The organism is Roseimarinus sediminis, assembly GCF_050433125.1.
GTDB classification, from domain to species: Bacteria; Bacteroidota; Bacteroidia; order Bacteroidales; family Prolixibacteraceae; genus Roseimarinus; species Roseimarinus sediminis.
The window spans coordinates 154,539-212,209 of sequence record NZ_JBNPXV010000002.1; the positions used below are offsets into that span (position 1 = coordinate 154,539).

Annotated in this window: 41 protein-coding genes (1 of these 41 only partly in view); 17 read left to right on the forward strand and 24 right to left on the reverse strand. The window is 45.6% G+C overall.

Annotated elements, in window-relative coordinates; genetic code table 11:
- Positions 1–285: 285 nt before the first annotated feature.
- The 3 genes from FHS86_RS03660 to FHS86_RS03670 form a co-directional block, all read right to left on the reverse strand.
- Positions 286–2,187: a pyruvate carboxylase subunit B gene (locus FHS86_RS03660; protein ID WP_429411254.1), complete on the reverse strand. Its 1,902-nt coding sequence runs from the start codon at positions 2,185–2,187 to the stop codon at positions 286–288.
- A 93-nt stretch (positions 2,188–2,280) separates the two neighbouring features.
- Positions 2,281–2,508, reverse strand: a complete 228-nt coding sequence (locus FHS86_RS03665; protein WP_429411256.1) for a hypothetical protein — start codon at positions 2,506–2,508, stop codon at positions 2,281–2,283.
- A 66-nt stretch (positions 2,509–2,574) separates the two neighbouring features.
- Entirely contained in the window at positions 2,575–4,131 is a 1,557-nt protein-coding gene (locus FHS86_RS03670; RefSeq protein WP_429411258.1) for an acyl-CoA carboxylase subunit beta, read from the reverse strand.
- Between the two features lie 988 nt (positions 4,132–5,119).
- Between FHS86_RS03670 and FHS86_RS03675 the strand changes: the two genes are divergently transcribed.
- On the forward strand, positions 5,120–6,130 hold the full coding sequence (locus tag FHS86_RS03675; RefSeq protein WP_429411260.1) for a methyl-accepting chemotaxis protein: 1,011 nt from the start codon (positions 5,120–5,122) through the stop codon (positions 6,128–6,130).
- 178 nt (positions 6,131–6,308) lie between these two features.
- Here the strand turns inward: FHS86_RS03675 and FHS86_RS03680 are convergent, their stop codons facing one another.
- Positions 6,309–7,499, reverse strand: coding sequence for an aldo/keto reductase (locus tag FHS86_RS03680; RefSeq protein ID WP_429411262.1), 1,191 nt, complete (start codon positions 7,497–7,499; stop codon positions 6,309–6,311).
- A gap of 245 nt (positions 7,500–7,744) precedes the next feature.
- Here FHS86_RS03680 and FHS86_RS03685 point away from each other — a divergent pair, with 245 nt between their 5' ends.
- Both FHS86_RS03685 and FHS86_RS03690 read left to right on the forward strand, forming a co-directional pair.
- Positions 7,745–9,856 carry a TIM-barrel domain-containing protein gene (locus FHS86_RS03685; protein WP_429411264.1) on the forward strand — a complete coding sequence of 704 codons (2,112 nt, stop codon included), beginning with the start codon at positions 7,745–7,747 and terminating at the stop codon, positions 9,854–9,856.
- 353 nt (positions 9,857–10,209) lie between these two features.
- Positions 10,210–12,360: a hypothetical protein gene (locus FHS86_RS03690; RefSeq protein WP_429411266.1), complete on the forward strand. Its 2,151-nt coding sequence runs from the start codon at positions 10,210–10,212 to the stop codon at positions 12,358–12,360.
- A 1,213-nt stretch (positions 12,361–13,573) separates the two neighbouring features.
- Here the strand turns inward: FHS86_RS03690 and FHS86_RS03695 are convergent.
- From FHS86_RS03695 to nikR, 5 genes are all read right to left on the reverse strand, one after another.
- Positions 13,574–14,272: an urease accessory protein UreH domain-containing protein gene (locus FHS86_RS03695; protein ID WP_429411268.1), complete on the reverse strand. Its 699-nt coding sequence runs from the start codon at positions 14,270–14,272 to the stop codon at positions 13,574–13,576.
- Between the two features lie 12 nt (positions 14,273–14,284).
- On the reverse strand, positions 14,285–15,022 hold the full coding sequence (gene larB / locus FHS86_RS03700) for a nickel pincer cofactor biosynthesis protein LarB (RefSeq protein WP_429411270.1): 738 nt from the start codon (positions 15,020–15,022) through the stop codon (positions 14,285–14,287).
- Between the two features lie 79 nt (positions 15,023–15,101).
- On the reverse strand, positions 15,102–16,286 hold the full coding sequence (gene larC, locus FHS86_RS03705; protein WP_429411272.1) for a nickel pincer cofactor biosynthesis protein LarC: 1,185 nt from the start codon (positions 16,284–16,286) through the stop codon (positions 15,102–15,104).
- 26 nt (positions 16,287–16,312) lie between these two features.
- Positions 16,313–17,140 carry an ATP-dependent sacrificial sulfur transferase LarE gene (gene larE, locus FHS86_RS03710; RefSeq protein WP_429411274.1) on the reverse strand — a complete coding sequence of 276 codons (828 nt, stop codon included), beginning with the start codon at positions 17,138–17,140 and terminating at the stop codon, positions 16,313–16,315.
- A gap of 37 nt (positions 17,141–17,177) precedes the next feature.
- A complete protein-coding gene (nikR, locus tag FHS86_RS03715) occupies positions 17,178–17,579 on the reverse strand; it encodes a nickel-responsive transcriptional regulator NikR (RefSeq protein WP_429411276.1) in 402 nt (133 codons plus the stop codon).
- A 200-nt stretch (positions 17,580–17,779) separates the two neighbouring features.
- On the opposite strand from nikR, the gene FHS86_RS03720 reads away from it, so the two are divergent.
- Positions 17,780–18,889, forward strand: coding sequence for a T9SS type A sorting domain-containing protein (locus FHS86_RS03720; RefSeq protein ID WP_429411279.1), 1,110 nt, complete (start codon positions 17,780–17,782; stop codon positions 18,887–18,889).
- A 56-nt stretch (positions 18,890–18,945) separates the two neighbouring features.
- The gene (locus FHS86_RS03725; protein WP_429411281.1) at positions 18,946–23,427 is read left to right on the forward strand and encodes a CotH kinase family protein; all 4,482 of its coding nucleotides are present in this window, start codon (positions 18,946–18,948) and stop codon (positions 23,425–23,427) included.
- A 52-nt stretch (positions 23,428–23,479) separates the two neighbouring features.
- On the opposite strand, the gene FHS86_RS03730 is transcribed toward FHS86_RS03725, so the two are convergent.
- The 3 genes from FHS86_RS03730 to FHS86_RS03740 all read right to left on the reverse strand — a co-directional run bounded on the left by FHS86_RS03730 (position 23,480) and on the right by FHS86_RS03740 (position 29,785).
- Entirely contained in the window at positions 23,480–25,633 is a 2,154-nt protein-coding gene (locus FHS86_RS03730; protein ID WP_429411283.1) for a beta-glucosidase, read from the reverse strand.
- Between the two features lie 132 nt (positions 25,634–25,765).
- Positions 25,766–28,879 (reverse strand): c-type cytochrome biogenesis protein CcsB, encoded by a 3,114-nt coding sequence (ccsB, locus tag FHS86_RS03735; RefSeq protein ID WP_429411285.1) that lies wholly within the window; start codon positions 28,877–28,879, stop codon positions 25,766–25,768.
- Between the two features lie 213 nt (positions 28,880–29,092).
- Entirely contained in the window at positions 29,093–29,785 is a 693-nt protein-coding gene (locus tag FHS86_RS03740; protein ID WP_429411287.1) for a Crp/Fnr family transcriptional regulator, read from the reverse strand.
- 228 nt (positions 29,786–30,013) lie between these two features.
- Here FHS86_RS03740 and FHS86_RS03745 point away from each other — a divergent pair, with 228 nt between their 5' ends.
- The 6 genes from FHS86_RS03745 to FHS86_RS03770 all read left to right on the forward strand — a co-directional run bounded on the left by FHS86_RS03745 (position 30,014) and on the right by FHS86_RS03770 (position 34,431).
- Positions 30,014–30,988 (forward strand): hypothetical protein, encoded by a 975-nt coding sequence (locus FHS86_RS03745; RefSeq protein ID WP_429411289.1) that lies wholly within the window; start codon positions 30,014–30,016, stop codon positions 30,986–30,988.
- Between the two features lie 125 nt (positions 30,989–31,113).
- The gene (locus FHS86_RS03750) at positions 31,114–31,488 is read left to right on the forward strand and encodes a hypothetical protein (protein WP_429411290.1); all 375 of its coding nucleotides are present in this window, start codon (positions 31,114–31,116) and stop codon (positions 31,486–31,488) included.
- A gap of 13 nt (positions 31,489–31,501) precedes the next feature.
- A complete protein-coding gene (locus FHS86_RS03755) occupies positions 31,502–32,371 on the forward strand; it encodes a DUF5777 family beta-barrel protein (RefSeq protein WP_429411292.1) in 870 nt (289 codons plus the stop codon).
- 25 nt (positions 32,372–32,396) lie between these two features.
- Positions 32,397–32,822, forward strand: coding sequence for a c-type cytochrome (locus FHS86_RS03760; protein WP_429411294.1), 426 nt, complete (start codon positions 32,397–32,399; stop codon positions 32,820–32,822).
- Positions 32,823–32,857: 35 nt separating this feature from the next.
- The gene (locus tag FHS86_RS03765) at positions 32,858–33,811 is read left to right on the forward strand and encodes a hypothetical protein (protein WP_429411296.1); all 954 of its coding nucleotides are present in this window, start codon (positions 32,858–32,860) and stop codon (positions 33,809–33,811) included.
- Positions 33,812–33,813: 2 nt separating this feature from the next.
- Positions 33,814–34,431, forward strand: coding sequence for a cytochrome b/b6 domain-containing protein (locus FHS86_RS03770; RefSeq protein ID WP_429411298.1), 618 nt, complete (start codon positions 33,814–33,816; stop codon positions 34,429–34,431).
- A 141-nt stretch (positions 34,432–34,572) separates the two neighbouring features.
- Here FHS86_RS03770 and asnB read toward each other — a convergent pair whose 3' ends face one another.
- From asnB to FHS86_RS03800, 6 genes are all read right to left on the reverse strand, one after another.
- Positions 34,573–36,252, reverse strand: coding sequence for an asparagine synthase B (gene asnB, locus FHS86_RS03775; RefSeq protein WP_429411300.1), 1,680 nt, complete (start codon positions 36,250–36,252; stop codon positions 34,573–34,575).
- Between the two features lie 285 nt (positions 36,253–36,537).
- Positions 36,538–36,831, reverse strand: coding sequence for a PG0541 family transporter-associated protein (locus FHS86_RS03780; protein WP_429411303.1), 294 nt, complete (start codon positions 36,829–36,831; stop codon positions 36,538–36,540).
- Between the two features lie 29 nt (positions 36,832–36,860).
- Positions 36,861–39,983: an efflux RND transporter permease subunit gene (locus FHS86_RS03785; protein WP_429411305.1), complete on the reverse strand. Its 3,123-nt coding sequence runs from the start codon at positions 39,981–39,983 to the stop codon at positions 36,861–36,863.
- 18 nt (positions 39,984–40,001) lie between these two features.
- The gene (locus FHS86_RS03790; protein ID WP_429411308.1) at positions 40,002–41,051 is read right to left on the reverse strand and encodes an efflux RND transporter periplasmic adaptor subunit; all 1,050 of its coding nucleotides are present in this window, start codon (positions 41,049–41,051) and stop codon (positions 40,002–40,004) included.
- Between the two features lie 21 nt (positions 41,052–41,072).
- A complete protein-coding gene (locus FHS86_RS03795; protein ID WP_429411310.1) occupies positions 41,073–42,518 on the reverse strand; it encodes a TolC family protein in 1,446 nt (481 codons plus the stop codon).
- Between the two features lie 21 nt (positions 42,519–42,539).
- Positions 42,540–43,157 (reverse strand): TetR/AcrR family transcriptional regulator, encoded by a 618-nt coding sequence (locus FHS86_RS03800; protein ID WP_429411314.1) that lies wholly within the window; start codon positions 43,155–43,157, stop codon positions 42,540–42,542.
- A gap of 205 nt (positions 43,158–43,362) precedes the next feature.
- Between FHS86_RS03800 and hisS the strand changes: the two genes are divergently transcribed.
- The gene (gene hisS / locus FHS86_RS03805; protein ID WP_429411316.1) at positions 43,363–44,727 is read left to right on the forward strand and encodes a histidine--tRNA ligase; all 1,365 of its coding nucleotides are present in this window, start codon (positions 43,363–43,365) and stop codon (positions 44,725–44,727) included.
- A gap of 56 nt (positions 44,728–44,783) precedes the next feature.
- Here hisS and FHS86_RS03810 read toward each other — a convergent pair whose 3' ends face one another.
- From FHS86_RS03810 to FHS86_RS03820, 3 genes are all read right to left on the reverse strand, one after another.
- Positions 44,784–45,242, reverse strand: coding sequence for a hypothetical protein (locus FHS86_RS03810; protein ID WP_429411318.1), 459 nt, complete (start codon positions 45,240–45,242; stop codon positions 44,784–44,786).
- Between the two features lie 42 nt (positions 45,243–45,284).
- Positions 45,285–45,719 carry a hypothetical protein gene (locus FHS86_RS03815; RefSeq protein WP_429411320.1) on the reverse strand — a complete coding sequence of 145 codons (435 nt, stop codon included), beginning with the start codon at positions 45,717–45,719 and terminating at the stop codon, positions 45,285–45,287.
- Between the two features lie 64 nt (positions 45,720–45,783).
- The gene (locus FHS86_RS03820; protein WP_429411322.1) at positions 45,784–46,323 is read right to left on the reverse strand and encodes an RNA polymerase sigma factor; all 540 of its coding nucleotides are present in this window, start codon (positions 46,321–46,323) and stop codon (positions 45,784–45,786) included.
- Positions 46,324–46,580: 257 nt separating this feature from the next.
- Here FHS86_RS03820 and FHS86_RS03825 point away from each other — a divergent pair, with 257 nt between their 5' ends.
- A complete protein-coding gene (locus FHS86_RS03825; RefSeq protein WP_429411324.1) occupies positions 46,581–49,046 on the forward strand; it encodes a PBP1 and LysM peptidoglycan-binding domain-containing protein in 2,466 nt (821 codons plus the stop codon).
- Between the two features lie 75 nt (positions 49,047–49,121).
- On the opposite strand, the gene rocD is transcribed toward FHS86_RS03825, so the two are convergent.
- The 3 genes from rocD to FHS86_RS03840 form a co-directional block, all read right to left on the reverse strand.
- Positions 49,122–50,333: an ornithine--oxo-acid transaminase gene (gene rocD / locus FHS86_RS03830; protein WP_429411326.1), complete on the reverse strand. Its 1,212-nt coding sequence runs from the start codon at positions 50,331–50,333 to the stop codon at positions 49,122–49,124.
- 224 nt (positions 50,334–50,557) lie between these two features.
- A complete protein-coding gene (locus FHS86_RS03835) occupies positions 50,558–52,609 on the reverse strand; it encodes a BatA domain-containing protein (RefSeq protein WP_429411328.1) in 2,052 nt (683 codons plus the stop codon).
- A gap of 127 nt (positions 52,610–52,736) precedes the next feature.
- Positions 52,737–53,684 carry an isoaspartyl peptidase/L-asparaginase family protein gene (locus FHS86_RS03840; protein WP_429411330.1) on the reverse strand — a complete coding sequence of 316 codons (948 nt, stop codon included), beginning with the start codon at positions 53,682–53,684 and terminating at the stop codon, positions 52,737–52,739.
- Between the two features lie 277 nt (positions 53,685–53,961).
- Between FHS86_RS03840 and FHS86_RS03845 the strand changes: the two genes are divergently transcribed.
- The 4 genes in view from FHS86_RS03845 to FHS86_RS03860 are tightly spaced (at most 23 nt apart) and all read left to right on the forward strand, a layout consistent with a single transcriptional unit that may run on beyond the window.
- Entirely contained in the window at positions 53,962–54,567 is a 606-nt protein-coding gene (locus FHS86_RS03845) for a V-type ATP synthase subunit E family protein (protein WP_429411332.1), read from the forward strand.
- A gap of 6 nt (positions 54,568–54,573) precedes the next feature.
- On the forward strand, positions 54,574–55,437 hold the full coding sequence (locus FHS86_RS03850) for a DUF2764 family protein (RefSeq protein ID WP_429411334.1): 864 nt from the start codon (positions 54,574–54,576) through the stop codon (positions 55,435–55,437).
- 23 nt (positions 55,438–55,460) lie between these two features.
- Positions 55,461–57,227 (forward strand): V-type ATP synthase subunit A, encoded by a 1,767-nt coding sequence (locus FHS86_RS03855; protein ID WP_429411336.1) that lies wholly within the window; start codon positions 55,461–55,463, stop codon positions 57,225–57,227.
- A gap of 22 nt (positions 57,228–57,249) precedes the next feature.
- A protein-coding gene (locus FHS86_RS03860; protein WP_429411338.1) for a V-type ATP synthase subunit B crosses the window boundary here: on the forward strand, positions 57,250–57,671 show its beginning. It continues 889 nt past the right edge of the window; 422 of the gene's 1,311 nt are visible here — the first part of the coding sequence; its start codon is at positions 57,250–57,252; the stop codon falls past the right edge of the window.

Genomic DNA, 57,671 nt, shown 5'->3' on the forward strand with positions numbered 1-57,671 from the left:
TGGGACTCGAACCCACGACCTGCTCATTACGAATGAGCTGCTCTGCCAACTGAGCTAAAGAGGCTTATGGGGCGAATGTATTAAAAATAAATATTACAGTATGCAGTGAAGCCCTGATTTTTCTTTTTTTAATATAAAATTTAGTTCTCAACAAATCAAAGACAGCAGCTATTAAAAAAGGATGTCAACCCGAACGGATGACATCCTTTTTAATAATAAGCTATTGAGAATTTTTCGCATTTGCAGCCCTTCCTTTATAGATGAGCAGCGCAAAGTATTCTGGCTTTAGTTTTCGATCACCATCAGCACATCACCTTTTGATACTGAATCTCCGGCATTTAGTCTGATCTCCTTTACAATTCCGCTTGTGTTCGATGCCAGATTGTTCATCATTTTCATGGCTTCCAGTACCACTACCGTTTCACCTTGCTCAACCTGATCACCAACCTGTTTTTTGTATTCTACAATCATGCCAGGTATACTCGCTACAAGCTGGCCATTGCCGGGGCTGTTGATGTGTTCGCTTTTTTTCTGTTTTCGTCCTGCAAAACGTGGTGCTGCAACGGCATTTCGATCGTTGATTTCAACCGTGAAAGTTTCACCATCGACCGTTACTTCGAGTTCACGTCCATTGCCTTTTCCCTTTGAACTTAGTTCGCCCGACAAGGCTTTGGCAATCAGTTCCTGTTCCTTTTTTACCTGGCGGAGTGTTTTTGGCTTTACTTCTTCGGGAAGTTCTTCCATTCCGTATTTCCATTTCAGAAAGCGCTTGCCGGTAACGGGGTAAAGGGCGCAAAGTACAAGGTCGTCTTCGTCGCGTGCCAGGTCGCCAAACTTTTCCCTCACTTCGTCGAGTTCGGGTTCGAGTATGCTGCCTGGTCTTACATCGATGGGCTGATTACCACGCGAATAATCCAACAGGGCTTTCTGTTGCAGCTCAGGGTTGATTTCACGGGTTGTTTTTCCGTACAAACCGAAGCAAAGATCTTTGACTTCTTTGGTGATTTGGGCGTATTCTCCTTCTTCCTTGTCGAAAAGTACGTTGTTAACAGTTTGTACGCCAACAATCTGAGAAGTTGGTGTTACCAGTGGAATATTTCCCAGGTCTTTGCGCACTTTGGGAAGCAAACGAAACACCTCGTCCAGTTTATCGAGGGCATCCATGGCCTTTAGCTGATTGACCAGGTTCGAAAGCATTCCTCCCGGTGTTTGGTGCAACAACACGTTAATGTCGATGATCGAATATTTTGGATTGTTGTCGAGGTGACGGTACTTGGGGATGTATTTCTCCATCTCGTCGGCAATGGCTGTTATTTTTTTAATGTCGATGCCCGAATCGCGGTTGGTACCCAGCAGAGACATAATGATGGGCTCCACTGCCGGATGCGACGTGCGGTAGGCATAAGGGCCGATGCAGGTATCCACGATGTCGACGCCTGCTTCGATGGCTTTAAAAATGGCCAGGTCGCCCATGCCCGAGGTGAAATGGGTGTGCAGGTTCAAGGGGATGTTGGTGAATTTTTTGATTTCACGCACCATGTTGTAAATGTCATAAGGTGCGATGAGGCCTGCCATGTCCTTAATACAGATTGAGTCGACACCAAAGGCAACCAGCTCTTTTACCTTGTTCAGGTAATAGTCCATGTTGTACACTTCGCCCCCCAGTCGTGGTTCAGTAAGCGTATAACAAACAACACCCTGAAAATGCTTTCCATTGTCTTTAATGACTTTGGCAGCAGTTTCAAAGTTTCGGTAATCGTTCAATGCATCGAAGCAACGAAAGATGTCCATGCCATTGTCGATTGAACGCTGCACGAATGCTTTGACCACATCGTCGGCATAGTTGCGGTAGCCTACCACGTTCTGTCCGCGCAACAACATCGAAAAAGGGGTTTTGGGCATGTGCTTTTTCAAGGTTCGCAGGCGCTCCCACGGATCTTCGCCCAGAAAGCGGTGCATGGCATCAAAACTGGCTCCGCCCCATGTTTCTACCGAATGATAACCAGCATTATCGATCATCTCGGCTACCGGAAGCATGTCTTCGGTGCGTCCACGGGTGGCAAACAACGACTGATGCCCGTCGCGCAGGGTTACATCGTTTATCTTAATGGGGTTTTCTGCTTTTGGCCGATCGGCGGCATAAGAAACAGGTGTCATTTCCAACACTCCATGCTTGTCGTATTTCATTTTTGTTCCTCCAGATTAATTCATTTCCGGCGCTTGCAAATTGCTTTCGAAACAAAGGATTTTAAAGCTGCCGGGAAAAATTGATTACTGTTATTAAATCAAGACTTTAGGTTCTTCGTTTTTGAACAGGTTACGTGGTTTTTGAATACTTCCCCTGTGTTGAATCATTCGCTTCATATTCATGTGGATGGCTTTTCCTGCCTGATTCCATCCAGTCCCGGCCTTGACCGATGTCTCGGCCTTCAATGCAGTTTTCTCCTGTTCGATATAATAGGCTACGGCAATGGCCACTGCTTTTTTAATTTTTTCCTCTCTTGTCATCTTCTTTCTTTTTTCTGATCAAAATTGCATCGCTGACTACCTATGATTTAGTATTCATTGTCAATGTTAAAGTGGAATATTTCCATGTTTTCGGGGGGTGCATACTTCGGTTTTTGTGTGTAAGGCTTCCAGTGCATCGATGAGTCGCATACGGGTTTCGGACGGGATGATTACTTCGTCGACATAGCCCCTTTGCGCTGCCAGGTACGGCACGTTGAAAAGTTCTTCGTACTCCTTTATTTTTGCATCTTTCATTGTTTTTGAATCTTCGGCCTCGCTAATCTCTTTTCGGTAAGATGAAATCACTTCTACGGCACCCTTGGCTCCCATTACAGCTATTTCGGCTGTAGGCCATGCAAATACCATGTCGGCGCCCAGTGGTTTTGAGCACATGGCAAGATAGGCCCCGCCGTAATCTTTGCGCGTAACCACTGTAAACTTGGGAACGGTTGCTTCGGCATAGCTCCAAAGTAATTTAGCCCCGTGACGAATAATTCCGTTTAACTCCTGCTGAACACCAGGCAGATAACCCGGAACATCGACGAAAGTGACCAGGGGAATATTGAAAGCATCGCAGGTACGCACAAAACGGCTGATTTTATCGGATGCATCAATATCGAGACAGCCGGCCTGCACCAGTGGCTGATTGGCAATTATTCCCACCGATTTGTTGTTCAGACGTGCAAAGCCAACGATGGCATTGGTCGCGTAATGTTCATGTACTTCGTAAAAATCACCATGGTCGATAACCGACTCAATTACCGCTTTCATATCGTAAGGCAGCTTCGAATCGTCGGGGATGATGGTATCCAATTCGTCACAGCTCCTTCCAGGATCGTCGTTCATCAACAGTTCGGGGGCTTCTTCCATGTTGTTGGCCGGAAGAAACTGCAGTAACTCGCGGATTGCTTCGATGGTTTCCTCGTCGTTTTCGCAGGCAAAGTGAGCGTTCCCGCTTTTGGTGTTATGAGCCATGGCTCCCCCCAGTTCTTCAAAAGTTGTTTCTTCGCCGGTTACCGTTTTAATGATGTAAGGACTGGTAATGAACATGTGACTTTTTTCCTTGACCATGAAGACAAAGTCGGTCATGGCCGGAGAATAAACAGCTCCACCAGCGCAGGGGCCCATAATAGCCGATATTTGGGGAATAATGCCCGAAGCCCTTGAATTGCGCATGAAAATATTTCCATAGCCATGAAGGGCGTCGACCCCTTCTTCGACCCGGGCACCGCCCGAGTCGTTTAAACCAACCACAGGTGAACCTGCTTTTATGGCCAGGTCCATTATTTTACAGATTTTGGCGGCGTGCATCTCACCAAGCGAGCCACCACGGGAGGTGAAGTCCTGTGAAAAAGCAAAGACGGTGCGTCCGAAGACTTTTCCATGCCCGACAATTACTCCGTCGGATGGGATTTCTTCTTTTTCTAATCCAAAATTTACCGACCGGTGTTTGACCAACATATCAATTTCACGGAAGGTGCCTTCATCAAATAATAAATCGATGCGTTCACGGGCGGAGAGTTTGCCTTTTTGATGTTGTTTGGCAATGCGGGCTTCTCCTCCCATTTGCTTCACCTCTTCACGTTTTCGTTTTAAGAGTTCAATTTTGTTCGATACACTCATTCTTTTTTATTTTAAAAGATTGCTATTTGGTCTACTGTCAGTAATTTCAGGGTGTGCTCCCCGTTTTTTAACTGGCGGCAAAATATCAATTTAAGGCAAAAAAAATGGGTGCTATTTGTCATTTTGGTCTCGCGCTATGGCTGGAACGCAGGTCATTCGACCAGCTAAGAAAATTTGTTTTGAAAGTTCAACTGATTATTTAAAATCTGACTTGTCTGTTTGATTAAGGTACTGATTGAAAGTTGTTTTATAACAAGCTGTTTTATAGCATAAAAATTGATGTGTTTTTCAATTTTTAGACTTTATTGTTTTTTTCTTCTATTTATCGATCATTGAGATTAAGCACAAAGATTAGGGTGATTTTGTTCTGTTAATTTAATATTATATCGAGAAAACTAGATATGTAATATGGGTCAAAACTATAGATATAGAATACGCATTTATAATTAAGGATGAAGGTATTTTTGTTGCTTTAAATGAGGTAATACTTGACATGACTTGTTTTATTCATTCCCGCTCCGTTGTCTTTGATTATGGATGTGGTTTGTATCCCTTTCTGAAAGTAATAAACGGGTAAGGGTAGCACAAAGGCGGTCAATTTTTTCCAAATCAATGTTGTCATCCTTTATCAACTTCATATTCCAGTTCCGTCAATTCATGTTCAATGAGCTGCAAAAAGATGTCCTTCTCTTTTCTTTTGAAGCGCTTACTTATTTTTAGAATATTTTCCATGCAACTTAGTCAACATGATGAGTGAGCAAGTTATGTATAAATATTTAATGGTGTTTTTGTGTGCTTTTGTGATTTGTTTGTGCTGTACGTTGTTTTTAAGGGGTGTGTTTGTATTTTGTTATAAAACAATTCAGTCAGGGTTGGTTGAGGTGGGGTCTGTTAAGAAAATAAGAATAGATATTTCGACATGACCCCTTTTTTGTTGCGGTTCGGTTTTGTTTGGCTATGTTCGTATTCTACTTTAAACCGAACCAACATGATGAACACCTTCAACCTGCTGTTAAGCGGAGCGCTGCTTGTGTGTATGCTGCTTCTTTTACTATTGTACATTAAAAACAGAAAGCTTCGAAACGAGTGTAAACGCTTTGAGATGAAAGCAGTGGCCGCTTTGAGAATCAATGAGACTGAAGCGGATACTGCCAGGGATGAACGCTGCCGTATGAACGAAGTACTGGCCAGTTTGGTATTGCAAAGCCCCAATGCCATTATGTTGATGGACCGCGATGGGAACATTGAACTGATCAACGAGGGCTTTACCCGGATGTACGGTTATACTTTCGACAATTTTACCAAACGTTTGGGAAGCAACTACCGGCAGACTTCGTTCAGCAACGATGTGGAATATCGGATGGAAACGGTGTTGCGTACCCGCCTGCCTTATCGCTACGAAGCGCTTAACATAACCAGCGAGGGAAGGGAAGTGTGGACACAAACGGCCCTGGTGCCAATTGTCGATGAGCAGGGTGAAGTGGTAAAACTGGTGACCATCGATACCGACATTCACCAGCGGGTGGTGAAAAGCGATCAGCTGGCGGCCGAAATTGAAGTACTGAAGGGACAGACTGATGAGCTGCTCGAACAGTTCAGGTACCTGCATCAGGTGTTTTCGGGTTTGTTCGAAAGCATTAATCAGCTGCAACATGCTACGGGTGAAAGTGACCAGATTCTCCGTTTTATTCGCTCAATATCGGATGAGACGAGGATACTGGGCTTTAATGCGTCGATTGAGGCAGCCAGGGCAGGAGAGTATGGACGAGGGTTCAGGGTAATTACCAACCAGATCATCGGCATTTCGCACAATACCATCGACAGCATCAACCAAATTGATACAATCATACACCGCATTGGTAAGGGGCAGGAGGAGCTGCTGGGGCGCAAGCAGGAATCGGAACGGCGTATCGCCCATTTTTACCAGCTGGCAATGCAACTGCGTGAAGCGTTGCACGATATTGAAGACGCGGTGACGGCGTTCAAGTCGTTGACTTAATGCACAAAGGCGGCTTGTACTGCGGCCGGGCGGACGCGGAAAGCTGCACACCTTGGCGGCAGGCTGCGAACGGCAGCGAGGAGGCGACCGGAGGGAGCCCCCGCAGCGCCTGTGAGCAGGTGCCGGTAAGGCGTGCACTTGCAGCGGGAGACCGATGAGCCGCCCTCACTTTTCCTTTCTACGTTTTTTTTGTCGCGGGATCGACATAAAGTGCCTTGTGGGTGCTTTCAATCAGATGGCGCAGGGGAATGTTTTTGGGGCAGCGACTCAGGTCGATGAGTTCCATGTTTTCACTGGTTGGAAAAGCGCCGGGCACCCAGTGGCCCTTGCCCTCGAAGGCGTTGTAACGAGTGCGTGCAAACTGGTCCATGTCGTAACAAAGTGCCAGCCGGCGCAGGCGAAGTACCTCGGCGATGTTGATGCCCGAAGGATCGTTTTGCATGCTGTAGCCGTCGAAAGCGCTGTAGGGGTCGCTCAGCAGCTGCTCGTCGAGGCGGTGTTTGATCAGGGCATCGGTGGGCGAAAGTGGGATTTGTAACGGGAATATGCCTCTGAGCAGTTCGAAGCTGGCCGTTTTGGGCAAGCCAAAAGTAAGCGTATGAATGGCCGGGTGGCTCAGGCAGAAGCGGGCATTCCACTGCAGGGGATGCAGCGGGTCAGTGAGTCTGCTCAGTTTGGGCGGCGGATTATACAACTGACCGCCTTTGTCGTTGGGCGAAATGATGAACACGCCCATGTCGTAACATTCGGCCAAATCGATGGCGGCCTTGTTGCGCTGAAAAAAATAGTAGTAGTGCAGATTGATGAAGTCGAACATTCGGGTTTCGATGGCCCGGATGATTACATCGAGCGGGGCGTGAGTACTAAAACCCACATGGCCGATGATGCCTTCGTCCTTCATGCGCAGCAGCTCTTCGACCGGACCGCCTGGTGCACAGGCCGTTTCGAGCAGTTCCTGCGTGTTGATGCCGTGCCAGGCGTAAAAATCGATGTAGTCGGTCTGCAGGTCTTTCAGCTGCTCTTCAAGCATCCGACGCGTAGCTTCAGCACTTTTCGGATGCCCTTTGGTCATGAGCAGGTAGCTGCTGCGTGCTTTGTTTAGTTCCTGATTCAGTACCTTGCCATAAAGCGTTTCACTTTTGGTGTAGCCGTAAGCCGTTTCTATCATATTGATGCCATGATCGAAAGCCTGCTGAACCGTATCGCGACATTCGTCAAGCGTATCGGCAGGGATTTCATGACGGGGCTCCTTCCAAACATTTTTATAGCGCATGCCTCCGAGGGTAATGACGCTTACCTTTTTTTCGGTTTTGCCAAAACGACGGTATTCCATTGCAGCGCTAAGTGGTGATAGTTGGCTAAAATCCATGCATCCTGTTTTATGGGTCAAATTTAGCAATTGATAACAGTACAGCCAAAGCATTGTTTAGTGTTGGCCGAAAGCAGGTAGTACCGGCTAAAGCAATTGTTGCCCCCCAAAAAAAAAGCGTGTTTTGTTATGATAAGAATGTTTGCTAATTTCAGGCAATCAATAACTACGTTAACATGATGGCCGGCAATGGAATTTTGCCGGCAACTCAGTAATGACCAACGATAACTTAATTTATACAAGCAATGAAAATTAAACCAGCTAAAAAAGTACGCGGCATACAACCGTTCGCCTTGGTGTTGTTCGCAGTGTTAATCAGTTCGTGCAATGGAACTTCCGATTTGGCGGTGTACACAGGCACTGACCGGGATTTTAGTACCATTGGCATCCAAAATCCCTATGGTGCAGGCATCGTATTCAGGGGCAGTGAAAACAGCGGTGCTGTGGCTTATGTAGCCAAGGGCGATACCGTGTGGCTGAAAGGTGAAATTGAAAAAAGCCGCCATGATTTAAGCACCACTTATGCATGGGAGCATGACGAAGGAAAAATCATTCTTGATGTAAAAGAAGCAAATGGAAATCTTGAATTTGAATTTAAGGTCGAAAATGAAGCTATCAAACCTGAAGCCTGGCTTTTAAATTTGGAAGCCGGAAAGGATGAATACTTTACAGGAATTTTTGAGCGCGTTGTCGACGGCCGGCAGGATGAGTCGTGGCGCGAAGGCATCACCACGGGTTTGAATTTGCGGGGCGAGCGCATGGATGTAAAGCTGAAACCCACTGTTTCGGCCTATGCTCCTTTTTTCATCTCGTCGGAAAACTATGGTTTTTCAGTCCATGGTACCTGGCCGGGAGTGATCGATTTTTGTCGCTCCAATCCCGAGCTGGTGCAAATTGCCTTCGAAGGTCCTTCGTTTGCGTTTACCCTTATCAGCGACGAAACACCCGCTGCCATTGTTCAACAGCATGCCCTGCAAAGCGGTCCTCCCCTTGTTCCACCTAAATGGGCCTTTGGTCCCTGGCGCTGGCGCGATGAGCATGTTCATCGTACAAAATACTATGACGGGTCGAAGGTTCATGCACCTTATAACTCCGAAGTGGCCGAAGACATCCTGCTGATGGAAGCCTATGGCATTCCTTGTACCGCCTACTGGATCGACCGTCCGTGGGCCATCGGCGATCGCGGTTTCAGCGATTACATGGTTGATTACGAACGCCTGCCTAATTTTGAGGCCATGATTCCCTGGCTCGATTCTAAAGGGATTGCCACCATGTTGTGGATAGGCCCCTGGGTGATGGGCGACATGGCTCAAACGGCCGAAGAACGCAACTATCACCTGGTGAGCAAGAAATGGATTGGCGACGGTCAGGTGTTGATGGACTTTTCGAATCCTGAAGCTTGCACCTGGTGGGGTGAAAACGGTCCGGCCAAACTGGCGCGCATGGGCGTGAAAGGCTACAAGCTTGATCGTGCCGATGGTGAAAAACTGGTCGATTCGTTGCATCTGATTGCTGCATCGGGCAAAACCTACCGTGAGAATTTCAACGACTATCCGCGTCAGTATGTGAAGGCAACTTACGAAGCCGTGCAACCGATTTTGGGCGACGACATGCTGCTGTTTCCGCGTGCACAATACACCGGTAGTTCGCGCTATGGTGCCTTGTGGGCTGGCGATACCGGCAACTCGGATGAAGGACTGCGTTCGGCATTGATCGGGATGTTGCGCTGCTCAGTGATGGGCTATCCTTTCTGGGGATCGGACACCGGCGGCTATCCCAAACGAATTGAAAGGGAAGTGACGCTGCGTTGGCTGGGCTTCTCGTGCTTCTCACCACTCATGGAAGTAGGTCCGACCAATAATCTCGGATTCTGGGGAATGAACTATGAGCCATCATTTGATCATGAATTGCTTGCCGCCTGGCGATTTTATGCCCAGCTGCGCATGCACCTGGTCGATTATCTGCATGCCCATGCGGTGATGACCGGGAAAACAGGAATGCCACTGGCACGGCCGCTGTTTCTCGAATATTTCGACCAATCGGCTGCATGGGAAACCTGGACCACCTACAAACTGGGCGACGATCTGTTGGTTTCGCTCATCTGGGAAGAAGGAAAAATAAAGCAGGATGTTTATTTGCCGGCTGGCGAAAACTGGATTGATCTTTGGTCCGGACAGGAACATGCAGGCGGTCAGTGGCTTGAAGTTACAGCAGCCCCGCATCAAATTTCTGTCTTTCAGAAAAAGGGAAGCAGTTTGCAATTGCCCGATCTCGAAAGCTTATACAACGAGTCGTTCGAAGCTACTTCGGTACGCCACGATATGAATGAACTGGAAAAGAAAGAGGGTTGGAAGTAAGCTAATGCAAGACAAAAGATAAAAAGACAAAAGACAAAAGACAAGAGATAAAAAGATAAAAGGTAAAAAGACAAAAGATTGGAGACGGGAGACAGGACACAAGACGCAAGACACAGAATGGAAGAGCGGCTGATCGTGTTGTAGAGAAAAGGCCTGGCGGAAGAATGAGTGTGCGGTGAAATGCGACGTAGTGCTTTGTTATGGTTGTAATGTTATGCTCTTTATTTAAAAAAGGCCGGGTTGTCAGGTGCCTGACAGCTCGTTGATGGTTTTATCTGGTAAACCAGAAAGCTGGATTTTTACAGGCTGATTTTGGCACTCAACAACTTGTTAATTTTTTTAATTGGATTGCTATGAGAAAGTTTTTTCATGGAACTTTGATATTTGGCTTTGTTTTGGTGTTACTGGCTGCCTGTTCGCCGCTTGAAAAGGAAACACTGATCGATCGCAAGGCTTTGGTGAACCGCAATAATGTTGTGGTAGAGGGCTTCGATTCGCTGGCTTCGTTGTCGGTAGGAAATGGCAACTTTGCCTTTACCACCGACCTTACAGGGCTTCAGACTTTTTACAAAGAGTATGAAAACGGAGTGCCTTTGGGTACGCAGTCGAACTGGGGCTGGCATTCAGTTCCCAACGAAGCCAACTATCGCATGGACGAAACCCTGAAGTATTTTGAAGTGGAAGGAAGACAGGTTCCGTACCGGCATCAGCTGAAGTCGAACCCGAGAGCCGAAGCTGCCTGCAATTATTTCAGAGCCAATCCACACCGCCTGCACCTGGGCATTATTGCTTTGTGGCTGGTAGATGAAAAGGGTGAAACAGCAGCACTGGAAGACATCAAAAATGCGACTCATCATCTCGACCTGTGGAGCGGAAAAATTACAAGCAACTTTGAATTCGATGGCCATCCGGTTCAGGTGGAGGTATTTGCACATCAGGATGTCGATTTGCTTTCGGTCAGGATTCAGTCACCCCTCATTACCCTGCACCGTCTGGGTGTTGAGTGGAAGTTTCCTTATGCCAAGGCCGAACACAGTCATCCCGGCTACGATTTTACTTCGCCCGAAAAGCATCGATCGCTTATGAATACCATCGCCGAAAACAGGGTGGTGCTTGAGCGCCGTCTCGATACCACCCGTTACCGGGTTGCTATACAGTGGAAGGGCAGTGGGCAGCTTACAGCCGAAGGAGCACATCACTTTCGCCTGCTCGATGGTGGTGACGATGTGCTGGAATTCAGTACCTTGTTTGCACCGTCGGAAGTGCCCGAAGTGCTTCCTGTTTTTGACGAAACGGCCCAAAACAACGAACTGGCCTGGCTCGATTACTGGAGCAACGGTGGCATGGTCGATTTTTCGGAATGTACCGACCCGCGTGCCCGTGAGCTGGAACGCCGGGTGGTATTGTCGCAATACCTTACCAAAATACAGAGCACCGGAACTTTGCCCCCGGCTGAAACCGGCCTTACCTACAACAGCTGGTTCGGAAAATTTCACCTTGAAATGCACTGGTGGCATGTGGCCCATTTTGCCCAGTGGCAGCGGCCACAGTTGATTCAGCCTCAGCTCGATTATTATTTTTCGTTGCTCGATGTTGCCCGTCAAACAGCTGCCGATCAGGGCTACGAGGGCGTGCGCTGGCCCAAGATGATTGGTCCCGAAGGGGAGAACAGTCCGTCGTCGATCGGTTCGTACCTTATTTGGCAGCAGCCGCACATTATCTGGCTGGCCGAGCAACAATTCAGGGTACGGCACGATAGTGCAGTACTGCATCGCTATGCCGGGCTGGTGTTTGAAAGTGCCCGTTTTATGGCAGACTTTCCCGTGTGGAACGACAGCGAAGGGGTTTACGACCTGCAGGCACCGCTGATTCCGGCTCAGGAGCATTGGGATGTTGAAAGCACCGTGAATCCGCCTTTCGAACTGGCTTACTGGTACTGGGGCCTGAGTACGGCGCAGGAGTGGAGAAAGCGCCTGGGGTTGGAGCCCGACGAACAATGGGAAGAGGTAAGGATGAAGCTGGCAGCACCCGATCAGGCCAATGGTGTATACCTGGGAATTGAAGGAGCAAGCGATTCGTACAAAGATCCTGAGCTGATGCGCGATCATCCCATGGTGCTGGGCGCCTACGGCATTCTGCCCGAATGGGACCAGATCGACCCCGACATCATGCGTTTTACCATGCACACCATTGCCAAACGATGGAACTGGCAGGCCACCTGGGGCTGGGACTATCCCATGAGTGCCATGGCTGCGGTACGTTTGAATGAACCCGATATGGCCCTCGATTTTCTTTTGAAAGATGTACAAAAAAACACCTACCTGAAAAACGGCCACAATTATCAGGACGAAAGATTGAGGATTTATTTACCGGGCAACGGCGGACTGTTACAAACCGTGGCCATGATGTGTGCAGGTTGGGAAGGCTGTGAAAGCACCAATCCCGGCTTCCCCGACAATGGCAAATGGAAGGTGAAATGGGAAAATATTTCTCCGGTGTTTTAAGGGACATTGAATCATTATCGGTCATTCTGAAAGTGAGATGGATTGAAGATTGAATATAAAAGTAACCAGATAAAAGAAAAGATATTAGATAATAGACTTTAGATAAGACTTTAGAAAATAGATAAAAGACTATTACTTTAAATCAAATAGAACGAAATATTAATTGCTTGCGCTGGCCAGAAACAATCAGGGCGAAATAAAAATCCATGCACTCACCTTATTCCCTGTCATGCCGGCAATAAGTTATAGTTACCGGTTTTGAGACATTAACGTAGCGCTTCCTGTATTTTTCAATTGTGAACGAAGTCGTTTTGTTGAGTACGGTATCGATATTTCTGAAAACCAGCCCGAAAGTGAACTGAAATGCGGTTTAAGCTTCAGGTTTTGATCAATGGACTGCAAAAAGAGTTCTAAAGCTGAACTCAACGCTTGTTGAGACCTGAAAGAAGTATTTTTTGAGCCAACAAAACGTAATGACGCCTGAAGGACGTCTTTTTGGCTTCGCGAAACGTGTTGAGACGCTCAGAAAAATTATTTCAACATTCAACACATAAAAAGTTGCCGGAAATAATTATTTCAGGCAACTTTTCGCGTGTTGAGCGCCCAAAAACGTTTTTACAGGTCCGAAGAAAAATATTTTCCTGCTTTAGAACTCTTTCAGCCAACTCGCGATGGTGTAGGCGCAAAAAAGAGCTTTTTCTGCATACTTTTTTGTTGTGACGGCAGTTTATACGTCAAAAATAAGCCACGAAGTGTGTTGCTGTCGATTTAAACGACTTTCAGGCAAGTTGTACTGTGGAGATGGTTAAAAAGTGAACATCTTGTTAATACACTTTTTATTATCAATTCAACTTAGCGCCTTAGCGTCTTTGCGAGCTTTTTTTCACGCAAAGACGCTAAGGCGCTAAGTTGTTGTTGTGTTAATGCCCTGTCATAATCGCTACCAGTATCATGGGATTGAAAAGGGACTGAAAGTGAGATGGATTGAAGATTGAATATAAAAGAAACCGGATAAAAGAAAAGATATTAGATAGTATACTTTAGACAATAGACAATTAGATGAAAGATGGGGCATAAAAAAGGTGGAGTGTTAATTTTTTTCAAATCCGGTTTCGATTATGCCTGCTGTCGTGCAGTCGTTATGTCTTTCTCTTTTCTCAACCTCAACCTCAACCTCAACCTTAACCTTAACCTTAACCTTAACCTCACTCCCTTACCAGCCCAAAAACTGCATGGCCAAACCAGCCAACAGTATCATCATGCCGGCCACCAAATGAAGGTATTTTTCCCTTTGTTTGATCCTGATTAGCGAGTAGCCTTTGTAGCCCAGAAAAACAATGCTTAGCATGGTGCCCACGGTGGCAAGTCCAAAAACGATGCTCACGGCGGCAATTCCCAGTGTGTTGTGCTCTGCTGCCGGATAAATGAGCAGCGGGATCAGCACCTCGCATGGGCCAAAAACAAAAATTAAAAAAAGAATCCAGGGGGTAAGCCGGGTAGTATCTTCACTGTTGCTGTTGATTTTTGCATGCTGCCATTCGCGTATTTTTTTGGGAACCATGAAGGCAGGCAGGTGGTGATGGCCGCCATTCCGGAGAAACAGGTAAAGACCGTATACCGAATAAAGGACACCAAAGGCAATGAGCAAAAGGGCAACCACATCGCCACGCCGGGCTTCGATGCTTTCGAGTTGCGAAAGGCTGATCCCAAGAGCAATGCCGGCAATGCCCAAAACAACCGACCCGGCTACATGGCCTACTCCCGAGATGAAAGTAATCCAGAGTGTTTTTTGCTGCGTCCAGTTGCGGGCACGGCTCAGTACAATAAAAGGCAGGTAGTGGTCGGGGCCCAGCAGGGTGTGAATAAACCCGAGCGATGCTGCTGTAATTAAGAGGAGGTAAAGGTCGTTCATGCTTTGTTGTTGTTACAGTTGATTGATTAATGAAGCCTGACAGGCAGCTCCGAAACCGTTGTCGATATTCACCACCGAAATGCCGCTTGCACAGCTGTTGAGCATGGCCAGCAGTGCTGAGAGTCCCTGAAAATTGGCACCGTATCCCACGCTGGTAGGTACACCAATGACCGGTTTATTTACCAGGCCGCCAACCACGCTGGCCAGCGCGCCTTCCATGCCGGCCACCACAATGACCACCCTGGCTCCCGTTATAAGGTCGAGCTTGTTAAACAGCCGGTGGATGCCGGCAACACCAACATCGTATACGGTCTCAACGCGGTTGTTCAGGAAGCGCGCTGTAACGGCTGCTTCTTCGGCTACCGGCAGGTCGCTGGTTCCGGCGGCCACAATGGCGATGTAGGAAGCACCCGGAACTGTTGCCCGGTGTTTGTAGCTGATGGTGCGCGCCAGCTCGTGGTATTCGGCATCGGGAACGTAGGCTTTAACGGCTTCAAACATTGCGGCATTGGCCCTGGTAGCCAGAATATCGGTCCGGCTTTCGTACAGACGGCGGGCAATCTGAGCTACCTGTTCAACTGTTTTCCCTTCGGCATAAATGATCTCGGGCATGCCGGTACGGCGCAGCCGGTCGGTATCGATGGTGGCAAAACCTAACTCGGCAATCCCCCGGCTTGAGAGCATTTGCAGTGTTTCGCCAAGCGACTGATCGCCGTTTTTGTAGCTTTCGAGCATTTGCTGTAGTTCCATATTTAAAAATCTATTTCACTTTTTTAACTGGCTGTTTGGCGAATGTGCACAAGCGCAGCAGGCAAAAGCGAGTGGATGATTAATCGTTATTTTTCAGTTGTTTAAGTACTTCTTTTTCGATCCGATCGATGGTGGTATCATGCTCGAGCGCCAATTGACGGCATTGCTCAAATTCAGCTTTGGCATGAATCGCCTGGCCCCTGTAGTAGCTCACCTTGACAGCAACATCACCAAAACGGGTGGTCACTGTTTGGCTTTCACGCGGCAACAAATGCTTTTGAACAGGATACTCGCGAATACCCAGCGAAGTGCTGTGTTCAAAAATGATGCTTTTCAGTTTTGAACTTTCAGTTGGGCTTGTCAGTACCGAAAGCTGATTGGCCGGACGCGATTTCTTCATGATGATAGGGCTTACCCAAACGTCGGCAGCACCGGCTGTGAAAAGGCGGTCGAAAAGATCGCTGTAGCGCTCGGGGTTCATGTCGTCGATGTTACATTCGAGTACGGTGGCTGATTCACTGAGCACGCTGTCGGATGCATCGTTGGTTTCCGAAAGATAAAGCCGGAGGATGTTGGGCACCTCCGAAACATCGCGCTGACCAATGCCATAGGCTGTTTGGGTGATGTGGAAATTGATATTTTCGGTAAATTCATCGACGGTGGCTGCCAGGATGGCTGCTCCGGTTGGGGTGGTGGCTTCGTGATTGACCAGCCCGGTTTTTACAGGGATGTTTTCAAGAATCAGGGCAGTGGCCGGTGCCGGAACGGGCATGATGCCGTGGGCACATTTTACGGTACCTCCGCCCAGTTGAACCGGCGATGAAAGTACTTTGTCGATTTTAAGGGCATCGAGACAGATGGCGGCTCCAACAATGTCGGCAATGGAGTCGAGGGCGCCCACTTCATGAAAATGGACTTTCTGTACGTCGATGTTGTGAACGCGCGCTTCGGCTTCTGCAATTTTCCGGAAGATGGACAAGGCCATGCTTTTCACTTTTTCACTCAGGCTGCTGCCGTTTACTATTTCTTCGACATGACGCAGATGGCGGTGCTTTTCATTGTCGGGATTTTCAATCACAACCGTGGCTTTGGTGCCCGAAATGCCGCGTCGAAGGTCTTTTTCAATTTCGATATGAAAACCTTCAATATTTAATTTTTCAAGTTCGTTTTTCAGATAGGCAGCATCAACGCCCAGGTCAATCATTGCTCCCAGATTCATGTCGCCGCTGATGCCTGCGAAGCAGTCGTAATACAGTATTCTCATGGTGGTCTTGTTTTAAAATGCAGTTTTTATTTCGATTGGATGACTCGGTTGAGTTTGCCCGAAACGAGCCCTTCCTCATCAATTACACAGCTTTTAAATCCAAGCGAAATGATTTTTTCGCTGATCTCATCGCTGACAGGTTGTAATCGTACCAGATCTTCTTTCTTTACTTCGATCTTTCCGTAGTCGCCGTAGTGCCTTACTCTTACGTCGGAAAAGCCGTAGCCGTTCAGGATTTCTTCGGCCTGCTCTATTTGTCGCAGTTTTTCGCGGGTAACCGATTGATTGTAGGGAATGCGGGAACTCAGGCACGGACTGGCCGGTTTGTCCCAGTTGGGAAGGCCAAAGTAGCGCGCCATTTCACGCAATTCACCCTTGCTGACCTTGCAATCGACCATGGGGGACAGCACGCTGAATTGCCGTGCAGCATCGATGCCCGGCCGGTAATCGCCCAGGTCGTCGAAGTTGGTGCCGCTCAATACGTCAAAGCCGGGATATTGATCAGTCAGGGCGCTTAAATCGTGAAACAGGTGTTCCTTGCAGAAAAAGCAGCGGTTCACCGGATTCTGATTGTAACGTTCATCCTCCAGCTCGTTGGTTTTTATCACTTCGAGTTGAATATCGAAATCACGGCAGAAAGCCTGTGCCAGTTCATAATCGCTCGTCTTCAGACTTTCGGAATTTGAGATGACGCCGATGGCTTTTTCCCTGCCCTGAAATTTTCGGGCCAGATACAGTACCAGACTGGAGTCAATACCGCCCGAAAAGGCGACAATCGAACCCTCGCGCTGACTGAACCAGTCTTCGAGCTGTGTTAGTTTTTGTTGTACGGTGTTGCCTATCTTGTTGTTCATATTTGAATTTTTCAGGTAACTAATATTGAAAAGATAATTAATGGGCCCGGGTCATCGACAGTTTTCCATGCTGAATTCCCTTCAGGCTGATCAGTTGGTCACTTAACGAAGTGAGCCGTTTAGCGATCCCTTTTACAGCGATGATTTCGAGGCACTTGTTTTGTTCAAGCATGAAACGCTGCACCGAAAGAATTTCATCAAAAAAAAGATCATAAATTGAAGTAAGCTGATTTAAAACTTCCCTTTTGTGTGGATCGTAAAAAATATTGATGCTGCCGGCGACCTGATTGTTGCACTGCCACTTGTGTTCAACCAGATTTTTGTTGATCAGATGTCGAATGGCTTGTGAACGGTTGGCAAACTGGTTTTCTTTAACAAACTCGTCAAGCGCTTCCAGCAATTCCTGTTCTATAGATATTCCAAATCGTGAAACGGTCATCGTAGCATGAATATTTAAATTGGTAACACCCCAAAGTTAGAAAATAACCCTTCGTTTGTATGTTTTGTTGCTGAAAAATGTAAAAAATGAATAGAATATGTTAAAGATTAAACAAAAAGCCCTTTTGATGTGTCTTATCATTTCTATTTAAGCAGGAAATGCTTTCATTTGCTGCTTGTAAAACAGGAAAACTTTAAACTTTGAGAAGAAATATATTATTTGCCACCGCTGTCATGGCCTTATGGTTTCTGGCCGGCAGTTGGGGATATACCGGCCATGACAAAATTGTCAGGAATTCGCTCAATTCATTCAATGAGCCGATGGGGAATTTTGCTGTCTGGATCGATGGGGTGGCAAGTCACTCGGGTGACCCCGACCGTCGAAAGTCTTGGGATGATAGTGAAGGAATCAAGCATTACATCGACATCGACAATTATGACGAGTACAAGCAGAATGGCTTTATTTCGCCCGAATACGACACTTTGGTGGCGCGCTATGGCGAGCGCTTCGTAAAAGACCAGGGAACCTTGCCCTGGGCTACCATGGCCAGCTACGATTCTTTGGTTTCGACCCTTCAGCGTCGTGATTATGAAAAAGCCCTGCTTTTTGCCGCCGACTTAAGCCATTATGTAGCCGACGGACACATGCCCCTGCATCTTACGCGCAATTACAACGGGCAGTTCACAGGGAACACGGGCATTCATTCGCGTTATGAGTCCGACATGGTCAACCATTTTGTTGATCAGCTTGTTCCCGGTGGGGAAGAAGTGCTTAAGGCAGAAGATATTCAGGAGTTTATTTTTTCATACATGTACCCTAATTATCCCTTGCTCGATTCGATTCTGAATGCCGACGATTATGCCAAAACGGTCAGTTCAGATACAAAGTCTACTGCCTACCGTAACGCTTTGTGGGAATATACCAACGAAATGACCATCGACCTGTTTGCATCGGCCTCGCATGCCTTTGCTTCCTTGTGGTACACGGCCTGGCTCGAAGCTGGTTCACCCGACATTACCCGTTCGGTTTCGAAGGCACTTGAAAAACCCTTCATTTTCGATATTCAATCTCTTATACTCGATAAGGCAGACAGCTTGCTGAACGTTACTTATCAACTGGACAAGGCAGGTGTGGTGGAATTTGAAATTCTGAGCCTTTCGGGTGAGCTGCACAAGACTGAAAAGGTACAAAAGCAAGGAGAAGGTTTGTATCATATTCAACTCAATGTTCATTATCTGTCGAAAGGGGTTTATTTGTTAACCATGACCGGTGATGGAAAACTGTCGGTCGAGAAGTTTGTTATTCCTTAGTTGCTTCCTTTGGGGCGCTTTTCAGTTTCGGGTTCATTTCCAGCTGTAAATAGAGAATGCAAGGAATAACTATCTTTGTTGGCATGTTGAAATACCTCTTTTTTGTACTTTTAAGCTTATTCTGTCTGGGTTTTGCCCGGGGCGGAAGCCTGGTAATCAATGAATTCATGGCGGCCAACAATGGTGCTGTGAGCGATCCCGATTACAACGAAAGCTCCGACTGGATAGAACTCTACAATGCCGGAACAGTCGATGTAGATCTGGGAGGATACCGTTTAAGCGACAAAGTCAGTGATTCATTAAAATGGATCATTCCGGTCAATACTACCATCAGGGCAGGTGAATTTCTGCTCATTTGGGCCGATGGAATGAGTCAGGGCCTGCATACTTCCTACAAATTATCGGCCGCAGGTGAGGAGCTGGCGCTTTTTTCACCCACGGGAACGATCATTGATTCAATCAGCTTTGGCCCTCAGGAATCGGATGTTTCGATGGGACGTATCCCCGATGGGGCTGAACAATGGGGATATTTCATTGCACCAACTCCGGGAGCTCCCAATATCAGTCCCAATTTTGAGGGTTTGGTGCTGAACCGGCCTCAGTTTTCTCCTCCGGGAGCCATCTATCATCAGAAACAGCTTGTTCGCCTGTCGAATACCTTTGGCGGCAGCATTCGTTATACTACCAACGGAAGTGAGCCTACAGAACAATCAGCACTTTATACTCAGCCCATCGAAATCAGCAGTACGACCGTACTGCGTGCGCGTATTTTCAGAGAAAACGAAGTTCCGGGTGAAATCATTACGCATACTTATTTCATCGACACTGACGATTCGATGGGAGAACTTCCTGTTGTATCGCTGGTCAGCGACCCCGATAATTTCTGGCACCCCGAAAAAGGGATTTACGTTCAGGATTTCAAACCGGAGTGGGAAGTACCGCTTAATATCGAATTTTTTGAAAATGATGGCAGCGATCGGGCGGCCTTCAATGAAAAAGCAGGTACGAAGGTGAATGGCCTGTATTCGTGGCAGCTTCCACAGAAAATGCTGGGCATTTATTTCAGAAAAGCCTATGGAAAGGGAAAACTTGATTTTCCACTGTTTTTCGACCGTGAGCGAACCGCCTTTGATTCATTTGCTTTGAGGGCTTCGGGCAGCGACTGGTCGTACACGCTCTTCCGCGACGGCCTGGCCCAGTCGCTTACTGCGATGAACATGGAAGTCGACTACCAGGGCTTCAGGCCTTGTGTGGTGTATGTCAACGGCGAGTACCTGGGCATTCACAACATCCGTTCGAAGGTCGACAAAGACTTTGTTGTTGAGAATCATCAGCTGGGCGACACACCGGTCGACATGATTGAATACGAGGAGTATGTCGAGGAAGGCAGCATTGATGCCTATGCTGCTTTCGAGGATTTGTACCACAACGATTTATCGGTACAGGCAAATTACGATGCAGTGGCTGAGCAGATGGACATTGAGAATTTCACCGATTTCATCATCACCGAAATATATGTACGTAACACCTCGGTCGATCACAATGTAATGGCATGGAAACCCCGCGAAGGTGGGAAATGGAAATGGATACTGATGGACCTCGACCGTGGTTTTTTCAAGCCCACCGAGAACAAAATTGACTATTACGCCGAAAGAAATGTTACGCCATTTAACTACCTGCTGCAAAACGAAGGATACCGGAAGTATTTTGGACGCCGGCTGTCCGATCATCTGTTAACAACCTTTGCTCCCGAAAGGGTAAAGAGTGAAGTGGATCGCTTCAAAAAAAACATTGAAAATGAAATTCCCCGGCACATCACCCGATGGGAAGGGACCACCTCGAATTATGGCGATGCCCTGCCATCGACTGACTACTGGACTGAACAGCTTGAAGCCCTGAAATCGTTTGCCGGAGTAAGGCCCCCGGTTTTGCTTGCCGACCTCGAAACGTATGGTTTCGAACAGGCCATTCCCCTTTCATTAACAAGCATTCCTGCCAATGCAGGCCAGCTAAGTTTCAATGGATTGCATGTTTTAACAAGCACCGTTGCAGGTGCCTATCCTGGCAATGAACTCATTGAACTTGAAGCCAAAGCGCAGGCCGGCTATCGTTTTAAAGGCTGGGCCGGGGGAAGCATGCTTTCCTTCATCGAAGCCGAATCGACATGGAAATATTACGACCATGGGACTTTGCCTGCCAGCAACTGGGCCGATCCGGATTTCGACGACAGCAACTGGTCGCAGGGCCAGGCAGAACTGGGCTATGGCGACGACGATGAGAATACTGAAGTTGCATACGGCGGCGATTCCCGTAATAAATACATCACCACCTGGTTCCGTAAAACCTTTCAGGCAGAAAGTGAAAACCTTACCGGGCTGCAAATACAGCTAAAGTGCGACGACGGGGCCGTGGTGTACCTTAACGGCAAAGAACTGATGCGTAAAAACATGCCTGAGGGAGCAGTCGATGCTGATACAAGAGCACTTGTAGCCATTGGCGGAAGCAGTGAAGATGAATTTACCCTGTATCATTCGGGAAGCGATGCCTTGATCGAAGGGACCAATGTATTGGCAGTTGAGGTTCACCAGGCCGGAGGCAGCAGCAGTGATATCAGCTTCGATTTGAGCCTGAGTGCCATCGTGCGCAGCGAAGCAATTGTGGAAAGTGATCGGTCGTTTTCTTTTTCTCATCAGGAGGAAAAGCACCTCTTTGCACTTTTTGAAAGTGATGGAAGCTGCCTGGTACCCGATACCATCGATCAGGAGTTGGTGCTCAGCCAATCCTGTTCACCTTACAAGGTGCCGGCCGATGTGTGGATTGCACCCGGAGGAAAACTGATTGTTGAGGCCGGTGTTGAGCTGCATTTTTCCGACGGGGTAGCAATTACCATCAACGGGGCAATGGATGTTATAGGAGAAGAAGGAGCGCCGGTGGTCCTGATGAGCGATCCTGCAAGTGAGCTTCAACGATGGGGCTTTCTGAATTTTGTAAATGCCGACACTTCAAGATTGAACAGGCTGATTATTGAAAATGCATCGAAAGGCCAGCATCCCTTAAAGGAATGTGCTGCCATTGCTGCCTTCAATTCGCTTGTGTACATCGACGGGCTGACCATCGAAAAGGTGCATGCCAACCCGATCATGGCCCGCTATTCCGATATCCGGCTTATTAACAGCAAACTCCATTCGGCCATTACCGGCGATTTGATCAATGTGAAATACGGAAAAGCTTTGATCGATGGCTGTGAGTTCGTAGGAAATAAAATGCCAGACACCGATGCCATCGACTACGATGATGTGACCGACGGTGTAATCCGCAACAGCATGATCCGTGACTTTCATGGTTTCAACAGCGATGCCATCGATATTGGGGAACAGTGCAAGAATATACGAATCGAAAATGTGCTGGCCTACAACATTACCGACAAGGGCATATCGCTTGGACAGCAGTCGACCGCTCACATTAATTCCTCGGTGTTTGTCAACTGCAATCTTGGCGTTGCCATCAAGGATTCAAGTCACGTTGTCATTGATCGGTGCACCTTTTATGCAACGGGTACAGCCATTGCCGCTTTCGAGAAAAACCCGGGCGATGCAGGTGGCAATGCAGTGGTGACGAATTCCATATTGTCGAACTCCTACGATCAAAGCTGGCTGGCCGACCAGCATTCGTTTGTCGATATCACTTATTCGCTTTCGGATAATGATGCCTTGCCGGCAGATAAAAACAATTTATTGACCAATCCGCTCTTTGTCGCTCCCAATGTGTTTGATTTTCAGCTGGCAGCTGTTTCGCCGGCAAGAGATGCCGGTACCGATGGAAATATTGGGGCCAATGGAAACTGGAAAGTAATGGCTGGAATGCCTGTGATTTCATCCCTGCTTTACGATCCGGTTTTAACAGCCGGCAATATTGAGTTAGTCAGCCTTACCAACCCGGGAGAAGTAGACATTGATCTTTCAGGCTTTCGTTTTACCCGGGGTGTTACTTTCACTTTTCCTGAGGGTACGATACTTGAGCCGGGGCGTTCGCTTTATTTGAGTGATGATGCCTCGTCGTCCTTCTGGTTGGAAAAGACGGCCCGTGTTTTTCAGTGGGAAAGCGGGCGGCTGGCCAACGAAGGGGAGCGAATTCGACTCGAAAGCCCGGGAGGAATTGTGGCCGATCAGCTCAACTACCTGCCTTTGGCTCCGTGGCCTGCGCTTAATAAGGAAGAAGGGATCGAGCTGGTCAATTCAGCACTGGACAACCACTTTGGGGAAAACTGGACAACGGTGAATGTCGGACTGATGGTTGGCCGTGAAGTAATCAACCAGACGGCTACAATGACCTTTTATCCCAATCCTACCCGCGGAGCCGTATACTTCGATCGGCAGGACTTCGAAGGTAAAATTGCAATTTTCAATGTGATGGGGGAATTGGTGAAAACCATTGAGGTGGATGCTATGCAGGGAAAATTTTCGATGGATGAGCTGCCCAATGGAGTGTATCTGCTTCAAACGGCTGTTGGCAGCCAGCGTATTCTGCTCTTGCATTAAATACAAAAGGGCCACTTTTTAAAAAGCAGCCCCTTGTTTGTTTTGTTCCTTCTTATTTCAAGGTAAAGGTTTTTTCAAGCAGAATATTATTTGAAGCCGATCCGATCAGCACATCAAATTTACCGGCTTCTGCCTTCCATTGGTGTTCGTCTTCATCGTAAAACGAAAGTTGGCTTTCGTCAATTTCCAATTCAACCAGTCTTTTTTCACCGGGCTTCAGATGCACCTTAATGAAGTTTTTCAATTCTTTTTCAGGACGTTCAACACTTGCCTTGTGATCGTGGATGTATAGCTGCACAATTTCGGCACCTTCGGTTTCACCGGTATTTTCAAGGGTGAAATGAATTTTCAGTTTTTCTCCCTTTTTCAGCTCGGGGGTCGAAAGTTTGAGCTGGTCGTATTCAAAGCTGGTGTATGATAAACCATGCCCGAAATGATAGTGTGGTTCGATGTCACGGGCTTCGTACCAGCGATAACCGGTAAATACTCCTTCGTTATAATGAATGTCGTATACAGGTAACGACATGTCGGAGTCGATGTCCCAGCCGGTGTAGAGTATTTCATCTTCGGGGATATAAGGATGTCCGGGTGAATCTTTGAAATCCTTCTCAATGGTGATGGGGAGCTTTCCCGAAGGACTAAAATCGCCTGCAATGATTTCGGCCAGTGCCTGGTTGCCGTTTTGTCCGGGATACCAGCTGTAGATAATGGCCGCTGCCTGATCGTTCCATGGGCTCATGTTGATTCCGCTTCCCGAATTAACGAGCATGACCACTTTGTTGTTCGATAACAGGATATTCTGTATCCGGTCGTTCTCTTCTTCCGGGAGGTCGAATGGTTTGTCCCAGCCTTCGCTGTCGAAGGTTCCGGTAGCACAAAGTACCACATCGGCTGCTTCAATTTGTTCTTCGGTGGGGGCTTCAACGTAGCTAAGCTGTTCGCCAAAGCGTGCTTTCAGCGCGTCGAGCATGGTCACCCAGTTGTAGCCTTCAACATCGGCCGAACCGCCACCACTCATGCGCAGTGTCATGATGCGGCCGGTGGCCAGTATTTTCAATTCAGGGTTGTTAAGTGGAAGCAGCTTGTTTTCGTTTTTCAGCAGAACAATGCCTTCGCGTGCAGTTTGCAGCGCGATCTGTTCGTGTTGTTCAAATTTAGCCAGAAAGCTTTCATCTTTTACCGGCCTTTGGTCGAGTTCCATGGCCAGCTCGGTGGCAATGATGTTGCGTACCATGCGGTCGATATCGCTTTCGGCTACCTTGCCTTCATCGAGTAAGCGCTTTGCATTCGAGCGAAGGAACGAATCTCCAAACTGATCAAACATGGGCCATCCTTCAACGCCTTCGCCGGGCATGTCGAGATCGAGTCCCGACTTGATTGCCTTCTCAGGATCCCATACCGACCACCAGTCGGACATCACCAGCCACTTAAAGCCCAGCTCCTTGCGGAGCAAGTCGGTAATTGCGTATTTGCTCTGGCCACACCATTCGCCGTTGAGCTGGTTGTAAGCGGTCATTACGGCCATGGCTCCTGCATCAACTCCGGCTTTAAAGGCCGGAAGATACAGCTCGTGCAGTGCCCTTTCCGACACAATGGAGTTGGATGTACGTCGTCGGTAATCGGTGTTGTTGGCAATAAAGTGCTTTAATGTTGCAATGGTTCCGGTGCTTTGTACACCCCTTATGTAATTTTCGATCAGGCGTGCTGCCAGATAGGGATCCTCGCCAAAGTATTCAAAATTACGACCGTTTTGAGCCAGGCGATAGTGGTTCATTCCGGGCCCAAGCAGAACAGCAATTTCGCCGGCGCGACATTCTTCGCCAATGCTGCGGGCAAAATCGTGCGCCAGTTGGCGGTTCCAGGTCGAAGTGAGCATAATGGGGCAGGGCATGGCCACCGATCGCTCGAGCTGATCGTCAAGGTCTTTTCTGAGGTGCACCCCCTGGGTGGCATCCGAAAGGTACAGCCTTGGCAGACCTGCACTTTCAACTTCATGAACAAAGAAAAAATTGTGACCGCCGATCATGTCGATTTTTTCATCGATGGTCATTTTGGCTACGATAGCATCCCCTCTTTCTATTGCTGTATCGTAGGCAACTGGTGGAGTGTAAGGTACAAAGGCTTCATTTTTCGAAACCTGTAGTTCTTCTTTCATCGTACAGGAAATAATGGTGATGAATAAAACATAAAGAATTGCTTTTTTCATTGTTAACCGGTTTAGTTAGTTAGACGATGACACGGGCGTCACCGCATAATACAATGTTAAGCAATTCTTCCGAATTAAAAAGAATATACCTGCGAACACTTTGTATCACAGGTATATTCTTGGTGAAGTAGCTTATTTTGCCTTCGTTTTTTCAATAAATTTCTGATGTCGCCACGCAGCTGCCAGGGTGAGTAATAAAACTGTCGATATGGTGTAATAAACAAAAACAGGAACTGGTACCGGATCGCCACCTGCATAGGAGTGCAATCCTGAGAGGTAGTAATTTACTCCGAAATAGGTCATCAATATCGAAGCAAAACCATAAAGCGCCAGTACATTGAATACAAAAATTCCTTTAAGGCCGGGGATTAAGCGGGCGTGTGTCACAATGGTGTAAACGAGGACTGAAATCAGCGCCCAGGTTTCTTTGGGATCCCAGCCCCAGTAGCGTCCCCATGATTCGTTGGCCCAAACAGCGCCCAGAAAAGTACCGATGGTTAACAGATAAAGTCCTGCAATGAGACTTTTGTGGTTAATGATGGTCAGGTTTTCGATGGTTGAGCTAATTCGCTGCTGGTTTTCCTTGTTTTTGAAAATAAACAATATCAGGTTGATAATCCCCAGAAGAGCGCCAAGTCCCAGAAAGCCATAGCTGGCCGTGATTACCGAAACGTGAATGGTGAGCCAGTACGACTGAAGTACGGGTACCAGATTGGTAATTTGAGGATCCATAAAACTCAGGTTGGCCACCATCAGGGTTAAGCCGGCAAGAACAGCCGTAGCAGTGAGAACAAATGGCGAGCGGCTGTTAAACAGAAAACCTGCCAGAATAGTCACCCACGAGATGAAAATCATCGATTCGTAACCGTTGCTCATGGGCGCATGCCCCGAAACGTACCATCGGGCAATGATTCCAAAGGTATGGAAGGCAAAAGCCAGCAGCATGATCCAATAAAATGAACGGCTGACCAACTTGGGAAGCTCCTTCCCAATGATGATAAATACGAGCAGAAGAATAAGAAAAATCAGACCTGCTGTTGCATAAAAGGGAAAGAGCTTCTGAAAAGGATTGTATTTGTAATACATGATTTCAACCTCTGTTTTGAAATCAGATGGCAGCTCATAACCTGCATTGGCTTCCTGGAAGCGAATCAGTCCGTCGAGGTATTCATTGGCAACAGTATAATCGCCGGTGGTCTTTGCCTTTTGAACTTCGTCGAAATACACCGAAACAATGTTGCTCAGAAACAGTGAATCTTCCGCGTTTACAGCCAGTAAACGTGCTTCGGATGGCGGATACCAGCGGGTGCTGTCGGCTGCCCCGGGAACCGGCAGTATGCGAAGGTAATTCCCTGCAAAAATTCCAAAGCAGATATTCACCTTCTCATCGGTTTTGATCACTGCCTTGTCGAATTTATCACGTTCAACCGGAGGTTTGGCAAATACCGTTTGGGTAAGCTGTTGTAGTTTATATCCACCCTGAGGAGTAACCAGGTCGCTGTAGGCAACATAGTCGCTGTGAATGCTTAAGAAATGCTCCAGTTCGTCGTTCTTAACCCTTATGATGGGTTGACTCAGCCAGTATTCAGGATTCATGTTCATTTCCATGAATAATTGAACTGGGGTAAGTCCCATCATTTTTTCCTTTCGTGCTATTTTCCGCAGTAATTCAGAGGAATAAGTGAAAATGGGTTCGGTACGCCCGCTATTATTTTGAATCAACAATGTTCCAAATTTTTCGGCATGCTGCTTGTCAACAGGAACAAAGTCCGAAGCGCGCTCGTTTTGCTGACTTTCGACCATGCTTTGTGCCGGAGTGGTTTCGGCAGCACCTGCCTGTGTAAATGAAAATACTGATAAAAGCAGGATCAGCGCAAGGCTTTTGTCGCGAAGTTTGGTATTTCGGAAGAAACTGGCACTGTTCACCATCGACCACAGGATACCCACTATCAGTAAGAAGTAGCTCAGATAAGTAATACCGGTACCCCACTGATCGTGATTGACTGACAGTATCGTTCCTTTTTCGTCCTGATCGTACGACGACTGGAAAAAGCGGTAGCCTCCGTACTTAAGTATGTTATTCATGTAGATATGGTAAGGTTGAGCTTGCCCGTCGGCTTCAATAAGTTGAACGTAACTTGAGAACGATGAGGGACTCATCGATCCGGGATAACGGTCAATTACAAAATCGTCGAGGTGGAGTTCAAACGGAAGCTGCATGGTTTTATATCCATAGCTCAGTTCCAGGGTCGCACCATCGAGTTCCAGTCTTGCCTGTTGTGGCCGGTTCCATTGATTTTCCCATAAAATAAGCTGTTCGCTGGCTCCCTTATAATTCACATCGAAAACAAGTGCCTGCATTCCTCTGCGGTGACCCTGCATGGCAGTGGGTGCTGCAACCAGCTGGCCCTTGGGCAGGTATTCCTGTAACACAAAATTATATCCGTTTATTTTGTATAGTTTTCCGGTTTGAAAGGAAATGGTTCCGGTGGCAATCTCACTTTGCGAAGCCCCACCCATGGCACTTACAAATACGGTATGTTCGGAGTGGAAAACAAGCGAGTCGCCTACTGTTTCGATGGTGATATCGGCCTTACTGTCGGTATTGAAAGCAATGCTTAAACGACCCATTTGTTTGGAAGTTCCCGAAGCCATATAGTCAAGTCCGCGGTAGCCTTCACCTGCCAGTACAAAGCCAACCAGCGGACTACCCTTTTCTGACGGAATGGCTTTTTGAACAGCTTGTGGATAATACTCACTTAGATTGACCGTTAGCTGCTGATCTCCAATGGCAAGGTTTTCAGAAAAATGTTGGTCCTTTCCGGCTGCAAAATCAGCCTTTTGGGTAGTTCTGGTTCCGTCAACGATGATCGAAGCACTTAATTCATTCCCTTGCAAAATAAGGGTCGATGAACTTTCACCTTCACGAATGTGCATGCTGCCTTCATAACCAATGTAGCGGGTAACACCGGCCCCAATAATCATAATAACAAAGGCAATGTGAAAAAGAAACATCGAGAATTTTCTTGCTTTGTATAGTTTAAGACTGAATGAACGGGCAGTAAGGTTGATTCCCAACAGTGCCAGAATGATTTCAAACCATAAAGTATTGTAAACCCTCATTCGGGCTACCTCTGTTCCAAAATCATTTTCAATAAAAGTGGCCATGGCCAGAACAACAATCAGTAATACCAGAAGAAAAGTCATTAGAATAGGAGAGGACAGTGCTTTTAGCAGTTGCTTCATCGGTAATTGGTTTTAAAAGTAAGACAATGTGCTTGCATAATGCAATAAAAGCAGCATATTAATATATGTTGCTTAATGCATGAAACAAGAGCTGTCATACTGCCTGGCTGTCAAGTAATGAACACATCTGATTTCCGACAGCTCGTGATTTCGCACCAAAGGTATAAGAAAAATTGAATTGAAAAATTGACGAAGCAACAGGCCTTGTAATTTTTAACCCGAGTAGGAAATTTGTTCCAGTCGCTTTTTATCGAGAATCTCAATCATGGTATGATTTACTTTTAAAATCTTCTCACTGTCGAATTTATTCAATATTCTTACGACGCTTTCCTTGCTCATGTTGGTAAATTCTCCCAATTCCTGTCGCGTCATAATGCAATCGAAGTTATCGGAATGAAACAGCTCATCGGCCAGGAATAACAAGCCATCAGCCAGTCGGCCGTGCATCTTTTTTTGGGTAAGGTTGAATAAGCGTTCATGGGCCTTACGTGCCTTTTTTGAGACTTCAAGGAGATACCCCTCGGCAAATTTAGGATTAGTGACCACCAGCTCCTTGACAATGTTGGCATCGACAAAGCAAACCCGAAGGTCGGTAAGTGCCGAAAGCGAATAATTGTGGCGGTTATCGATGTAAAGCCCGGGGCCAACAATCATTCTGCCAGCCTGTACAAAATTCAATATTACTCTCTTGCCGTCAAAGCCTTCGAGAAATATTTTGCCGGTACCTGATACTATAAATATAATATTGGAACATGGTGAACCTTGTTTGAAAACAATCTCCCCTGCTTTAAAATGTGCTTCAAAACGTTGACTATTGACTTTCTCCAGTTCTTCGGTGCTAAGGTTTTTAAAGTTCTTCCAACCCCTTGTGCACAGCTGGCAAGTATTAGTGTTCTCGTTTAACATACTATGTATTTCCCCTTTTTTAAAGTGTGCCAAATAAATAAATTAAAAGCGACAAATAAAAGTAAAATTATTATTGATATATATCAATAGCGAGATTGATAAATATGTTTCAAAAGTCGAAAAACAATCAATCGGATGACTGTCATACATTTATGCTGTTTTCGATTGCACCTGTGCATTTTGAAATATCTTTAAGCCCATAAGAAACATGTAAAACTGTATCAGAATATGAAAAGATCTATTGTAACGTTATCAAGCTTCTTAGCGATTTTTGCATTGGTATTATTTACCGGATGTGAAGGACCTGCAGGTGAAAATGGAAATGACACTTGTGAAGAATGTCACAACATTGCCAATGAAAACCTAAAGACAGCAGAGTACGATTTGTCGGGCCATGCTGCCGGTGCGAATGTAGGATATGCCGGTGGGCGTAATGGCTGTGCTGCATGCCATTCACACGAAGGTTATGTTGAAACCCAGCATACCGGACGTGATACCACAGCAGCCAACATTCCAATTCCAACACGTATCGATTGTGAAACCTGTCATGACACTCACAGTACCTTCAGCGATGAAGATGAAGTGGATTATGCAATCAGAGGTGGAGAACCGGTAAAATTAGCCATGTTTGCTGATAAAACCGTTGATTTTGGCAAATCGAGCAACCTTTGCGCTTCTTGCCACCAGCCACGACGTGAAGGCCCAACAGGAGATGAAAATGGTGAATTCCGTATTACCAGTACACACTGGGGACCACACCACGGACCACAGGCAACTTATCTTCAGGGTATTGGTGCCTATGAAGTAAATGGTTCGGCCAGCTATCCTGCTGAAGGATCGTCGGCTCACGCCGGAAGCGGTGCCTGTGTTTCATGTCACATGGGCGAATCGACCAACGATGGTGGAGGACATACTTTTGCAGCCACTGTTGCTTCGTGTACTGCCTGTCACAGCGATGCTACCACGATGGACATCAATGGTGTTCAAACTGAAGTGGCCGGTTTGCTCGAAGACCTGGCCGACATTCTTAAAGCAAAAGGCGTTCTTGACAATGAAGGACACGTTGTTCCCGGAAAATATGATGTTGATCTCGCAGGTGCCTATTATAATTATATAGGTATTGAAGAAGATCGCAGTTTGGGTGTTCACAATCCGGCCTACATTAAAGCCGTATTGAAAAATACCATAGCAGCTATTGATTAAATTAAAAGAAGGGCTATCTCCTGATGGTCCTTCTTTTACCTGTTTTGTTTAGGGAAGTGCGCTAATAAAGAACAATGACGGAAGTTTGAATGCTATCCGTCAATTGTTTTAAAAACAATACACACATGAGACGAAGCTTATATTTGATTTTTGCTATCCTGTTGATGGTGGCAATGAATGCCTGCCATTATACCGACATTGTACCTGATGACGGATCGGGTACGGAGGTTCCCGAAGTGGTTAGTTTCTCGGGCGACATCGAACCAATTTTTAAGTCACAAAGCTGTACCAACTGTCACCCGGCCATGAGTCAGCCCGATTTGAGTGCCGGGAATGCTTATGAAAGTTTGAGCAATGGTGGCTATTTTGACACCAAGAATCCGGATGATAGTGAAATTTACACCGAACCGTCACCCGACGGTAGCCATGCTGCCAAATATACAGCAGCACAGGCTCAACTGATACTGGCATGGATTGAACAAGGTGCCGAAAACAACTAAAACAGAAGGAAATATGAAACGATTATATACAACCCTTTTACTCAGTTTGTTCCTGTTTGCAGGTTTTGCCCAGGAAGAGGCAGTGGAAAAACCAGTCGATAAGCCGGTTCGTCAACCATTCGAAAGTGCTTATCTGCTCGATAATCAAACCACCTACATTCCTTATGTGAAAACACTGGAATACGTTATTCAACATAAATTCGGCAGCTTCGAAAATGGGGTTAAAGACCTTTTCGGTATTTATGCTCCCGGAGCCAATGTTCGAATTGGATTCAATTATGTTGTGTACAATAACGTACAATTAGGCTGGGGATTGACCAAAACCAACATGACCAACGATTTCAATGTGAAGTGGACCGCTTTCGAGCAAACCCGTGAAAATACCTTTCCGGTTGCACTTACCTTTTATGGCGTGGCTGCTGTAAACGGGCAGCCCGAAAGCTATTTCGGCAAAGACTATTCATTTAGCGGTCGCTTTTCTTATTTTGCCCAGGCCATTGCCAGCCGTAAATTTAATAATTGGCTTTCATTACAACTTGGCGCGAGTTTTGCTCACTACAACATGGTCGATCGCACCAAGTCAGACTTTGATAAAGTGGGAGTACACCTGAACGGACGTATGAAATTCTCGCCTCAAATGGCCTTTATTTTCAATTACGACCAGCCCCTTCCACTTTTAATTTTACGCAACAAGGATGGGGAAAATACCTCACCCAACATTGCTGCCGGACTTGAGATTTCAACCAGTACGCATGCGTTCCAGATTTTTGCCGGACCTTACAGTGGAGCGCTGATGCAGGACATCATGGTGAATAATTACAATGATCTGGCGCTGAGTAATTTTGCAATTGGATTTACCATCACACGCTTATGGAGTTTTTAAATAGTAACCTTTAAATTCATATATTATGAAACGATTATCAGCAATCATGTTAAGTTTAGTAGGTGTAATGTTCATCATTTCGATGTCGTCATTTACACCTCAGGTAGAAGGACAAAAGAAGGGGGCAGCATGGGATATTCCTGAAAAATATCAGAAAATGGAAAACCCTTATGCCGATGACAAATCACTGGTAAATATTGGTAAAGGTTTATACATGAAGCATTGCCGTTCATGCCACGGAAATGCAGGTCTTGGCGATGGTCCAAAAGCCCGTAACCTTGATGTATTCCCTGGTGACTTCAGCTCTGCCGAGTTTCAGAAGCAGAATGACGGAACGCTTTATTATCAGACCATCATCGGTCGTGACCAGATGCCTAATTACGAGTCGAAAATTCCTGATGAGGAAGATCGTTGGGCAGTAATTATGTATTTGCGTTCGTTGAAGAAGTAAATAATTTCTAACTCAGGAATCCAAAACCATACATAATGAAACAAACCTTTTGGGGCTGCATGCTTTTAATGATTGGATTTGGATTTCCTGCTTTGAGTTTGCATGCGCAAAATGAAGAAGTAGTGCTCACTGAGGCAACTCAGCATTGTTTGAGTTGTCACGGTGAGCAGTATTATAGTTTTGAGAACTATTTTACTGATGCCAGTGAAACAAAGCGGATGAATCCGTTTTTGCGAATCGACTCGACGGCCTACCGTACCGGGGTGCATGGCGTATTCTCGTGCGACGATTGTCATTCGCCCGATTATGCTACTTATCCGCACAATGCAGAATTAAAGCTGGAATTCAAATATACCTGTCAGGATTGTCACGGCGGAGACCCCACTTATGCACATTTGGGTTTTGACGAAATTGAGACGGCTGCCCTGGAAAGTGTCCATGCCGAACGCATGGGTGATGCCTTCAAATGTGAAATGTGTCACGATCCACACACCAACAAACTGGTAGCCACCAGCCAACAATACAACATCGAAGAAATCGTCAGCTTTGGAAACAACATGTGTTTAAGCTGTCATGGTGATCAGGAAAGATATCATGTTTACACCAGTAATGAACAGCCCGAAATTATCGAAACACATAGTTGGTTGCCTAATCAGTCGTTGCACTTTAAAAATGTAAGGTGTATCGAGTGTCATACGGCTACCAACGACACCATGATGGTAGCTCATAAAATACTCTCGAAGGACCTGGCAGTAAAAAACTGTGCCGAGTGTCACTCTCAGGATAATATGCTACAGGCTAAATTGTATAAATACCTGTCGAAGGAATCGAGAGAAGAAGATGGACTTAAAGCTGCGTTTAAAAACGAAGCTTATGTGATTGGAGCACACCGCAGTCGCTTTCTGAATGTTGCCAGTATTGCCATTTTTGGTATCACCTTATTCTTTATTGCAATTCATGTTGTAGTAAGAATAGTAAAACGCAAGTAGTTATGAGTGGAGAAAAATTGTACCTCTATCCGAAGTGGTTGCGTATTTGGCATGGTATCAATGCGCTGTCGATCATTATTCTGATTATATCAGGAATAAGCATGCAATATTCCAGTGTCGAAAATCCGCTGTTGAGTTTTGAACTTGCAGTATACCTTCACAATATTTTCGGTGTGATTACAGCCGTTAACTATTTGTTCTTCTTTATTGCTAACCTGACGACAAGCAATGGCAGGGCCTACCTTTTAAAAATGAAAGGGCTGGTCGAACGGTTGATACTTCAGTCGAAGTATTATCTCTTTGGCTATTTTAAGGGAGAAGCAAAACCATTTCCCATCAGTAGGGATAATAAGTTCAATCCTTTGCAAAGGGTTGCTTATGTATCGGCCATGTATGGCTTTGTACCCCTGGTGATTATTACAGGTCTTGCTTTACTGTATCCCGAAATTATTATTGAAAGGGTGCTGGGATCAAGTGGTATTATGCTAACTGCAATTTTACATGCAACAATGGGATTTATGATTTCACTTTTTCTGATCATTCATCTTTACGTAGCTTCGGTTGGAAAAAATCCGTTTAAGAATTATAAAAGCATAGTGAGTGGATATCACGAAGACTAAGTCATAACCTGACTTTTTGAGTTTTGAAAGGGGGGGCAGTAATGCCCCTTTTTTTGTTTCCAGCATTCACTGATAAAAAAAGAAAGAAGCCACCGTAGTCACTTCCTTCCTTCTTCCTTCTCTTGTATTTAATTTGAATAACTATTTTTTGAATACGGTACCTTTTTCGTGTACATTGGTTACTGCCCGTCCCGAAGGATCGGCATTGTTCATAAACGATGCATCCCAGGCCAGGGCTTCAGCTGTGCTGCACGCAATCGATTTTACCGAGGGAACACAGGCGGCAGCCTGATCGCTCGGGAAATGCTCACTGAAAATGGTTCTGTAATGGTATTCCTCCTTCGATTGGGGGGTATTGATTGGAAAGCGGTATTTTGCATTGAGCATCATTTCGTCGCTTACCTGATCTTCTGCAATTTGTTTCAGTGTATCAATCCAGCCATAGCCAACCCCGTCGGAGAATTGTTCTTTCTGGCGCCATGCAACACTTTCGGGTAGTACATCCTCAAAGGCTTTTCGTACCACCCACTTTTCCATTTTACCATTGCTCCCGGCCATCTTGTCCTTTGGATTAAGGCGCATGGCCACATCCATAAATTCCTTGTCGAGGAAAGGAACCCGTCCTTCAACGCCCCAGGCGGCCAGCGATTTGTTGGCCCGTAGGCAGTCGTAAAGATTCAGTTTATTTAGTTTACGAAGGGTTTCCTTATGAAATTCTTCGGCATTGGGTGCTTTGTGGAAATACAAATAGCCGCCAAAAATTTCATCGGCTCCTTCGCCGGTAAGCACCATTTTAATCCCCATCGATTTAATGACCCTTGCCAGCATGTACATGGGAGTTGATGCCCTGATGGTGGTTACATCGTAGGTTTCGATGTGATAAATTACATCGCGGATGGCATCGAGCCCTTCCTGTATGCTGTAAGTAATTTCGTGATGAATGGTGCCGATGTGATCGGCCACTTTGCGGGCAGCTGCCAGATCGGGAGAGCCTTCGAGACCGATAACAAAGGAGTGAAGCTGAGGCCACCAGGCATCTTTCTGATCGTGTTCCTCGATGCGCCGGGCAGCAAATTTTTTGGCCAGTGCCGAGGTAATCGAAGAGTCGAGACCGCCTGATAGCAATACGCCATAAGGAACGTCCGACATGAGCTGACGGTGAACAGCTTCTTCGAGTGCCTTTCCCAGTTCTTCAATGCTGCTTTCGTTGTCTTTAACCTGCTCATAATCCATCCAGTCGCGTGTCCACCAGCGTTTGATCACTCCGTCCTTGCTGTAGAGGTAACTGGCAGGAGGAAACTCTTCAATCTTGCTGCAATAACCTTCGAGCGCCTTGAGTTCCGAAGCGACATAAAAGTTACCATGTTGATCCCAGCCCATGTACAGGGGAATAATGCCAATGTGATCACGACCGATTAAATAGGCATCTTCTTTTTCGTCGTACAAACAGAAAGCAAAAATGCCGTTTAAATCATCGAGAAAATGTTCTTTCTTTTCCTGGTAAAGGGCAAGGATCACTTCGCAATCGGAACCTGTCTGGTATTCATAGGAGCCGGCGGTGGCCTCCCTTATTTCCCTGTGATTATAAATTTCACCGTTGACTCCCAGAATTAGTGACTTGTCTTTGTTGTAGAGCGGTTGTCCTCCCGATTCGGGATCGACAATCGAAAGCCGCTCATGAGCGATCACTGCTTTTTCGCCGCAATAAATTCCAGACCAGTCGGGGCCACGATGCCTCAATTTTTTCGACTGTTCGAGAACCTGTTGTCGAAGGCCCTGCGGATCAACTTTTAATTCAAATACGCCTACAATTCCACACATTTTATCTTCGTTTATGATTTGACAAGAATTTATTTTTAACACGAACATGCCGCAATAATAGTCAAAAAGATATTAAAAACAAGAAAAAGATTACAAAAATCTATTAAAAACATAAATATATAAACTTATGTGAAAGGTTGTAAAAAGCCTTTATTTTGAAGAATACCCCCAGTTTAAGGTGTAAGTTGAAAAAAAAGAAAGGGGCTCACCGAATGTGGCCCCTTTGCAGAGAGTAAAAATACTTTGAAAAACTACTAAAATTATTTTAAACCCTTTAACAGCCTGCTAAACTGTTTGCTCAATATTCCAAACAAAAGCCCTGATGCCGACTTCTGTATTAACCTGATTCAACTTCTTGATTTTATCGAGCAATACCTCAACCTTTTCCTCTTCGACAATGGCCATGATGGCATTGTTAATTTCGGGCCAGGTGTGGGTTCCCAAATGAGGATCTCCGTCGACTGAGCCACGGCCTTTGACATCAATCCACTGCGTGTAGCCTCTGATCTCGAGCCGGTCGAGCATAAAGTCGACCCTTTCGGTAAAGGCCTGGTTATAGCTTATAAAAACTGATTTCATATCGATATTTTTAATTTTCCTGGTGGTGTTTAATTGTCCATAAAAACAAACTTTTTACGCAGACTTTCCTGTTTATCCCTTTCGCCTTTACGGGCCATCATGGCGTAAACTACCGGGACCAAAATCATGGTAACAACAGTAGAGAAAATCAAGCCGCCAATTACAGCAATTCCCATAGGACTCCATATTTCGGAACCTTCGCCCTGGCTAAGCGCCATCGGCAGCATACCCAGCATGGTGGTCAGCGCGGTCATTAATACCGGGCGCAGACGCGATTTCCCCGATTCGATAATGGCCCTGTTCAATTCAATGCCTCTGTCGCGCATCAGGTTGATGTAGTCAACCAGTACAATTCCGTTTTTAACCACAATACCTACCAGCAGTACGGCCCCGAGTGCAGCAATAATGCTGAGGTTGGTGCCGGTGATAAGCAGGGTAAATATGATACCCGGAATGATGAACAGAATCGATAACATAATAATGAATGGCATTTTGAATGATTCAAACTGACTGGCCATTACTATAAATACAAGTAGTATTGAAAGCAAAGCCAAAAGCCCAAGATCAGCGAACGATTCTGTCATGTCTTCATAGGCACCTCCCACTTCCAGGGTGATTCCTTGGGGCACATCCATCTGGTCGAGTTCTGCCTGTATTTCAATTGCAAGTTGTCCCAGCGATTTTTGATATGGCACGGCAGTAACATTGACCACCCGCTGCTTGCGGTTGCGTTCGATGCTTGGCGGAGTCATGGTTTCGATTACCTGGCCCAGTTCTTTAAGTCGTACACCACTGCCCGCAGGGGTCATAATGAGGAAGTTCTCAAGATCGGTGATCGAACTACGATGTTTTTCATCGAATTTAACCACTACATCGTATTCGTCGCCAAACTGGCGGAAGCGGGTGGCGGTCATCCCTTCAATGCGATTACGCACCATCATCGATACCTGTGCTGTTGAGAGTCCGTGCAGCGCCAGTTTTTCACGGTCGAGTTTTACGGTAAGTTCGGGCTTAAACTTATCGCGGCTAATAGCCACTTCGCGTGCACCATCAATTTTCTCAATTCTTGTTTTGATTTCGTTGGCAAAAGCAGTTGTGCTTTCAAAGTCGTAACCATACAATGAAACCTGTACATTCTGTTCTCCGCCCATTCCGGTATTGGCCTGAGTGGTGACCTTGTAATTGGTGATTTCAGGCAGCTGATCGAGATAACTTCGCATGTTTTCAGCAAGATCCCAAACCGATCGATCGCGTGTCTCCGGTTTGGTCAACGAAATGGTGTAATTAATAATGTGTGAACCTGATGATTGGAACAGCGAATTCACTCCACCACGGTCGTCCGAACCGGTCGATGCTGAATAGAGCCGGGCTTCGGGCATTTCCTTTTTGATGTATTCTTCAATCTGATTGGCAATGACCGATGATTCTTCGAAGCGCGTTCCGGTTTGCAGTTCAATATTGGCCGTAATACTGCTCGAGTCGGTTTCGGGAATGAATTCGGCACCGATACCTCCGGCAAAGAAAAACGAACCAATAAAAAGTACCAGCGAAGCAATCAGAACAAGCGCCTTGCGCCTTAAGGCCCATTTTAACGAACGGCCATAAAAATTATCCAGGCTGTCGAGAACCGGTTTGATGGTTCGGTCGTAGCTTAGTCGGCGGGGAGCTTTATTACGAACGCGCAAACGGAGCATTTTAGAACTCAGCATGGGAGTGAGCGTAATTGCTGCCAGGGTTGATGTTACTACCGTGATGGAAACAATCCAACCCAACTGACGGAACAGTACGCCGGTCATGCCACCAACCAGTGTAAGCGGGAAGAACACGGCCACAACAGTAAGTGTGGTAACTATTACTGCCAGCCATACTTCATTGGTGGCATAAATGGCTGCTTCGCGCGGACTACTGCCCCTTTCAATGTGTTTGGTGATGTTTTCGAGAACCACAATGGCATCGTCTACCACCATTCCGATGGCGATGGCCAGCGAAGAGAGCGAAATGATGTTGATCGAGTTTCCTGTCATGTAAAGGTAGATGAAGGAAACGATCAGCGCAATGGGAATGGTAAGTACAATAATAAAGGTCGCTCTCCAGCGTCCCAGGAACAATAGTACTACCAGGGTTACAAATACCAGTGCATAAAAGAGGGTGGTTGCCAGGTTGCTGATCGATCCGCTGATAAATTCAGAAGAGTCGAAAATGGTTTCGATTTTGATATCATCGGGGAGCGTTTTCTTTATTTTTTCCAGTTCCTTTTTAACATCGCGGGCAATGCGAACGGTGTTTCCTCCCGATTGTTTCATAACAAACATCCGGGCACCGGTAGCGCCATTGATCTTCTCCTCAATGTTCATGTCGCGCATGTCATCAATAACATGGGCAACGTCTTTAAGAAGAATGGTGGTTCCATTGAAGTTGCCTACAGCAAGGTTACCAATTTCATAACTGTCATCGAATTCACCTTTCACACGAACCGGATATTCCATTTTTCCCATTTCGATGCTACCCGAGGGCATGTTCAGGTTTTCGCCGGCCAGTACATTGCCAATTTGCTCAACCGTGAGGTTGTAGGCTTCCATTTTAACGGGATCGATCTCGATGGTGATTTCTCTTTCGGGGGCACCCGATAAGCCAATCGACCCGATGCCGTCGATTTTATTCAACGGTGTTACTACCTTCTCATCGATGATCTCGTCGAGCCCTTCGAGGCTTTCATCGGCAGTAACCGCATAGAAAAGAATGGGCATCATGCTCGAGTTGAACTTGAAGATGGTAGGATCTTCAGCATCTTCAGGCAGGAATCCTTCTATAAACGAAAGTGCATCTCTGATGTCGTTGGCTGCTTCGTCGAGGTTGGTTTCCCACTCAAATTCGACGGTTACCAGTGAAACATTGTCGCGCGAGGTCGACGAAATTTCCTTCATGTCGCTTACCGACGATAGTGCATCTTCGATGGGTTTGGTGATATTGGTTTCAATATCGGAGGCATTGGCACCACTGTAAAGCGTATAAATGGTGATGGCCGGTATCTCCATTTCGGGATAGAGGTCTACGGGGACCTGCCGCAATGAATAGAGTCCGAATATCATCACTCCCACAAAAATGAGTGCGGTGGTTATCGGCTTCTTTACTGCGTCTCTGTATATACTCATTGTTGTATTTCTTTAAAATTAATTTTTGACTTCTACCTTGTCATTGTCCATCAATACTGCCTGACCGGCAACTATAAGCTGGTCGCCGGCTTCGATTTCATCGGAAATGATTTCAAATCGGTCATCGAAACGCCTTCCAATGGTGATATTAATTCGTTTGGCAACGCCGTTTTTATTGATGAAAATGTAACGTTTGTTGGTGCCTTCCTGCTGCATTACCGTAATGGCCGGCACAACAATGGTTTCGGCGCTTTGAGTAATCATGCTCACGCGGGTAAACATTCCGGGGCGCAAACGCTGATCTCTGTTGGGAATCTTCACTTCAATACTGAATGAACGGCTTAGAGGATCGATGGTTGGAAAAATATTCATAATGGTTCCGGGAAATACTTCACCCGGATAAACATTGGTTGTTATACTCACCTCGTCTCCATCATTAAGCAGATTGAAGTATTGTTCGGAAACATTCAGTGTGGCTTTTAAAAACGAAATTTGTTCAAGCGTCACAATGGCGGCTTTGCCTGCTTGTGTGTTGGGTGCTCCACTGTAGATTTCTCCATTCTCGAAATACTTTGCAGTGATAATTCCGTCAAACGGAGCTTCCAGAATTGTATTTTCCTCGAGAAATTCAATGTTCGACTTTGTTACCTCGTATTGAGTTTTAATCTGGTCGAACTGTTGTTGGGCAATGCTGTTGGTTTCAAGCAGTTTCTTCATACGTTCGAAATCGGTCTTCAAACTTTCAAGCTGTATTTTTGCCTGTATCAACTGGGTTTCATCCATTGAGACCAGTAGTTGCCCTTTTTTAACCCGGTCGCCTACTTCTACATGGATTTTTTTGATTTTGCCTGGCGAAGCAGGTGCAAAATACAGTTGTTCGAAAGGTTCCAGATTGGCAGGGTATTCAATTACCTTATCGATTTCGCTTAATTCAAGTGTCTGCACTTTTACCGGATATATTCGTTCAGCAGGGCTTGCCGCTTCGGTGCTGGCTGTTTCTTTTGCTGCTTCCTGTCCGCAGGCCATTAAAAACAATGCGATGGCCGATGTAATGATAATTCGTTTCATTATGATGTTTTTTATTGTTTTTTAAAGTTGATTGTACAATTTGTCGAGGGCTACCTTGGCCTGAATCAGTGACATTACCGATTGAATGTAGTTCGATTCAGCCTGCAGGTAGTCGCTGTTGCTTTGTGTCAGATCGAGGCTTGAGGCCATTCCCTGTTCGTATTTGTTTTGGATGTTCTGATAAACCCGTTTGGCCACTTCAACGTTTTCACCTTGGGCCTGGTAGTTTTCGGCTGCGGTTTTAAGGTCGTACAAGAGTTGTTCTTCCTGTAATTTCAGCTGTTCTTCCACCATGCTTTGCTGGTTGATTGCTTTTTCAAGTTCGATTTTTGCCTGGGCTACCTTGTGTTTTCTGGTTCCTCCTGAAAAAACAGGTAAACTCAGGGTGACTCCGGCCATGTGGTTGGGAGTCATGTCAAATCCGGTGGTCAGCAATTTCTGGTTATAGGTATAGAAGCCGGTGATGGTCGGCGCATAAGCCCATTTTTCCATGTCGAGCATTTCTTCCGACATTTTTGTCTGGCTTTGGGTAAGCTGGTAAGCAAGGCTGTTCTCGAAACTGAAACCTGTGTTAAAGTTTTCGGGGTCGATGAGGGCAAGTACATCTTCAAGCTGGTTGCTCAGAATGATCTCGGTCTGTGTGTCAATTCCCAATTGAAATTTCAACATGTTTTGAGTCATTTTAAGTCCCCGGTTCATGCTGCGCAAATTGTTTTTGAGCATGGTTACCTGCATGCTCAGCTGGTCGACATCGGTTGGTTCGGCCATGCCATTTTCGTACATGGCACGGGTGTGTCCCATTATCTCTTCCAGGTTGGCGATTGATGCCTCGAAGGTTTCAATCGTTTGTCGGGTAACCAATACCATCATGTAGCTGTTGGTGACGGCTTCCCTGATTTCGAGCATGGAATTTTCCAGTCCTTTCTCAGCGATCTCCTTTCCCAGGCGGGCCAGTTTGATGCCTGCCCAGTATTGTCCGCTGAACAACAATTGCCCTATCTGCAGGGTGGCTGTCGAAGCATCGGTCATTTTGATGGTGGTGGGGCCAATCATCGAAGAGAGCATGTTGTTGTAATAACTTCCGGCCTGGTAATTATACAGGTCCTGGTAAGTAACGGCTTCGAGCCCCATGGCCTGATTGCCGCTAAACTGATTCATGGTTTGTGAGGCGGCTTCACTCAACTGCTCTGCAGTAAATGTTGGCGTTTCATCACCTCCAAAACTGAATTCCATTTCGTAACCGAAATACGTCATCCAGTCGAGGTTGGCATCAATTTGCGGCAAGCCTTTCGAAACGGCTTCCTTGTAGCTTTCGTCCGATAGCGTCAGGTCAAGCCGGGCGTTCTTGAGAGTTAGGTTATGCTCAATAGCATATTCCTGTGCTTCGGTAAGCGAAAGCTGAATGCTTTGCTGGCCGAATGACAGGTAAACCGAAAAAATGAAAAATAAAAGAATAATGTGTTTCATGGCATTCATGTTGTTAAAACTTTAATTGTTTTCTAAGTTTTCATGTTTGTTAACAAGCTTATTCACCAGTTCCTGGCCTTTTTCAGTGCAAATACCCCGTAAATAAGGGAGATGTACCGAATGCCAGATTTTGGCATGTGAACATTGCTGTTCCTTTTCTATTTTGTGAAAAAACTCCATGGAGTGATGAATATAAAGATTGGCGATTTCAATATCGATTTCTTTTCTGAAGATTCCTTCATTAATTCCTCGTTTCAATATGGTGTAAGTTATTTCGTGGTTTCTTGTTTGCCCGCTGTTCAGGATGCTGTGAAAAATGTCGGGATGGTATTTTTTTATGTCGTCAAAAAATGCCGGATTGATTTTGTTGAAAACCCGTTGGTTGAAATCTCCAAAAAGAAACAAGGCATCGATCACATTATCAGCATTTTTCATGATCTTTATCGACTTTTTTTTGTGATTCATTATGGCTTCACTCAGAAAATTAAGTAAGAGGTCATTTTTATCCTTAAAGTTTTCGTAAATGGTTCTTTTGGATATACCGAGCGACTGGGCAATGGTATCCATGGTCACCTGTCGGATGCCATTAATTGTAAATAATTCACCAGCTTTTTGTATGATGTTTTCTCTTAAATCCATTGTCGTTTTATTGAGCCTGCAAATATAGAAAACTATTTTTAAGTCTAAAGTTTTCTTGCGGTCTATTCTACGATCGATCAGTTATAGTCGGTGAACAGCCTTTTTGTGTCGATAAAAACCAACAGAATGTTTGATCGGTGTGGAGAAATATTGGCAGCTCGGTTTTGTTTCATTAATTTTGCAGCACTTTAACAAAAATGAAACAATGGCACAGAAACCATCCATTCCAAAAGGAACAAGAGATTTCTTCCCGGCTTTAATGGCCCGTCGTAATTATATTTTCGATACCATCAAAGCGGTATTTCAGCTGTATGGGTTTCAACCCATTGAAACACCGGCCATGGAAAATCTTTCGACTTTAATGGGGAAGTATGGTGACGAAGGGGATAAGCTGTTGTTTAAGGTACTGAATTCGGGTGATTTTGCCGGAAAAGTACCTGATCAGCTACTCCAGTCAAAAAATTCGGTGAAGCTGACCAATGAAATTTCTGAAAAAGGACTTCGCTACGACTTAACTGTTCCCTTTGCACGTTTTGTTGTACAAAACCGCAACGAGCTGGTATTTCCTTTTAAGCGGTATCAGATTCAGCCGGTATGGCGGGCTGACCGTCCACAGAAGGGACGCTACCGTGAATTCTATCAATGCGATGTAGATGTGATTGGAAGCGATTCACTGCTCAACGAAGCCGAGTTGGTGCAGATTGTTGATGAGGTGTTTAAGCGCCTGAATGTTGCGGTGACGCTGAAAATTAATAACAGAAAGATTCTGGCAGGTATTGCTGAAACTATTGGAGCTTCCAACCGCCTGACCGATCTTACGGTGGCCATCGACAAACTCGATAAAATTGGATTGGAAAAAGTAAACCAGGAATTAAAAGAAAAAGGTTTGAGCGATGCTTCTATTGATCTTCTGCAACCTGTATTTGGACTGAAAGGAGACAATCGGCAAAAGTTGGAGCAAATTGCCGGTGTAATTGCTTTATCTGAAACCGGAGCCAGGGGACTTGAAGAAATGAACATCTTGTTTTCATACATCGATAAGTTGCAGCTCAATATGGCAGTTGAACTTGATCTGACACTTGCCCGGGGACTGAATTATTATACCGGAGCAATTTTTGAAGTGAAGGCCAACGATGTTGAAATAGGCAGCATAACGGGTGGTGGTCGTTACGACGACCTGACCGGGATTTTTGGTTTGCCGGGTGTTTCGGGTGTGGGTATTTCGTTTGGTGCCGACCGTATTTTTGATGTCATGGATCAGCTTAAGCTTTTCCCAGAAACGGCTACTGCTTCAGCGAAGGTGTTTTTTGTAAACTTTGGACCTAAGGAAGAAGCATATTTGCTGCCAGTATTACACAGGCTTAGGGCCTCAGGCATTGCCTGTGAAATTTATCCCGAAGCAGCAAAAATGAAAAAGCAGATGAATTATGCCAACCGTCAAAACATTCCTTTTGTAGTGCTGGCGGGTGAATCGGAAATCAGCAGCGGAGAGCTTACCTTGAAAAATATGGCCAGTGGAGAACAGCAGCGCATTGGTACTGACGAATTAATAAGCCTGTTAAAAGCATAAAAAATCCCGCATTAGCGGGATTTTTCTATAGTCTCCTAACTATGGTCTTGTTTTATTTAATCTTTTTTTCGATCGTGGTCACGGTATTTGCGTAGCATGGTGTTTCTGAAATCCAGCTCGGCTACATACAATTCGACCACCTTTTTGGGAGAGAGTATCTTCAGGAATTTCTCATTGTATTCAACTACCAGTTCTCCTTCCTGATGTGGAAAGGAAGCCAGTTTACGTGATAATTCAATGTATTCTTTTTCCGACATTTTCTTCAGGTCTTCTTGAAGCGATTTGTCCAGTTCGCGGTGTTCTTTCATGAGTTCCCAGCGTTTGCGCTCAAACTCATTGTATACAGGCCAGAACTTTTGTGCTTCCCCGGGAGTGAGATCTATCGCTTCGGTGATGAAGGCAACTTTTTCGGCCTTAAACTTGTCATAATCAAATTTTCCCTGCATGCGCATGCCTGCCATGGCATTCAAAGTGAGGGTAAATAATATCAATCCTATGCTTAATTTCAGCCTCATATTAACTGTTTTATCTGTTCAAAAAATGTATTTGCTTCGTAATCAGTGATTTCTTAATTCAATTAGTTCTATGTCAGAGACCGATGCCATAAGGTAGGTTTCCATAATCTCTTCGTTGTATTCGTTACCAGGCTCCACATTTTCGAAAGCCATTAGCATGCTGTGATCGTTAATGTGAAACAGATCGAAATAGTTGTCCTCGCTATCAAGCTGAGTCAACGACTGTTGATTATTTGTTCGCTCATACACCTGTGTCGAATAGTAAACAAGCATGAAAATGATGGTAAAGCTGGCAGCCATTGCGAGCATGGGCCTGATAACCCGAAACAGCAATTTTTTCCCTTGTTTTTCTTCATCTGGGGCATCAATCTGTTCCATCAGCCTTTCTGCAAAGGTGTCAAAGTAGCCTTCGGGAACCTTGAAAGGAACCCGTCGATCACTTGCTTGTTGGTGAGGTATCTTACTTTCTTTTTTCATTTTCTCTGCCTTTTTGCTCATTTTCGACTCTTTCTTCAGTGAAAGGTTTAATATGCTTGATGTCTTATTCACTGTTTTTTAGCATTTCTTCAATCTTTTTTACTGCATGATGGTACGATGCTTTTAGCGCTCCTACCGAAGTATCGAGTATTTCCGCCATGTCGTTGTATTTTATTTCATCAAAATACTTCATGTTAAATACCAGGCGTTGTTTGTCGGGGAGTTTAAGAATGGCTTCCTGCAGCTTACGTTCAATTTCACTGCCGTCAAAATAGGCATCGCTTTTTAAATTTTCAGTCAGATAGTCATTTTCACTCCCTGTAAAAATATTTCTCTTTTTTTGGCGGGCCAGAAAGGTGAGCGATTCGTTGGTGGCGATTCTGAAGAGCCAGGTATACAGGTTCGATTCTTCACGGAATCCATCAATATTATTCCAAACTTTAATGAACACATTTTGAAGTATGTCGTCGGTGTCGTCGTGGCTGATTACAATTTTCCTGACATGCCAATACAGCTTTTCCTGATACCTTTTAAGCAGTTCATTAAAGGCAATTCGCCTGGTGGCGGGGTTTTTCAGCTGTTCGACAAAGTTTTTTTCTGACATACCGAATTAAAGTTGCCTGAATTAGATTGATTTTTTAGTTCAGGGTTTGATCTAACACGCAAAAATATAAATTAAATGCTTCAATTCAGTTTTTGTATTACTTTTGATTGAAGGGAGTCAATTATCTGTATTTTTTTCGGAGCGCTTCATCATTTTTTAGCTACTATTGCGTTAATAATCTTGTGATGGCCGAAGGTTAATCAATGAACATTTTTTACTTTCGTAAACCAAATCACGATTGATAAAGAAATAAATTGATGAAGATTTTTTTGTGCTTATTTTCCATTGTTTTTACAATTGCAGTTAATGGGCCCCTGTTTGCTCAAAACTATCGTACTTCTGAAATCGTTACTGTGGATGGGGAAAAGTACCTGCTACATGAAGTGGAAAGCGGCGAAACCCTGTTTTCGATTGGGAAACGCTATGGTGTTGAACAAAAGGAGCTTGTAAATGCCAACCCGCAGCTGATATTTGGATTGAAGCAGGGCGATACCCTCAAGGTTCCTTACAAGCCGCAAGAGCAGGAAGAACCTTCAAGTGAGCCGACTCATTTCATTTATCATGTTGTAAAAAAGTCGGAAACCATTTATTCGCTTTCGAGGCGGTACAATATTCCAATCGATAACATTTATTTTTTCAATCCCGAGGCCGAAAGTGCTTTGCTTGAGAATGAGATCATCCGTATTCCGAAGGATTATGAAGGAGAAGCTGTCGATGGTTTACTTCGCGAAGACAATGATTTTTATTATCACAAGGTACAGGAAGGTGAAAATGCCTATTCCCTTGCGCGTCGTTACGATGCCCGCGTAAACGAAATTTTTGAGTTAAATCCGCAAATTCAGGATCAGGTTGAAATCGGTGTAATCATAAAAATTCCCAAATTCAGGCTTTTGGTCGATGAATCGCAAGCGGCGGTCGACGGGGGTGATTTTTTCATGCACCGGGTTGAAACCGGTGATACTTTTTATTCCTACAAGCGACGCTTCAATGTCGATCGGGAGCAGCTTATTGAAATGAATCCTGAGTTAAACGATGGTTTGCTCGCCGGGTTGATCATTAAAATACCTTCGGTTCAACGAGTGGAAGTCGTTCCTGTGAACCGCCAGGATTTTATCAGTCATCATGTTCTTTCCGGAGAAACACTTTACAGTATTTCGAAAAAATACAATGTTGAAATTATTGATATTCGTTCACTTAATCCTGAATTGAAAGTAAGAGGATTGATTGCCGGAGAAACATTGTGGTTACCCAGGCAAAACCAAACTATTGCTGAAACGGAGAAAAACGTTGATTCAGAAGTGGAAGCCCAGGAAAGAAGCACACCTCAAGCTGAGGAAGCTGATACCATTTTTCCCATGAAGCCTGAAGTTATTTTTGAGGTGAAGGAGGATGCTAAAATAGAATGTTTTGGACCCGGTAATGAAAACGACACCCTTCGCATTGCCATGTTTCTGCCTTTGTTTTACAGTCAAAATATAAACTACAACCTGGTCAAACGAAGTGATGAAGAGTTGGCAGAGCTGAAAGAGCGCAGTTGGTCTGATGCTGCCATCATGAATCAGTATTTTCAGGTGGTAATTGACTCACTCAGCGGTTTACGCGATACGGTGCTGATTGATTCGATGAAAGTAAGAGAAATCCGATCGCTTTATCCTCACTCGGCTTACTTTGTAAATTTCTTACAGGGCTTTCTGATTGGGCTCAATGATATGGAGCGGAAAGGAGTAAAAGTGCAGCTCGATTTGTTCGACAGCGAGTACGAACGAACGATAATCGATTCAATTGTTAACAACAGCCGTCTGCACGAAGCCGACCTGATTATCGGTCCTGTTGATGTGAGGTTGCAAAAAACAGTAGCTGATTTTTCCTATAAAAATCAGATCCCGATGATTTCACCGCTGGCGCCTGAGGATGACCTGCTTGACAAGAATCCGTTTTACCTTCAGGTGAACCCTTCGAAGGAATACATAATCAGAAAAACTGCCGATTTTATTGGTGATGCCTATTACGATAAAAACTTCATTATTATGACGCTGGGTAGTACGACCCAACTTAAAGAAGACGATCTGGTTGACCTGGTTAGGAAGCGCTTCTTTAGCTCGGGTATTTACAAACAGCAGGAGGATATTTTGTTTACCGAAGTTGATTTCACCGAGGGCGGTCATCTGGGCTATTGGCAGGTAAAGAAAAACCTGATACATGATCGGGAGAATGTAATTTTTATTCCTGCAAGCGAAGACCCAAATGAACGGGAAGCCCTTCTAAGCCGTGCCATTAACAGTTTGTATGTCCTTTCGGAAGAGTATAACATTACCCTGGTAGGAATGAGCGATTATCCGGGTTTTGCCAGCATCAATACCAGCTATTACCATCGTTTAAAGCTGCACTACCTCACGGCCAATTACATTGATTATTCCGATAGCAATGTTAACCGTTTCATTGTGCAATACCGGAAGCATTTTTACAGCGAACCCAATCGCTTTAGTTTTAGAGGCTACGATGTGGCCAACTTTTTCATTGGTGCCTACCATGAATTTGGTACCGGCTTTGTTTCCTGCATTGAACATTACGATGGACAAGTGTTACAGGGCGATTTTAATTTTCAACGGGTTGAAGAATTTGGTGGATTGATGAACCACACCCTTTATATCATGAATTACACGCCCGATTTTGAGGTTGAAGTTGTTTCAAAAGTTACCGAAGGCAAACTGATACTCGAATAAAAGAGGAAACAAAAAGAAAAACAGCACAGCCATAAATTGGACAATGCTGTTTTATACGCAAGCAAACAAAACAAATTATTCGAACGAGCGGAAAGCCTTCTTTATTAATTCAAGGGCTTCCATCATTTGGTCTCTGTTAATTACCAGCGGCGGGGTGAACCTGATTATATCGCCATGAGTAGGTTTGGCAATTACGCCGTGTTCCTTCATGGCCAGGCATACATCCCAGGCTTCTTTTCCTTTCATTTCCTTAATGGTAATGGCGTTGAGCAGGCCTTTCCCACGCACTTCACCAATGAGAGGAGAATCGAATTTTTTCATTTCATCACGGAAGAGCTGTCCCATTTTTTCTGAGTTTTCGGCCAGCTGCTCATCTTTAATAATTTGCAATGCTTCCATGGCAACAACCGCAGCAATGGGGTTGCCACCATAGGTCGAACCGTGTTCGCCCGGTTGAATGGTAAGCATCACATCATCGTTGGCCAATACACACGAAACAGGGTACATTCCACCTGAAATGGCTTTGCCAAGAATGAGTAGGTCGGGTTTCACTTCTTCGTGATCAACGGCCAGCAGCTTGCCTGTACGGGCAATTCCTGTTTGTATTTCGTCGGCAATAAACAATACATTGTATTGGGTACACAGTTCACGTGCAGCTTTCAGAAAACCTTCTTCAGGAACATAAACACCCGCTTCGGCCTGGATGGGCTCCACTAGAAAAGCGGCTACATTGGGATCCGAAAGTGCATCTTCAAGTGCCACCACATCATTGTAGGGAATGTTTACAAAACCCGGAGTGTAGGGGCCGTATTCGTTGTACGCATCAGGATCGCTCGACATGGAAACAATGGTGATGGTACGACCGTGAAAGTTGCCGTTGCATACTACTATTTTAGCTTGTTCACGAGCGATGCCTTTTACTTTGTAACCCCATTTGCGTGCGAGTTTCAGGGCGGTTTCCACCCCTTCGGCTCCCGAGTTCATGGGCAGCATCCTGTCGAAACCGAAATACTGGTGCATGTATTCCTCCCAGGCACCCAGTTGGTCGTTGTAAAATGCACGGGACGTAAGTGCCAGCTTTGAGGCCTGATCATTCAGCGCCTTCAAAAGCCGGGGATGGCAATGTCCCTGATTAACGGCCGAATAAGCCGATAAAAAATCGAAGTACTTTTTCCCTTCAACATCCCATACAAAAACGCCTTCTCCACGTTCGAGAACCACCGGCAGCGGATGGTAATTGTGCGCGCCATAACGGTCTTCGCGGGCAATGTAATCGTTTGTTACCATTTGTTAAGTATTTTGTTGTTGTTTGTTAGTCAGGGCATCAATATCGACAATGTTGAAATCAGAACATATGATAATCGTCAATTCCTGAGTATTGAATCAAAAGGTGGCTACATAGCAGCGTAGCAGGCTGAATTAATTTTAAGCAATCCTGCGAAACACAACTGAAGATAACAGATGGTGTGCCTGTTGAATGGCTGCATGCAAGTTAACAAGTGCCTAAGGTATTATTTCCAAAAACGGATGATTGCTGCTTCTGTAAGAATGAAAAACAGTCCTATGACTAAAAAGAGTTTCCAGAATTGTCTTCCCTGATCAATATTTTCAATCGTTTCGGTGAGCTTTCCAGGAGAGCTTGCAAGCAGGTTTACATTCGCAAGGCCGGCTTTTTCGGCCAGCTGGGATAGTTCGTCATTGGAGTGGTAACTAAGATCGGATTCTTTTAACTGGTAATTAAATGCCATGCCGCTTACGATTTTATCGTCCGAAAGAATTTCATAGAAGCCGGCTGCTGGTTCTTCGTTCAATGCGAGCCTCAGCGTATTTCCACTTTGCCTGGTAATTGTTGGGATCATTTCATCGCCATCGGGCTGATGGCGCATGGTCAGACTAAGCGATTGAAGGCGCTTGGGAATTTGTAAATCGAAGGTTCTGTCGTTGCCAATTACATAATATAACTGACCGGTATCGGTCGATTGCAACACGATATTGTAAAAAGTTGGCAGAAAAAGCAGGTGATCGATCAGCTTGTTGCGGGTATCAGATAAAGGAAAGGCGAAGATATAAACGCTTCCTTTTTCTATTGGGGCAAGGGTGAGTGCCTTGCTTTGGTCGGCAAAGCTCAGCAGGGTTGTCTCGTTGATCAGCTGCAGCTGCCTGAAGCGGTAACGGATGCCAGTTTCCGGCAGGCTTACCTTCTGGTTTTGCTCATTGAAAACACCCGAATAAAGTGGATGCTCGTAGGCTACTTTGCCAATCGGTATGGGAAGGGTATCAGCAGCTGCCATTTGCGGCAAGTTGAAGCGTTGTAGCAACTGGTTGTAGGCATCCATGCTGTTGGGACTGCCGGGAATTAGCACTAGCGTTCCGCCGTTGATGGTGAATTTGTACAATTCATCGATAAGACCCGATGAAAGCTTGCTTAATTCATTCACAACAATGGCCTCGTAGTTGCTCAGGCTGCTTATTTGCAGCCGGTTAACCTGTTCCACATCCAGCGAAATGTAGTTGTCGTTGCCAAACAAGGCTTTCAGGTTATTGGTCAGCAGATTATTAAACTGATCGATAAGCAGCACCTTGAGTGAGCTTTTGACGGTATAACTTAAATACAACTGGTTGTCGTAAGTAATCGGATAGTCACTTATTTCAATCCTTCCCGATTGCAGCCCGGTTTTGAGGTTGGTATAGGCCATGGCCAGCTCCTTCTGTTCGCCGGCATTGATGTTGATGGTGGCCAGTGCTTTTAATGAGTCGTTCAGAAAGAAATTCACCGGAACCTGCTGGTAATCTTCGTCCGACTGATTCACTATTCGTACAAACAGTTCTTCGCTTTGGTTCAGATGGTGTGTAGGGGCTTCGTACCAACAACTGTCGATATACAGGTTGTTAACCGGGTTGACGGGTACCGGTATTAAATTATAAACAGCTGTCGTATCGCGATCGAGCTTGTTAAAATCGCTGGTATGTTTTTGAAAATCGGAAACCACATACAACGATTTGTTGCTTTCAAAGAGCAAATCGTCGGTCATGTTTCTGAATCGCATTACAATGGTACTTAGCGGTACTGTGCGGTGACTCACCGAGACATCGGCAATGAGACGAATCATTTCAGTGTTACTGTAAAAGCGGTTTTGTTGTTCGCTAAGCGCATTGGTCAGCAGGGCGAAGCGGGTTCCGGGACGGCTGTTGTTGACAATGGTATAGGCTTTTTGCCGTGCACTTTCGATGGCTTTGCCCTCAGGTCCCTCGGCATTCATGCTGTACGAATTGTCAATATAAATAGCTGTCAAGTTGTTTTTGAGCTGTTTCTCTGAATTTTCGGATGGAATGTATGGCCGGGCAAATGCCATAACAAGCGCGATAATCATCAGTATCCGGCTGGTGAGGATAAGCAGTTGTTTCAGCTTTGATCTTTTCCGGGTGGCCTTTCTTACTTTTTTAAGCAGGTTTACATTCGAAAAATAAACGGTACGGTGCTTCCGCAGGTTCAGCAAATGAATGATTACAGGAACTGCAACAAACAGTAAGGCCCAGAGAATCGAAGGATAGATAAAGCTCATGTTGCGCTGTTATTTCAGTTTAGAGTTCAAAAATAACGAAATTGTGGAACTAGTCGCTTGTTGGTGTGCGATTATTCTAAACGTTCGTTCCACTTGCTTTTATTACTTCATGAAGCGAAATGCCCTTTTAAAAGATGCTCACTTCCTTTTCACCGCTTCCTTTGATGTACCCCCTGAACATGCCAGTGGTATTAAACAGCATGACGGGCTGACCCTGATGGTCGACGGCTACAAAACCTCCGGTGCCCCCCATTTGGCTGAGCGCCTGCATCACTTCCCTTGCTGCTTTTTCGAGCGAAATGTTTTGGTATTTCATGCGTGCGGCAACGTCGCGGGCTACACCCAGCCTGATGAAGTACTCACCGTGGCCGGTGCATGACACTGCACAGCTTTGATTGTCGGCATAAGTACCTGCACCAATGATGGGGGAATCGCCTATGCGTCCCCAGCGTTTGAGTGTCATTCCGCCAGTTGAGGTACCTGCAGCCAGGTTCCCTTTTCCATCATAAACCACACATCCAACCGTGCCCATCTTGTCGTGCAGGTATTTTTCTTTTGCTTTTTCAAATTGCTCAAAACGCCTAGGGGTCGAGAAATAGCTGTTGTCGACCATCTCGAGCCCCTGTTCGCGGGCAAAATCATCGGCACCTTCGCCGCTTAGCATTACATGAGGCGAAGTTTCCATTACCTTACGTGCAGCCGAAATGGGATGCCTGATCCGGCTCACACCGGCAACCGCACCTGCCATCAGCTTACTTCCATCCATTATCGAGGCATCCAGTTCGTTTTTTCCGTCGTAGGTGAATACGGCTCCCCGCCCGGCGTTGTATAAGGGGCAATCTTCGAAATAAGCAATTACCTTTTCTACGACATCGAGCACCGAACCATTGTTGTTCATGATCCCGGCTCCGATAATTAAGGCTGAATCGAGCGTTGCCATATAAGCCTGTTGTAAATTTTCAGGCATCGATGTTGAAATATTTCCTGCACCTCCGTGTATCACAATGGTGTATTTTTGAGAAAAACCAGCCGGAGTGGCAAGTATAAACAAGTAAAATAAAAGTCTTTTTAACATGATAAGCTGCTTTGATCACGGCTAAAATTAAGCATTTGCTTCGAAAGCAAAAACACGTTTACATTCTTTATTAATAATATGCTGAAGCTTTTCTGACAAGAATCATTCTCTTTGGCCTTGTTTCTGATTTTATCTTTTGTTAAATTTCACAAGCAATTTTTACGATTCATCTTTTGTTGAAATAATCTGATAAAAAACGTGAACCTGACTTTAATGCGCTTGTTCATTTTTTATTCAATCCTAAAATTTCGTTTAAACTTACTAGACCATTGATAACATGGATCAAAAATTAAAGGAACTTACCGATAAACTCTACAACGAAGGGGTTGCCAAAGGAAATCAGCAGGCCGAAAGCATTGTGGAAGAAGCAAAATCGAAGGCGGCAAAAATTATTGCCGAAGCAGAAGAAAAGGCCAAAGCCATTCTCAATAAGGCTGAAAAGGATGCTGCCGAGCTCGACAAAAACAGTCGTTCGGAGTTGAAATTGGCGGCAGGTCAGATGCTTAGCGCACTCGAGCAGGAAGTTGCAGGCCTGCTAACCGGTAGCATCGTGAGCGAGGAAGTGGGAAAAGCCACTTCCGACAAGCAGTTCATCCAGGAGCTGATCATGAAAGCAGTAGGTAATTGGGCTGCCGATCAGAACCTTTTGGTTGTTGTACCCGATGCCGATCATGATGCAGTGGAAAAATTCTTTGCCGCAAAGGTAAAAGAACAACTCGGGAAGAAAGTGACCATCGAATCGGCCAATGGTGTTAAGGCAGGTTTTGTAATTGAACCCGCCGATGGAAGCTATAAGGTGAGTTTTACTCACGACGACTTTGTTTCTTTTTTCAAAGAGTTTATACGCCCCAAAGTAGTTGAACTCCTGTTTGACAGGAAATAGAAAATTATGGGAAATTATTATTACCTGATATCCGGTTTGCCTGAACTTCAGCTCGACGACCAGAAGTTAAAACTTTCGCTCATCGATTTTAAACGTGAGCTCGAAGAAAATCTTTCGGAAAGCGACCTGAATGTATTGAGCTATTTCTTTATGCAGTTCGATAATGAAAATCTGTTAAAATACCTGAACGATCGTGAAGCAACGCTCGATCCGCTGGGTAATTTAAACAGAGAAGATTTTGAGGAAATGTTGCTGCTGTTCAGGGAAAGTGATCAACCACGGCATCCCCGTATCTACGAGTATTTCAAGTATTTTGTGCCGGTTTACTTAAGCGATACTGCCATTTTTGAGGGTATGCGACGCGAAGATGAACTCACCAGTCTTTATTACGATTTTGCACTTGGCTGTAAAAACGACTTTATTGCTGAGTGGTTTCGCTTTAATTTGAATATCAGTAATATCTTAAGCGCACTGAACTGTTTAAAATACAACATCGACCGCGAAACGGTAATTGTTGGTACCGACGAGATTTCAGAGGCCCTGCGCAACAGCAATGCCCGCGATTTTGGTATTGCTGCCGAATTTCCCGAAGTAGATGAAATTGTGCGCATTGCCGAAGAAAGTGATTTGTATGAGCGGGAAAGAAAAATTGACCTTCTTAAGTGGAACTGGCTCGAAGAAAAGGGCTTTTTTCATTATTTCGATGTGGAACATCTCTTTATTTATCTGGTACGCCTGCAACTGCTTTCTCGCTGGGTTCAGCTTGAAAGAGAAAGCGGCTTAAAGGTCTTCCGCGATATGATCGAGCAGTTACAACATGCTTTTGAGTTTCCCAACGAATTTACCGTACAAAAGGTCGCTGCACATTAACCAATAAAAAGCTACAAAAAGATATGTCAACAAAAGGAATAGTAAAAGGAATTATTGCCAACCTGGTCATTGTGAAAGCCGACGGGCCGGTATCACAAAACGAAATCGCCTACATCAATCTTGAAGATACACGCCTTATGGCCGAGGTGATTAAGGTTACCGGAGGCAATACCTATATTCAGGTTTTTGAAAGCACCAGGGGTGTAAAAGTGGGCGACGGTGTCGACTTTGAAGGACACATGCTCGAAGTAACCCTTGGTCCGGGTATTCTTTCGCGTAACTACGACGGCCTTCAAAACGATCTCGATAAAATGACCGGAGTCTTCCTCAAAAGAGGGGAGTACACCTATCCGCTCGACAAGGAAAAACTGTGGGACTTTCATCCCCTGGTAAACGAAGGCGATGAGGTGGCAGCCGGTAGCTGGCTTGGACAGGTGACTGAAAATGAGCAGCCCCATAAAATAATGGTACCCTTCACCTTTAGCGGGAACTACTTTGTAAAATCGATTGTTGCTGAAGGCAATTACAGGGTAAACGATACCATTGCCATATTGCTCGACAAAGACAATCATGAAGTGCCGGTGACCATGGTACAGAAATGGCCGGTGAAACGACCCATCAAAGCATACAAAAATAAACCGCGTCCCTTTAAATTGTTTCAGACCGGCTACCGTTCGATCGATTTTTATAATCCCCTGCTCGAAGGGGGAACCGGTTTTGTTCCGGGGCCCTTTGGAACGGGTAAAACCGTTTTTCAACATACGGTGTCGAAACAGGGCGAGGCCGATATCGTGGTAATTGCAGCCTGTGGTGAAAGAGCCAACGAGGTGGTGGAAATATTTACCGAGTTCCCCGAGATTACCGACAGTCGTACCGGTCGTCCACTCATGGAACGTACCACCATCATTGCCAACACCTCAAACATGCCGGTGGCGGCACGCGAAGCCTCGGTTTATACTGCCATGACCATTGCCGAATATTATCGCAACATGGGCTTGAAAGTGTTGTTGCTGGCCGACTCCACCTCGCGTTGGGCACAGGCTCTGCGCGAAATGTCGAACCGACTGGAGGAATTGCCCGGACAGGATGCTTTCCCCATGGACCTTTCGGCCATCATTGCCAACTTTTATGCACGGGCCGGTTTTGTTGAACTGAACAACGGAAAGAGCGGATCGGTCACTTTCATTGGGACTGTTTCGCCCGCTGGTGGTAACTTCAAGGAACCTGTTACCGAATCGACAAAAAAAGCAGCCCGCTGCTTCTATGGTTTGCAGCAACAACGGGCCGACAGCAAACGTCACCCGGCCTTTAGTCCGCTCGACAGTTATTCGAAATACCTCGAATATCCCGAGTTTCGGGAGTGGGTGGGTAAGAACATCAGCAACGAATGGGTCGATCTGATAAACGAAGCCAAGACCATCATGCAGCGGGGGACCGAAATTGCCGAACAGATCAATATTCTGGGCGACGACGGGGTGCCGGTGAATTATCATATCACCTTCTGGAAATCAGAATTGTTCGACTTTGGTTTTCTGATGCAGGATGCCTACGATGACATCGATCGTAACATGCCCCTCGACCGGATGGAATTCATGGTGAAGCTGGTGATGAAGATCTGCCAGAGCGAATTTGCTTTCGACGATTTTAATGAAGTGGCCGCTTTCTTTCGCGAGCTGATCAACAACATCAGACAGATGAACTATACCGAATACGAATCGGCCGAATTCAAAGACTACGATCAGAAAATCAGAGCACTGGTCGAAAAGATGGTAATAAAGCAGGAAAAATAGAAATCAATAAACAGAAAGCCTTATGGCAAAAGCGTTTCAAAAAATATACACCAAAATTACCCAGTTAACCAAAGCAACTGTGACCCTTGAGGCACAGGGAGTGGGCTACGACGAGCTGGCAACCATTAACGGCCAGCTGGCGCAGGTGGTAAAAATAATTGGCGACGAGGTTACGCTGCAGGTTTTTGGGGGTACCGAAGGGGTTCCCACCAATGCCGAAGTAATCTTTCTTGGCAAAGCACCCGGATTGAAGGTCAGTGATCAGCTGGCAGGGCGCTTCTTTAATTCTTTGGGCTACCCCATCGACGGAGGACCGGAGGTGGAAGGAACTGAAGTTGAAATTGGCGGCCCTTCGGTGAATCCGGTGCGACGCAAACAACCTTCGGAACTCATTGCTACCGGAATAGCCGGAATCGACCTGAACAACTCGCTGGTTACCGGTCA

Excerpts from the sequence above, each read along its gene's own strand:
- FHS86_RS03660 (WP_429411254.1), bottom strand. The coding sequence starts at position 2,187 with ATGAAATACGACAAGCATGGAGTGTTGGAAATGACACCTGTTTCTTAT.
- FHS86_RS03665 (WP_429411256.1), bottom strand. The coding sequence starts at position 2,508 with ATGACAAGAGAGGAAAAAATTAAAAAAGCAGTGGCCATTGCCGTAGCC.
- FHS86_RS03670 (WP_429411258.1), bottom strand. The coding sequence starts at position 4,131 with ATGAGTGTATCGAACAAAATTGAACTCTTAAAACGAAAACGTGAAGAG.
- FHS86_RS03675 (WP_429411260.1), top strand. The coding sequence starts at position 5,120 with ATGATGAACACCTTCAACCTGCTGTTAAGCGGAGCGCTGCTTGTGTGT.
- FHS86_RS03680 (WP_429411262.1), bottom strand. The coding sequence starts at position 7,499 with ATGGATTTTAGCCAACTATCACCACTTAGCGCTGCAATGGAATACCGT.
- FHS86_RS03685 (WP_429411264.1), top strand. The coding sequence starts at position 7,745 with ATGAAAATTAAACCAGCTAAAAAAGTACGCGGCATACAACCGTTCGCC.
- FHS86_RS03690 (WP_429411266.1), top strand. The coding sequence starts at position 10,210 with ATGAGAAAGTTTTTTCATGGAACTTTGATATTTGGCTTTGTTTTGGTG.
- FHS86_RS03695 (WP_429411268.1), bottom strand. The coding sequence starts at position 14,272 with ATGAACGACCTTTACCTCCTCTTAATTACAGCAGCATCGCTCGGGTTT.
- larB (WP_429411270.1), bottom strand. The coding sequence starts at position 15,022 with ATGGAACTACAGCAAATGCTCGAAAGCTACAAAAACGGCGATCAGTCG.
- larC (WP_429411272.1), bottom strand. The coding sequence starts at position 16,286 with ATGAGAATACTGTATTACGACTGCTTCGCAGGCATCAGCGGCGACATG.
- larE (WP_429411274.1), bottom strand. The coding sequence starts at position 17,140 with ATGAACAACAAGATAGGCAACACCGTACAACAAAAACTAACACAGCTC.
- nikR (WP_429411276.1), bottom strand. The coding sequence starts at position 17,579 with ATGACCGTTTCACGATTTGGAATATCTATAGAACAGGAATTGCTGGAA.
- FHS86_RS03725 (WP_429411281.1), top strand. The coding sequence starts at position 18,946 with ATGCAAGGAATAACTATCTTTGTTGGCATGTTGAAATACCTCTTTTTT.
- FHS86_RS03730 (WP_429411283.1), bottom strand. The coding sequence starts at position 25,633 with ATGAAAAAAGCAATTCTTTATGTTTTATTCATCACCATTATTTCCTGT.
- ccsB (WP_429411285.1), bottom strand. The coding sequence starts at position 28,879 with ATGAAGCAACTGCTAAAAGCACTGTCCTCTCCTATTCTAATGACTTTT.
- FHS86_RS03740 (WP_429411287.1), bottom strand. The coding sequence starts at position 29,785 with ATGTTAAACGAGAACACTAATACTTGCCAGCTGTGCACAAGGGGTTGG.
- FHS86_RS03745 (WP_429411289.1), top strand. The coding sequence starts at position 30,014 with ATGAAAAGATCTATTGTAACGTTATCAAGCTTCTTAGCGATTTTTGCA.
- FHS86_RS03750 (WP_429411290.1), top strand. The coding sequence starts at position 31,114 with ATGAGACGAAGCTTATATTTGATTTTTGCTATCCTGTTGATGGTGGCA.
- FHS86_RS03755 (WP_429411292.1), top strand. The coding sequence starts at position 31,502 with ATGAAACGATTATATACAACCCTTTTACTCAGTTTGTTCCTGTTTGCA.
- FHS86_RS03760 (WP_429411294.1), top strand. The coding sequence starts at position 32,397 with ATGAAACGATTATCAGCAATCATGTTAAGTTTAGTAGGTGTAATGTTC.
- FHS86_RS03765 (WP_429411296.1), top strand. The coding sequence starts at position 32,858 with ATGAAACAAACCTTTTGGGGCTGCATGCTTTTAATGATTGGATTTGGA.
- FHS86_RS03770 (WP_429411298.1), top strand. The coding sequence starts at position 33,814 with ATGAGTGGAGAAAAATTGTACCTCTATCCGAAGTGGTTGCGTATTTGG.
- asnB (WP_429411300.1), bottom strand. The coding sequence starts at position 36,252 with ATGTGTGGAATTGTAGGCGTATTTGAATTAAAAGTTGATCCGCAGGGC.
- FHS86_RS03780 (WP_429411303.1), bottom strand. The coding sequence starts at position 36,831 with ATGAAATCAGTTTTTATAAGCTATAACCAGGCCTTTACCGAAAGGGTC.
- FHS86_RS03785 (WP_429411305.1), bottom strand. The coding sequence starts at position 39,983 with ATGAGTATATACAGAGACGCAGTAAAGAAGCCGATAACCACCGCACTC.
- FHS86_RS03790 (WP_429411308.1), bottom strand. The coding sequence starts at position 41,051 with ATGAAACGAATTATCATTACATCGGCCATCGCATTGTTTTTAATGGCC.
- FHS86_RS03795 (WP_429411310.1), bottom strand. The coding sequence starts at position 42,518 with ATGAAACACATTATTCTTTTATTTTTCATTTTTTCGGTTTACCTGTCA.
- FHS86_RS03800 (WP_429411314.1), bottom strand. The coding sequence starts at position 43,157 with ATGGATTTAAGAGAAAACATCATACAAAAAGCTGGTGAATTATTTACA.
- hisS (WP_429411316.1), top strand. The coding sequence starts at position 43,363 with ATGGCACAGAAACCATCCATTCCAAAAGGAACAAGAGATTTCTTCCCG.
- FHS86_RS03810 (WP_429411318.1), bottom strand. The coding sequence starts at position 45,242 with ATGAGGCTGAAATTAAGCATAGGATTGATATTATTTACCCTCACTTTG.
- FHS86_RS03815 (WP_429411320.1), bottom strand. The coding sequence starts at position 45,719 with ATGAAAAAAGAAAGTAAGATACCTCACCAACAAGCAAGTGATCGACGG.
- FHS86_RS03820 (WP_429411322.1), bottom strand. The coding sequence starts at position 46,323 with ATGTCAGAAAAAAACTTTGTCGAACAGCTGAAAAACCCCGCCACCAGG.
- FHS86_RS03825 (WP_429411324.1), top strand. The coding sequence starts at position 46,581 with ATGAAGATTTTTTTGTGCTTATTTTCCATTGTTTTTACAATTGCAGTT.
- rocD (WP_429411326.1), bottom strand. The coding sequence starts at position 50,333 with ATGGTAACAAACGATTACATTGCCCGCGAAGACCGTTATGGCGCGCAC.
- FHS86_RS03835 (WP_429411328.1), bottom strand. The coding sequence starts at position 52,609 with ATGAGCTTTATCTATCCTTCGATTCTCTGGGCCTTACTGTTTGTTGCA.
- FHS86_RS03840 (WP_429411330.1), bottom strand. The coding sequence starts at position 53,684 with ATGTTAAAAAGACTTTTATTTTACTTGTTTATACTTGCCACTCCGGCT.
- FHS86_RS03845 (WP_429411332.1), top strand. The coding sequence starts at position 53,962 with ATGGATCAAAAATTAAAGGAACTTACCGATAAACTCTACAACGAAGGG.
- FHS86_RS03850 (WP_429411334.1), top strand. The coding sequence starts at position 54,574 with ATGGGAAATTATTATTACCTGATATCCGGTTTGCCTGAACTTCAGCTC.
- FHS86_RS03855 (WP_429411336.1), top strand. The coding sequence starts at position 55,461 with ATGTCAACAAAAGGAATAGTAAAAGGAATTATTGCCAACCTGGTCATT.